This window comes from Acinetobacter gyllenbergii CIP 110306 = MTCC 11365 (genome assembly GCF_000413855.1).
In the GTDB taxonomy this organism is placed as follows: Bacteria; Pseudomonadota; Gammaproteobacteria; order Pseudomonadales; family Moraxellaceae; genus Acinetobacter; species Acinetobacter gyllenbergii.
Genome location: NZ_ATGG01000020.1, coordinates 1 through 57,671, shown reverse-complemented (window position 1 = coordinate 57,671; position 57,671 = coordinate 1). Strand labels below are relative to the sequence as shown.

The window sequence follows — 57,671 nt, the reverse complement described above, 5'->3', positions numbered from 1 at the left end:
ATTTGCAGCAACAACAGCAAAGTCTGAAGCAAAAGCAAAAAGAGTTACAACAACTGGATGTGCAAATTGCCAAACTACAAAGTACCGCACAGGCCTTTGTGTTGCAGCAACAACAATTGGCCGATCAGTTGAAACAGCTTGATCTACAGCTTGAAGAAGATGCCATGCAGCGTGATGATCTGGAGATTGATCTGCATGCGCTGGCATTGAAATTAGAATCGGTGTTACCAAATTATAAGACTTTGCAATTTCAGGTGGAAAACTTGAATGAGCAGTTGGATGAGCAGCAACAACAGTTGACTCAACAACAGCAGCAACGTGAAGCTTTGCGTCGCCAGACTTCGCAAGCCAATCAGCAAATTGAGTTGTTAGAGAAAGATATCTCGTTCCTAAAAACACAATACCGTCAAATCATTGAACAAATCGAACAGGCCAAGAAGTTTGTTGATCCGATTCAGCTTGAACTACCCAACTTGGAGTCACAATTCCAACAGCAATTCCAGCAAACCGAAAAGCTGCAAAAAACCTGGAATGAATGGCAGCTGGAACTGAATCAAGTACAAGAGAAGCAGCAGCAACTGACGGAACAACGCCATCAAGCACAGCAAAAAGATGAGCAGGTGCGTGAGCAGTTAGAGCAAAAGCGCTTGGCTTGGCAGGCGGCGAAATCAGATCGTGAACATTATTTAGAGCAACTGAAAGAACTGAATACAGACGCTTTATCTGATGTGTCGATTGAAATTAAAGATCATCAGCAGAAACTGGAAAAAGCCCAGCAGCAATTTGAGAAAATCGGTGCCGTGAATTTAGCGGCTTCACAAGAATACGAAGAAGTGTCACAGCGTTTTGATGAACTGAGTCACCAGATGCAGGATCTACAAAATACCGTTGATCAGCTCAAAGACGCGATGAAAAGTATTGATCAGGAAACGCGTAAGTTATTTATGACCACCTTTGATCAGGTCAATCAAGAACTGCAACTGTTGTTTCCAAAGGTATTTGGTGGTGGTGAAGCGACTTTAAGCCTTGAAGATGATTGGCAGTCTGGGGTGAAACTGATGGCGCGTCCACCTGGCAAGCGTAACAGCTCTTTGGCCTTGCTTTCAGGCGGTGAAAAGACCTTAACGGCTTTGGCTTTGGTGTTTGCCATCTTTAGATTGAACCCTGCACCGTTCTGCGTACTGGACGAAGTTGATGCGCCACTTGATGATGCCAATGTACAACGGTATTGTAATTTGGTAAAAGAGCTTTCTGAACAAGTGCAATTCATTTACATTACACATAATAAATTGGCGATGACAATGGCAACTGATTTACTTGGAGTCACCATGCCAGAGCCAGGTACATCAAAATTAGTGACTGTCGATTTAGAACAGGCAAAAGAATACGGGTTAGTTGCGGAGTCTTAGTATGGAAATGAATACAATAATAGGCATTGTTGCCGCCGTTGCGATTATGCTCGTTGGTTTAATCATGATTTTAAGAAAACCAAAACCAGTTGAGCCATCATTAGAAGCAGATTTACATATTAATCCTGAAAGTCAGCAACCTGTGATTCCACGTCATGTACGTGACCAGCTTTTACAAAAAGAAGTGGTGACCACAACTGAGCGTGTTGAACCAAGTTTAAATACTGAAGCAATTGTAGTGGAGCCTGTGGCAGAGCAAGCCATTGATGCGACTAGTGTTGAAACAAAAACGACGGAAATCGAACAAACTGCTAAAGCAGATGAGGCTGTTGAAACTGTAGTAGAACTGGAAGCGGCTCAAAAAGATCAGACAGCAACGACTGAGCCAGAAACAACAGTGGCCTCTGAAAATGTAGAAGCTACAGAGGAAAGCAAAGCGGAAACTGAGCTCAGCTTAAATCCAAATATTGAAACGGTTGCGATTGAAGAGTTTGATGGCGAAAGTAATATTCTGGATGTGCATTTACATGAACAGCAGCGCTATGATGATGAAAGTGCTTTAGCAACTGCAGAACAGATTATTGCCTTGAATGTTTATCCGAACCCACGCCGTGCCTTATCAGGTGATAAAGCACTTAAAGTATTATTGAAATACGGTCTACGTTTCGGTGAAATGTCATGTTTCCATCGTTATGAAAACACTGATGAGCCAAGTGCCTTGATGTTCTCTGTGCTGCGTATGACGGATAATGGTCCAGCAGGTTTTGATTTGGAAACCTTATCTGGCGAACAAGTACAAGGTCTAGCATTTTTCCTTGCATTGCCAAATAGTAAAGCAGTCACGGGTTATGACATGATGACCAGTATTGCGGGTTTAATTGCACGTGAAGTCGATGGTAAAGTCTATGATGAAAACAATTTAGAGTTTACGCCGCAGTTGAAAGAACATTGGCGTCATCATGTGATCGATTATCGTCCAAATCAGGCGACGGTTTAATTAGTTGCTTTTTCATAAACTGATTAACATGTTTTTAAATTTGAAAAATAAAGAACTTAACGGAGTCATGTTCGGTTCTCATCCTATTTTAGGTTAAACCTTCGGTTCGACTTACTTTTGTTTCGACAAAAGTAAGCAAAACCATTGTCATCTGCAAAACCTGTTCACTACTTTCATTAAAGTGATTTTATTGCAAAAACATTATCTTGTTTAAATCACGCAGGTTGCAGATGACATTTCTGAGTATCATATTTCATGTCTAACTCAGGTTCGATATACTAAATTTAGTAAAAATTATAGGGCGGTTTTTCCGCCCTTTTATATGGTGAAATTTAAATGGAACACAACTCAGTTATTGAGCAAATGCGTCAGTTGATTCAACTGATTGCAAAACACAATCATGCTTATTATGTGATGGATCAACCTTCCATTTCTGACAGTGAATATGACCATTTATTTCATCAGCTGAAAGCATTAGAACAACAATATCCAGACTGTATTCAGGCCGATACCCCGACCAATAAAGTGGGTGGTCAAGCGCTATCAAAATTTGAAAGTGTGACTCATGCAGTGCCAATGCTGTCATTGGGCAATGTCTTTAATCAGGAAGACCTGTTTGCTTTCGCCCGCCGTATTGATGAGCGGTTACCGAATCAAAAAGTCCAGTATGACGTTGAACTGAAACTCGATGGCTTAGCGATTTCACTGTGGTATGAACATGGTGTCTTGGTTCGCGGCGTGACACGTGGTGATGGCGAGACAGGTGAAGACATTACTCAGAATGTTAAAACCATTCGGAATCTGCCGAAAGTATTATCCAGTCAGTATCAAGCGATTCCAGAGTTTCTTGAAGTTCGTGGTGAAGTATTGATGCCAAAGCAAGGCTTTGAAAAGCTTAATGCGGATCAAGAAGCAAAAGGTGACAAGACCTTTGCTAATCCACGTAATGCAGCAGCAGGAAGCCTTCGTCAGTTGGACCCAAATATAGCCGCTTCACGTCCATTGGCGTTCTATGCCTATGGGATTGCCCAGTGTCAGCCCAATCATGGCCTTGAGACCATGCATGACAGTTTGCACTGGTTAACCAAATTTGGTTTTGAAATCGCAGAACGTCAATTCCTGTGTGCTTCGATTGAAGAAGTACAACAACGTTATGAACAGATCCAACAAGAACGTCCAGATCTTAAAGTTGAAATTGATGGCATGGTGATTAAGGTGGATAGCCTTAAACAGCAACAACAATTAGGTTTCTTGAGTCGTGAACCACGTTGGGCAACGGCTTATAAATTCCCTGCACAGGCAGCACTCACCAAAGTTGAGAATATTGACTGGCAAGTGGGGCGTACAGGAACACTGACACCTGTCGCACGTTTAGCCCCTGTCTTTGTTGGTGGGGTGACAGTATCCAATGTGACCTTACATAACATTGGTGAAATCCATCGTTTAGATGTGCGTGTTGGCGATACCGTTAGTGTTTACCGTACTGGTGATGTGATTCCAAAAGTTGAGAAGGTTTGGGCTGAGTTCAGACCTGCCGATGCAGAGATGGTGCATCTCCCGACCAATTGTCCAGTCTGTGAATCCCCTGTGGTGATGCCAGAAGGTGAGGCCTTGGCACGTTGTTCGGGTGGTTTGTATTGTGCTGCGCAACGGATTGAAGCCATTCGTCACTTTGTTTCACGTAAAGCTTTGGATATTGAAGGCTTAGGCGACCGTTGGGTGGAGTCACTTTTACATCTCGAGCTACTTAAAGATGTGGCTGATATTTATCATTTACATGAGCATCGTGACACTTTATTGACCATCGAAAAAATGGGTGAGAAATCGGTTCAGAACCTGATTGATGCGATTGAAGCGAGCAAGAAAACCACTTTGGCACGTTTTATTTATGCCTTGGGAATTCGTGGTGTCGGTGAGACTACCGCACGTATGCTCGCCAATACTTTCCAGACGCTTGATGCCTTAAAAGCTGCGGATATTGAAGCACTCAAGAAAACCCCTGATGTGGGTGATATTACTGCTGAATGGATTGCGGATTTCTTTCAAGCACCGCATAACATCGAAGTGTTAGATCGTTTAATGGCGGCAGGTATCCATTGGGATGCACCGACAGCTCCAACACGTCAACCATTGAATGGTGAGAGTTGGGTGGTGACAGGAACATTGGAAACCATGGGCCGTGATGAAGCAACCCAGAAGCTTCAAGCCTTAGGTGCGCGTGTCAGTGGCAGTGTGTCCAGTAAAACCAAATGTGTGGTTGCAGGTGAGAAAGCGGGTAGTAAGCTGGATAAAGCGCAGAAGCTAGACATTCGAGTCTTGAATGAGCAAGAGTTTTTAGCGTTTTTGAAGCAGTATGAAGCTTGATGATGTAGATAAAGAAAGTGCTAAGTTAATCATCATGTATTGCTTAGCACTCATTCTTCCTTTTTTTGTGATGCTTGCTTATTATCGTTATGATAATGCAGTTAAATGCAATCAAACGAAAGTGCTAGGTAGTGTACAAGAAGATGTCAATACCCAGCTTTTAAATGCTGTATTGGAAAAAATTGAATTAAGGCAACGCTTGTTTTTCGATTTATTAAAAGCGCAAGAAATACAAAAAAGGTCGGCTTGTCTACAGAAAAGTCATGAGGATGCAGAGAGATGCTGGAGAGAATTTCAGTTAGACGTCCAAAGCGAAATCAAGATGTTTGATCATGCTGTTGAGCAGTTCGCTCACGTGAAACCGCATCATCTGATTGCTTCTGATTCTATTTATGATCAAGGGTTGTTAAAGTCAAATGTGTATCAGCCAAATCATATGGTGGAGTTCGCTTATCAGCAAATAAAACGATATTTAGTCGATCAAATAGATCAAGAGGATGCTTCACTATCTCAACTTGATTTTGAGTTACGTTGGCAATTAAGACAGAAACTCTATCAATATGCTGATTTAAGGTTGGGTCAGGTGAAAAGTGTTGAGTCTGAAAATAATTCACAAAAAATCTGTCATGTGAACGTTGAATTTCAAAAAGGTAAGACTGCTAAACTTTTCTATCAACCTTATGAAAAGCTTGAATCCGCTGGTCGACATGGGGCAAGAAAAGAATATGTCGCGTTGCTCTATTTAGAAGACCACCATGGTCATCATTATAAGGATATTGGTGAATACATCTTAGAAGCATTTAAGATGAAATAACGGTGAGCGAGGCACCTCTCAATGATGAAATTGAGAGGTGCTTTTTGATTAAATATATTTTTTCACAATGCCATCATCCAGCAATTGCTGGAAATGTTCGCAGACACTTTCACGCACATCGCGATATTCAATCCCGAGTTCATTGACACTACGTTGTGCATTAAAATAAATTGGATATCCCATATTCAATTTTACAAATTCACGTGAATGGCCGAGGATTGGCGCGACAAATGAAAAGGCAGTTTTTGGCACAGTAAAATGCGGGAATGGAAACTTATAGCCAAATTTCTGAGTAAGTGCCTTACCCATATCCAATAAGCTGAGTGTGCCACCACAAATGATATAACGGCCTTGTGCTTTAGGATTTAGGGCTGCTGCGACATGCGCATCGGCAACATCACGGACATCGACAATCCCATTCCACATTGGCGGTACACCAAACAAGGTGGTGCCATTACCAAACTGTTGTAACACTTCAATACTACCTGACTGACTCGCATCGGTGAGGGAAGGCCCCATCACTAAGGCGGGATTAATACAGACTAAATCCCAACGATTTTGTTGTTCAGCCATGTCCCATGCTTTGCGTTCTGCCGCGACTTTTGAATAAGGATAAGGCTGATGTGTCTCGCTACTGGTATTGTTCCAGTGACTTTCATCAAATTCATTGTTGGCAGTATTTTGAATCTCGATCGCATCACCATAGGTCGAGGCAATACTTGAGGTCAGCACCACACGTTTGACCGACTCGGTGCGATTAACACTGTCTAATACATTTTCTGTGCCTTTCACCGCAGGCTCAATAATGTCTTTGACTGCATCTTTATAATTGGTCACCACAAAAGGAGATGCGGTATGAATGACAATTTCACAATCTTTCATTGCATCATCAAATGAACGTGGTTCAAGCAAATCTGCTTTAAAAAATTCAATCTTGCCAGAAGATTGCTCTGCCAAATCGTACAAATGCTGAATCTTATTTTTCTTGGATGGGTCACGCACCGTTGCATGAACCGTATAGCCTTGATTCAACAGACGTTCAATAATCCAGCCTGCAATATAACCCGTCGCGCCAGTGACCAAAATTGGTTTGCTTTTATCCATTGTGGTTTCCACATTATGTTTTTGTGATTGCTGTTATTTACCGAATTTTGCTCAAACAAACAACAGCTGAACAGTCATTTTTCATGATTTTTTGATCAAAACATCAGCGGAATAAGAAGCATTGCTAATGGTTACAAAAAATCAAACAAATGATTTTCAATAGGATTATCACTTTTTAAAGCCATAAATGATATGCAAAGGCTTATTTTATTTAGATAAATTCAGCCAATTCGAACTGTAAATGCGTATGTTTCTCATTTTAATTTTATAAAAATCATAAACTTACACACTTTTGTTTTTGCAATTCTAGTGTAACTTGGCCATAATATTGTCATTCGATAGGAGTAAGTATTATGCGTGGCAATCCAGAAGTCATCGACTATTTAAATATGCTCATTGGCGGTGAATTGGCTGCTCGTGATCAATATTTAATTCATTCAAGAATGTACGAAGATTGGGGCTTGAGCAAAATCTACGAGCGTATTGACCATGAAATGCAAGAAGAAGCATCTCATGCCGATTCAATCATTCGTCGTGTGCTGTTCTTAGGTGCTCAACCGAATATGCATCGTGAAGACATCAATGTGGGTCACGATGTTGTGAGCTGTTTAAAAGCAGATTTAGCCCTTGAATATCATGTCCGTGAAAAATTGGCAGTGGGTATTAAGCTGTGTGAAGAAAAAGGCGACTATATTAGCCGTGATATGTTGCGTCAGCAGCTTTCTGATACAGAAGAAGATCATACCTACTGGTTAGAAAAGCAATTACGTTTAATTGAATTGATTGGTTTGCAGAATTATATTCAATCACAAATTTAAGTGATCCATCCGACTGAATTCGTAATGAAAAAAGAGAACTTCAAATGAAGTTCTCTTTTTATTTGAGCGGAAGAAACTGTTTACTCAACCATCAGACTAAGACTTAGAATTTTTTACTGTAGTTGACAAATAAGCGGTCTTCACCAAAGTCATTGCCATGTTTCACATCATAGTCAATGCGGATGTATTGTAGGGCAAAGCCTTTGAGATAAGGCTGCTGAAAAGCATAGTTCAGAATAATATTGGACTCAGTTTCATGGTTCTTATCGCCATTGGCGGCCTTAAAATCATGACCATAGACATATTTCACCATCGCATTTAGCCCTGGTACATAGTCCTTAAAATCATAGCCATACATTAGGTGGTAAGACTTTTCATTCTTTTTGAAGAAGCCTGTAGCATTCCAGTTGATAAAATAAGTTTCAGGCAGGAAACCATCAGGCAATGGATAGGCCGACTCACCGATAATCTGTTGATAGCCCAAACCAAAAGACTGATTATTCACTTTCAGCATTTCCAGTATTCCAATATTTTGCGCATCAATATCAAAGTTGTTGCCATCGTTTTTGGCATTGAAATATTTAAACTTGGAATTCAATGAGAAGTTCGGTTGTTTCCATGTATGCTCTAGCCCAACATAGTGTTTGTTGTAGAGGTCTTCTAAATTGCCGAAGTAGTATTCGGCCTTCAATGAGGGCGTCAGTTGATAACGCAAATCCAGATAATTCAAACCATCTGAGTAAACGGTTTTGCCATTGGCAGTAAAAGAAAATTTCTTAAAATATTCTTCATTACGCGGTGACACTTTGGTCACTCGGCCTATTTCGGCATAGAGCTGATCAGAAAGTTGTGACTTTAAGTTGGTGCCCCAATACGATGCCAACAACTGGCGACTGGCATCTACCGCCGTCACAGGAAGATCCAGCCAGAGTTCACCGACACTGAGCAGTGTTTTGTCATAGCCCAGTTTTAAGGTCGCACCATATTTTAAATAGTCAGAGGCTTGCGATTGTGTTTGGGTGTCGAATGGCAACACAGTATCCGCCACATGCTTATCTTGACTCAAACGTACCGCATATTGCACTGAAGCATCCGCACCAATGGTGATCGGTTTATCTGCGATTTGTAGTGGGGTATCCCGCATATTTGATTTGTAAAATAAAGATGCCGCTTGAGACCAGCTGCCTGTATCTTTAAGGCTTGGGTTGTCATAGTCGCGGTTGATATAGGCATTTTTGAGGGTAAATTTCCATTCATCTTGAGCTGGCTGGGTTGTTTCAGCAGCGAAAACAACTGGGCTAGACAAGCCACCTATTGTCAAGAGGCTTGCAACTGTTAAACGCGTAGGGAAAAAGCGCTGTAATAATTTCATAATCCATATCCGAAGTCAGTGCGCCAATCCTCGGCGCACTTATTGTTATTGCTGAGTGAGCGAAGCTTGTGGGTTAAAGTTCGGAGCTGTTTGGGCTGCAACTGAAACTTTTAAATTGACCATAAAGATGGCAAGCGCCGCGATAATGCCAGGGATGGCAATTGCGAGAAAATTCATTTGGTGAGGCAGTTCAAAGGTGAGCAAAGCGCCTGTTAGGACAGGGCCGATGATGGCGCCAATTCGGCCAATACCCGAAGCCCATCCCATCCCAGTTGAACGTACTGCGGTTGGATAGAATTGCGCCACAAAGGTATAGAGCAGAATCTGTGAGCCAATGGTTGCTGCCCCTGCGATGGCAATCAGGCTATATAAAATGAATTGGGGGCTATTAAAACCCAGCAGAATCAGGGCGGCTGCACCAATCACAAACATGTTGGTAATCACAGGTTTTAAGTGGAATTTATCAGCCAGTGCACCACCGCCAATTGCGCCGACCATGCCTCCAATATTCAGTGCAAATAGGAACAACATACTGGCACCTAAAGAGTAACCTGCTTGTAGCATGAGTTTAGGTAACCAACTGCCTAGCGCATAGACCATCAATAAGCACATAAAGAAGGCAATCCAGAACATGAAGGTACTAAAACTACGACCTTGCTGAAACAGTGCACGCACAGGCGCTTCGGTGCTGGTACTTTCATTTAGAATCAGTTGAGTATTGCTGGTTAATTCAGTTTCAGGTGCGATTTTAGTGACAATCATCTGGGCTTGATCGTGATGATTCGATTTCACTAAAAATGCCAGAGATTCAGGTAGAAATTTCCAGATCAGTGGAAGAAGTAATAATGGAATGCCTGCAATTAAAAACATGATTTGCCAGCCCATGTCTTTGACCAACCATGCACCCAGTAAGGCAGAGCTCATTCCGCCTATGGCATAGCCACTAAACATCAATGCAACCAAAGTGCTGCGGATTTTCTTCGGGGCATATTCGGTCATGAGTGCAACCACATTTGGCATCACCCCACCAATGCCAAGTCCCGCGATAAAACGTAAAATTGCAAATTCAGTTGGACTTTTCGCAAATGCTCCTAAGAAGGTGAACCCACTGAATAAGGTGACACAGATCAGAATGGTTTTTTTACGACCCAGTTTGTCTGAAAGTGTGCCAAAAATCATGGCGCCAAACATCATCCCGAATAAGGCTGCGCTGGCAAGCAATCCAGCTTGCACGGCAGTCAGTGACCATTGCTGCATCAGTAAGGGCAGTGCCACACCATAAATTACTAGATCGTATCCATCAAAAATAATAATGATTAAACACCAAATTAAAACTTTCCAATGAAAAGCGGTAAAACGCGCTTTATCAATTATGTCATTAATATTGACCTTGTTTGTATCCATTGCTTCACCTCCAATTTGTGAAGTACCGAGTTATTTTTTATTAAGCTATTTTGTTATTGCATCAGAGTCAAAAACCTAATTGATATATCTTTATGTCTTTAAAGTATTGTGATTTTATTGAATTAAGGTATTGAAATTTATATTTTTATTTTACTTCTCTAATTTATTTTTTTAAATTCCATTAAATATTAAATGGTGAGAATTTTGCTGATTTTATGCTGCTTAAATGTGTTTTTTTTAAACGATAGAATCATTTCTAAATAGGAGAGTTGTTTTTAAGTTGGATGTATTTTTTTATTTTACCAATTGGTTTAATTGATGTTGGATTGATTTTAAGTATCTAACTGGACCTCATAATTTTATATTTTAAAGTGAGGTTTAAAAATTGCCTTGCTGAGTTTTTAAAAACACAACTTGATGTGACTAAAGTCGGCTTTGATATGACAGCAAGGCGGAGAGTCGGGGCGAGTTGTTCTCTTTTTCTTAAGCAGATTGTGTTGCCGCGCGTTGGGTGAGAATGAGATGGGCAATCACCCCAATACAGATTCCCCAAAATACCGAACTTAATCCAAGAAAATGCATCCCTGAAGCTGTCGCCAGAAAGGTAATCAGTGCAGCATCACGGTGTTGAGGACTCTGCATGGCAGCAGTGATATTGGTTGCAATTGCGCCGAGCAAGGCTAAACCTGCTAACGCGGCAACCAGCTCTTTCGGTAGTAAGCTAAACAGCATCACAATACTGCCAGCAAATAGTCCGCCAAGAATATAAAAAATCCCATTGGCAATCCCTGCGATATAGCGTTTTTCTTTCAGTTCATGTGCATCTTTGCCCATACATAGCGCCGCCGTAATAGATGCGAGCACGATGGTAATACCGCCGACACAGGCCACCGCTAAAGAGGCAATACTGGTTGCAGTAATAATCGGTTTGGCAGGGGTGTCATAACCACTCAACTTCATGATCGCCATCCCCGGTAAAAACTGACCCGACAGACTGACCAGAATCAAGGGCAGTGCCAGATTTAAGGTGGAGTACCAAGTCCATTCCGGGCTGATCCATTGTGGAATGGCAAGATGAAAACTGACTTCTACAGGATTCATTTTCCCCAAGAATAAACTGAGTGAAATGCCCGCTGCTAGTACCCAGATCATGGTGTAGCGCGGCATTAGTCGTTTGGCAATCAAAAACACAATCAGCATACTGAATACAATTAAAGGCATGCTGTCCGTGGCGGTAAACAGGTTGATTCCAAACTGGAATAGGATACCTGCCATCATGCCAGCAGCAACATCTTGAGGAATCCATTTGAGGAGTTTGTCAAAACAACCCGTAATTCCAATCAGAAAAATCACAATCGCAGAGGTGATATAGGCCGCGATGGCTTCATTCAGAGAAATGTCAGGAAATAGTGTCACCAATAAAGCGGTCCCTGGCGCAGACCATGCGGTAATAACAGGGGTTTTGTATTTGATCGAGAGATAAATCCCCGCAACAGCTGCACCGATGGAAATGCCCCAAATCCATGACACCATCATCTCTGTCGAGACATGGGCACGTTGTGCTGCCTGAAAGAAAATAATTAGTGGCCCTGAATAGGAAATCAGCACCGCCAGAAAACCAGCAACCGTGGCTGAAATAGACCAATCTTGTTTTAATGTTTTGAATAGTGTTGTCATTGGGTGATGGCCTCCATGCACATCCTATACTTTATCTGAAATGCAAAAGATCAGGGCTAACCCTGATCTCCACCTCCCACAGGAATGACACTACCCGTGATATAGGAGGCATCATCGGATGCAACAAAGACAATGGCTTTGACCTGTTCCTCAATACTGCCATAACGGCCCATAAATGTGCGGTCGATGGTTTGATCGACGACCTGCTGCATCCAGTCTTTTTCATTTTGACTGAGAGGATTGTGATTGCGTGGTACTTTGCGTGGTGGGGCTTCGGTTCCACCTGTGGCAATGGCATTGACGCGAATTCCATCTTTGGCATGTTCAAAGGCCAGTGATGCCGTCAGTGCATTGACGCCACCTTTGGCTGCAGAGTAGGGAATACGGTTAATGCCACGAGTGGCAATCGAAGAAACATTGACGATCACGCCTGCCTGTTGTTGAATCATTGTAGGCAAGACTGCTCGGCAACACCATAAAGTTGGAAAAAGTGAGCGATTCACTTCCTTGATAATTTCTGCTTCAGAAAACTCCTGAAAAGGTTTCATCCAGATCGCACCGCCGACATTATTGATTAGAATATCGACTCGACCGAACTGTTCAATGGCTTTGGCAACGACACGTTGTGCACCCGCAAAGCTTTCCAAATCGGCTTGGATGGTGATGGCATCAACACCCAAGGCTTTTACTTCAGCCAGCACATCCTGCACATAATCAGAACGATCTGCCAAGACCAGTTGTGCACCTTCGGTCGCCAGTTGTAGCGCCACGCCACGGCCAATGCCTTGAGCACTGCCAGTGACAATCACTACTTTATGCTTAAATCTTTGTGCTTGAGACATAGGTTAATTCTCCAGTAACCATCAATTCGCAGAGAACTTTTCGAATAGGAAGTGAGCAGGTTTGATCTGTTCTGCCTCTAACCAACCACGGACGGCTTCGACCATTGGTACAGGCCCACAGAGATAAATATCAACATCGCCACTGTTTAGCCAGTCAGATTCGATATGGCTTGTGACATAGCCTTTACGCGCATGTTGACTGTCAGGATGGGCAACCACAGTCCGATATTCAAACCAAGGGAATTTCGCTTGTAATTCTGCCAACTTTTCCAAAGCCACCAGATCAAAATCGTTGGTCACGCCAAACACTAAGCGCACAGGTTGGTTAGAACCTTTTTCTTCCAGTACTTGTAGCATCGACATGAAAGGGGCAATGCCTGTACCACCTGCCAGCATCAGCACAGGACGAGTGACATTACGTAGATAGAAGCTGCCGAATGGTCCTGTGAAGCTCATTTTATCGCCTGCCTGCGCAGCCTTGCTTAAGAAATCGCTCATTTTGCCATTTGGGACATTACGCACCACAAAACCTGTTAAGCGATTGCCCGGCTTTGAGCTAAATGAATATGAACGGGTTTCACCTGTTTCAGGAATAGCGACATTGACATACTGTCCTGCAAGGAAATGAATATCGGGTTGACCTTCATCCAGTTGAATATCAAAAGTGATGGTTGAGTCAGAAAGATTTTCGACCCGAGCCAATGTGCCTTGGAAAGAATGAATTTCGGTTTTACAGACATCAGATGACGCCTGAATTTGGAATACAGCATCTGAGCTTGGACGACATTGGCACGCCAAAATATAACCTTGCTCTGCTTCTTCTGGGGTAAGGGCATCTTCGATATAGCTTTCTTCTGGCATGTCATAACTGCCAGATTCGCAGAATGCACGGCAAGTACCACAGGCACCATCACGACAGTCCAACGGGATATTAATTTTTTGGCGATAGGCTGCATCAGACAGGGTTTCACCTTGATTGACACTGATAAAACGTGTCACACCATCTTCAAATTGAAGTGCTACATTGTGGTTTGACATGGGCGATCCTACAAAATAATTTAAATTTGGGACCCCAACCAACAGTCCATTTGGCTGAGGAGACCTATTTTTTACAGGTGGTAGATATCAATCACTTGATTGATATAGTCATTTTTAAGCACCACATATTTGCTCAGGATTTTCGGTTCATCACCCGAACAATCAATCACATAACGTGACATGCCAAAGTAGCTATAGGTGGTTTTATAGCGGAAGCTCAAGGTATTCCAATTGAAGCGAACCGTGAGTTTATCTCCGTCGCGTTCAACCACTTCAACATTGGCAATATTGTGACAAGTGCGGGTATCGGGCATGGTGGCAGAAGAACGTTCGGTCTTGATACGGAACACACGGTCTTCTAAACCTTGGCGATCTGGATAATAAATCAAGGAGATTTCAGCTTGTGGATCTTCAGTGAGTTGATCATTGTCATCCCACGCAGGCATCCAAAAACTGGCTTCAGGGGCATAGCAATTGAGCCAATCGTCCCATTGTTCATCATCTAAAAAGCGCGCTTCACGGTAGAGAAACTGAGCAATATTTTCCAAGCTGCTTTGATCTTGAATACTCATGCGTTTTCTCCTTGAGCCGCGATTTGCTTCTCTGCGACAATGGCGTGTTTCATGGTCTGCAGCCAGTATTGATGTTGTGCTAGATAGAGACCTTCATCTTCGGTTTTAATTCCGCTTAACATCGGTTTAAGGCCAATTTCATTGGCAGCATCATCAGGGCCATAAATCCAGTGTTTTGAACCGCGGCACATATCATTCCATTCCAGTGCAATGCCTGCATAACCGGCCTGACAGGCACGAAATTCTTCCAGATCATCGGGTGTGGCCATTCCAGAAGCGTTAAAGAAATCTTCGTATTGGCGAATACGACGTGCACGTGCTTCTGGGGCTTCACCTTTCGGTGCGATACAGTAAATCGTGACTTCAGTGCGATCGACCGAAATCGGACGTAACACCCGAATTTGCGAACCGAACTGATCCATCAAATACACGTTGGGATAGAGGCATAAGTTGCGTGAACGTTCGATCATCCATTTCGACATGGCAGCGCCGTATTTCTCGGTATATTCTTCTGCCTTCGGAAAGTTCGGACGATCTTCAGGATTGGCCCATTGTGTCCAAAGCAGCATATGACCATTTTCAAAACCATAAGAACCGCCGCCTTGCTTACCCCAAGACCCAGCACTCATAGCACGAATATTATCGGCAGCTTGAGTCTCTTTGCGGTGTTGTGTGGTGGCAGCATAGTTCCAGTGAACCGCTGAAACGTGATAACCATCGGCACCATTTTCAGCAGTGAGTTTCCAATTTCCTTCATAGGTATAGGATGATGTGCCGCGTAGAACTTCTAAACCATGTTCGGATTGATCGACAATCATGTCGATGATTTTGCTGGTTTCACCCAAGAATTCTTCAAGTGATGGTACATCTGGATTGAGACTGCCAAACAAGAAACCTTTGTAATTCTCAAAACGTGCGACTTTTTTCAGGTCATGTGAACCGTCTTGGTTAAAGCAATCTGAATAACCTGCTTCACTTGGGTCTTTAACTTTGAGGAGTTTGCCTGAGTTGTTAAAGGTCCAACCGTGGAAAGGGCAAGTATAGGTGGCTTTGTTACCGCGTTTATGGCGGCAGAGTTGGGCACCGCGATGGGAACAAGCATTGATCATGGCATTCAATTCGCCATTACGATTGCGGGCGATGATGATGGGTTGACGCCCAATATGGGTGGTATAGAAATCATTATTATTGGGAATTTGACTTTCGTGGGCCAAATAAACCCAATTGCCTTCGAAAATATATTTCATTTCGAGGTCGAATAAAGCTTGATCGGTAAACACTGAGCGATGAAGTTTAAATTCACCCGTGTCGATATTATCGACCAGTAATTCATCAATGCGGTCAAGATGGCTGGTATTGATTACAGGAATACGTGGCATGTCCGTTCTCCGACTTTCCAAATCTGTGGAAGTCATCGAGTTACGCTTAAAGCGTCTCGATATCCTAATATGTTGTGTGATGGCTTGAACCGATAAGGATGAATATGGGCAGCTGGAATCTAGCGGAAGCGATTCATAACTTCATCGGTTTATCTCTTGTCTATACCTTAAAAGAATGAGTAAACTGTGTCTAAGACTGAATTTATATTTTTATATATCTTAAAGGTATGGAAACCTCATGGAATTACGTCATTTACGGTATTTTGTTGCGGTTGTTGAAGAACAGAGCTTTACCAAGGCCGCAGAAAAACTATTTATTGCTCAACCCCCTTTGAGTCGGCAGATTCAAAATTTGGAAGGTGAGCTAGGAATTCAATTGTTTGAGCGAGGAAGTCGACCGTTACAAACCACACCCGCAGGGCATTTCTTTTATCAGCACGCGATTAAACTTTTGTCTAATGCAGAAGAAATTAAGAGTATGGCGAAACGGATTGGACTGATCGAACGCAGTGTCACCATTGGCTTTGTCGGGTCGCTGTTATATGGTTTATTACCTCGGATCATCTATTTATTCAGGCAGCAGCAGCCGCATCTCAATATTCAGTTGGTTGAAATGAGCACCACAGAGCAGTTGCAAGCGTTAAAAGAAGGGCGCATTGATGTGGGCTTTGGACGCTTGCGGATTAGTGATCCTGCGGTCAGACGGATTTTATTGCGCAAGGAGCGATTGGTTGTGGCGGCGCATACCAGCCATCCGATTGCACAGCGGACGGAAGGGGTCTATCTGGCTGATCTGATTGATGAAAAGATGTTTATGTATCCCACTTCGCCGAAACCGAATTTTTCGACTCAACTGCTGAATATTTTTGCCGAGCATAGTTTAGTGCCGAAAAATATGCATGAAGTGCGGGAAATTCAATTGGCCTTGGGTCTGGTGGCCGCAGGTGAAGGTTTATGTGTGATTCCTGCCAGTGCCGATACTATTCGTTTTCCACATCTCAATTACATTCCGATTCTGGACAATGGCGCGGTTAGCCCAATTTTTCTGACTGCACGGGCAATGGATCGCAGTGAAGACCTACAGCTGTTATTTGATTGTGTTTATCAGGTCTATGATCTGGAAGGCATTCCGTATCAGCGGACTGTGTTTACACTGGATCAGAACCCGATTGATGATTCACTTGGCATTGATTTTTAAACGCGTATAAAAACGCCTAGACTTAAAAATCTAGGCAGATGATCAATCGATGAGTTGACTCAGAATCTCCAAAGCGATTATTTGCTTTGTAAGGTTTTTAGGTCTTTCAAGACTTGATCGGCATGAGTTTGAGTATTTACGCTGGTGTAGTGATACATCACCGCGCCTTGAGGATTAATCAAAAAGCTTTCTCGTTTGGCGATCTTGGCAATCCCTAAATTTCGAACGATGCCGAATTTACTGGCCAGTTCACCTTGATCATCAGCAAGAATCGGGAAGGGTAGGCCAAGTTTTTCTGAGAATTTTTGATGTGATGCGACATCATCTAGACTGACACCCAGCACCACCGCATTGGATTTAGTAAATTGAGGATACAGCGATTTAAATTGATTAGCTTCTTGAGTACAGCCCGCCGTGTTGTCTTTAGGGTAGAAATATAGCACCACCCATTTGCCTTTATATTGATTTAAAGTATGCCATTTTCCACTTTGATCTTGCAGTTTAAAATCTGGCGCAGACTGTCCAACCCATTCTTTTTGTGCAGTATCTTGCTTGGAAAATAAGGTACTTTGTGCGCTACTGAGTGTTGGTGTACTGAGTAAAAAAAGTGAACTACATAAAACGAGAACTTTGGACTTTATCGTATTCATCATGTTGATCTCAAAGTGTAATAGCAGCTACTTTAGCAAATTTAGACATTGGATGTGTTAGAAAATTCTTTACAGGGTTTTGCTCTGCTTTATATATTTCAATTGAATAGCGATTTAGAAAAAGAAAAGGAAAATGAATGGATGTTGGTGCAGTTCTCATTAAATTAAGAACAAATAGGCAGGCTGAGGTCGAGGCTTGGCAGCAAGAAATTCAACAGCGTAAAGTAGAAGCCATTCAAACACTGCAAGCTGAAGGGGTAACCGTTGAATCTTGGTTTCAACTTGAATTGAATGGAGAGCACTATTTACTTGCTTATATGCGTGCTAAAGATCTTGCTTATGCGCAGCAGGTGGCAAGAAATAGTTGCTTTGATATTGATCAGGTGCATCAACAGTTCAAGCAACATTGGGAGCAAGTGATCCCAGCACAGCTTTTGGTAGATTTGGAAAATAATGAGCAGTGTTAATCAGGGTATACTGCGTTGAAGTTTTTAGAATTGAGCAAGCGCATGACCTATAAGATTCTACTCATCACAGGATGGGGCGGTGGTGCCGAACTATTAAAACCTTTACATGAGGCTTTAGAACAAAAGGGACATATCGTTGAACGGCTTAATATCTTTAATGCGCTAAATGATGACATCTTGCAACAGCAAGTTGAACTCGCAGTGAAATTTGATGTGATTGTGGGATGGTCGCTTGGTGGACAACTGGCAACCTTACTGGTCGATCAAATTCAGCAACAATATACTGAACAGAAAGTTTTAATCACGTTAGCGTCGAATCCATGTTTTGTGGCACAAGCAGATTGGACCACAGCCATGCCTGTTGAAACCTTTATCCAGTTTAAACAATCATTTGAACAGGATGCGATTACGACTTTAAAGCGTTTTGGTTTATTGGTCTGTCAGGGTGCAAGTTCGGCAAAGAACGATTTCGTAGTTATGCAAAAATTGATTCGTCCACAACCGATTGCATTGCTTAGACAAGGGTTAAAATTGCTGGAGCAATTAAACTTGGTTGAGTTGTATGAAAAATATCAGGGTAGGCAGTTGCATGTCTTTGCAGAGCATGATGCTTTAGTTCCTTACCAAGTTGTGCAAAAAACAAAGGATTTAGCTGCAAAAAATCTATCTGTTGTATCGATCGATGGAGCTTCACATGGTTTTCCTTGTTTTATGGTTGAGCAGACCGCGCAGATAATTGAAGATTTTATTCAATAGACGGTTTAATCTTGCTTGAATTGAAAGTTCTCGCAATATATTTTAGGTTTTGACAAGTTTAAGATAAAAAGCTATTGAGATTTATTGAACGTTCTTATCATTATTGAAATTTACTTTTAATATTCGCTATCGTGGAGGCGACATGGATGTCGCCGTTAGGCTGTGGCATCAAGGATGTGCCATCAGCCTAACAAAAGATTTTTGCTTACTTTTCATCTTTGAAAAGTAAGTCCAGCTGAAGGCTTATCCTGAAATTGGCTGAGTACTCGGAATGACACTGTACAGCACATCGTTTAATATTGAATTTACAGAGGTAAAGGATGACAGACCCATTTGATTTAGAACATATATGGCATCCCTATACTTCGATGTTAAATCCACTACCAACCTTTAAAGTCAAACGTGCCTATGGCGCAACCATTGAACTGGAAGATGGTCGAACTTTGGTCGATGGCATGTCGTCATGGTGGTGTGCGATTCATGGCTATAACCATCCTGAACTGAACCAAGCAGTTACAGATCAATTGCAAAACATGGCGCATATCATGTTTGGTGGTCTGACCCATGAACCTGCAATTGAATTAGGCAAATTATTATTAAAAATCACGCCGCCGAGTTTAGATAAGATTTTCTATGCCGATTCAGGTTCTGTTGCTGTAGAAGTGGCCTTGAAAATGGCAGTGCAGTATTGGGCTGCGTTGAATCAACCCGCGAAAACCAATTTTATTACCACCCGTTCTGGCTATCATGGCGATACATGGAATGCGATGTCGGTGTGTGACCCAGTCACAGGCATGCATCAGATTTTTGGTACAAGTTTACCCAATCGAATTTTTGTTCCCGCGCCACAAAGTCGTTTTGATGGTCAATGGAATCCGCAAGATATTCAAGAACTCACGCAGCAGATTGAACAGCATCATCACAGTATTGCTGCTCTGATTATTGAGCCAATTGTGCAGGGCGCAGGCGGCATGCGTTTTTATCATCCTGAATATTTGCGCCAAGCCAAGGCCTTATGTGAGCAGTATAATTTGCTGTTGATCTTTGATGAGATTGCTACAGGTTTTGGACGTACAGGTAAAATGTTTGCTTGGGAACACGCGCAGGTCGAACCTGACATTATGTGTATTGGTAAGGGCTTAACAGGCGGTTATATGACGCTGTCTGCGACCTTAACCACCAAGCAGGTGGCTGAAACCATTAGTCGTGGTGAAGCGGGTGTGTTTATGCATGGCCCGACTTTTATGGCGAATCCACTGGCTTGTGCGGTTGCTTTAAGAAGTACCCAACTATTGGTTGAACAAGATTGGCAAACCAATATTCAACGAATTGAAAAGATACTTACTCAACAATTAATAGATTTAGCCCAGCTTGACCATGTTGCGGATGTACGGATTTTAGGTGCGATCGGGGTGGTTGAATTAACCAGCAATGTCGATATGAAGACCTTGCAGCAACAGTTCGTTGAACGCGGTATTTGGGTGCGGCCATTTGGTAAATTGGTCTACGTAATGCCGCCGTATGTGATCACAGATGACGAACTCCATTATTTATTGGCACAGATGAGTGAGGTGGTGAAAAATATGCAGGGAGTAAATGCCAATGTCCTTGCTTGATCATTATGTCGAGCAGCTTGAGCAACTCAGACAACAGGGTAATTTTCGCCAATTCACGTCAAATGAGCAATCTGGACGATGGATTACCATTCAAGATCGAAGCATGTTGAATCTGGCATCCAATGATTATTTAGGCTTGGCCGCTGATTTAAGTTTAAGAGAAGAATTTCTGGATACGCTGAAAATTGAACGAGCGCTCTTTAGTTCATCTTCGTCACGCTTGCTCACTGGTAATTTTGCAGAATATGAACAATTTGAAAATAGCCTAAGCAAAGCCTTTGGTCGTGCTGCTTTACTTTTTAATAGTGGCTACCACATGAATATCGGTATTTTACCAGCCTTATGTGATAGCAAAACTGTGATTCTGGCCGATAAACTGGTACATGCCAGTATGATTGATGGTATTCGACTTTCGACTGCTCAATATGTGCGTTATCGTCATAATGATTTGCAACATCTGGAACAATTATTGCAAAAGTATCACCAAGATGAGCAAGTTGAACGCATTATTGTGGTGACTGAAAGTATTTTTAGTATGGATGGCGATGAGACGGATTTAGCAGCATTGGCACAGTTAAAACAGCGCTTTGCCAAAACCATGTTGTATGTCGATGAAGCTCATGCGATTGGGGTCAGGGGGGAGCAAGGCCTGGGCTGTGCTGAACAATATGGCGTATTGGCTCAGATTGACTTCTTGGTGGGTACCTTTGGTAAAGCAATTGCTTCGGTGGGCGGCTATATCATTTGTGATTCAATCATCCGTGATTATCTGATCAATAAAATGCGCCCTTTGATTTTTAGTACCGCTTTGCCTCCAATCTCGATGGCATGGTCAGATTTTATTTTTAATAAAGTGCTGAGCATGCAGCAACAGCGTCAGCACTTGGCAGAGATCAGTCAGTATTTACAACAGGCGGTGATTGCAAAAGGTTTCTCCAGTCCATCCAGCAGTCATATCATTCCAGTTATCGTAGGTGAAAGCCAAGCGGTCATTGAAAAAGCACGCTATGTACAACAACAAGGCTTTTATGCCATGCCAGTACGCCCACCAACAGTGCCACAGAATAGTTCACGCCTGCGTATTTCCTTAACCGCTTTGGTGCAAAAAGCTGAATTGAAACAATTGGTGGAGTGTTTGTGAGCATCAATAAAGCATTGGTTGCACGACGTTTTGCCAAAGCAGGGCAAAGCTATGTTGAGCATGCTGTGGTACAAAAGCAAATTAGTGCGCAGTTATTTGAATACCTTAAAGTGTATTGTCCGCAGAACTTAGCCTCTGTACTTGAGATTGGTTGTGGATCTGGCAATCTCACCCACTTACTTCAATCTCATTTTCAAGTTGAGCAACTGTTTTTAAATGATTTATATGCAGATGTGGATCAGCATTTTCTCAATTTTAAACATGTAAATTGGTTGATCGGAGACATTGAACAACTGAATTTACCGCAGTCCTTAGATGCAGTGCTTTCCAGTTCAGCATTACAGTGGATGCTTGATCTGCCTGCATTATTACGGCGGATTCACAAAGCCTTAAAACCCAATGCATATTTCGGTTTTTCTACTTTTGGGCCAGATAATCTAACTGAAATTAAGCAGTTGACAGGACAAGGCTTAAATTATATTGGCCTAGAATCTTTAAAACGACAGCTTGAACAGCAAGGCTTTGAAATACTACTCATCGAGCAAGCACTGAAGCAGGTATATTTTGATCATCCCAAATCGGTATTACAGCATTTAAAGGCGACAGGCGTGACTGCAACAGCAAAATCACATCGCTGGACCAAGCAATCCTTGCAGCAGTTTTATTCGGATTATCAACAGTTTTATGATGAACAGGGTTTTAGCCTAACTTATCATCCGATTTATGTGATTGCACGGAGAGCAAAATCCTTATCTTTAGGTGATGAATAGAGTCATGTCTGACCGGTTAACACCCAGAAATAATGTAGTGCATGGTTATTTTTCACTAAGTATAAGTTTAATTTTTCTGATGTTTTCTGCTTTTCCGTGGGCATTAATTTGCTTGATTTTGGGTGTTTTACTAATTGGCTTGGGATATGTACGGGTTTGGAAAAAAGACCAAATCCCCAATCCTGTTGTAGAAGGAGCGGTTTTGCTGATGATTCTGTTCTCTTTTTGGTCAACGAGTTGGATAACAGATTATATTAACCAAAATGCACCAAGAAAGACGATCTGTGGTTGGGCTAAAAACATTGAAAAACCAGGCAGAAGTAGTGGTCAGTTTTTATTGGTGAATGACGAAACGAGTCAATCTTTTTCCTATACTCACCAGATGCAAATACAAGCAATCAGTGAAATCTGTATCGAATACTCTTTAGATCAGCGTTTGAATGATTATCCTTATATTCATGAAATTTACCCTAAAATTTCAACAATTCAGAACAAGGAATTTAAGTAGATGAGTCGTATTTATTTTGTCAGTGGTATTGATACTGAAATTGGTAAAACGTATGCCACAGGCTATCTCGCCAAACTTTGGACCGAACAGGGACAGCGTGTTATTACCCAGAAGTTGGTACAAACGGGGAATGTCGATATCTCTGAAGATATCGAAAAGCATCGTGAAATTATGGGCAGTGGCTGGTTTCAGGAAGATCATGAGAAGCTGACCATGCCTGAAATTTTTACTTATCCTGCCTCACCGCATTTAGCCACACGTTTGGATGGACGTGATCTGGATTTTGCCAAGATCGAAGCAGCGACCAAGGAATTGGCTCAGCGATTTGAGGTGGTATTGTTAGAAGGGGCCGGTGGTTTGATGGTGCCTTTAACCACAGCGTTGTTGACCATTGATTATATTGCTCAGCATCAATTTCCTGTGATTTTGGTGACTTCAGGACGTTTGGGCAGTATTAATCATACTTTATTGAGTTTAGAGGCATTAAAGCAGCGTGGTTTGAGTTTGCATGCTTTGGTGTATAACTTAAAGGATGAGTCGAAAGATCCACTTATTTCGAAAGATACCGCAGATTATTTAAAAGCTTATTTGGCAGAGCATTTTCCTGATGCTCAATGGATTGAATTGGAAAAGTTTAACTAACTTTAGGTATTTATTGTCTAGTAAATATCTACGATCGTGGAGGGCGGCAAGGATGCCGCCAAGTTAGACTGCCTTGCGCTGCTTTCAAAGCCTTGCTTTGAAATTGCTCAGGACGTACCGTCAGTCTAACAAAAGATTTTTGTTACTTTTCATCTTTGAAAAGTAAGATGATATTCCTGTGATTAGATGAGAGATCGAGAAGACTCCGCTAAGATTACTTTCAGGTTTAATCTCTAAAGGAAAATCATAATGAATAAAAAGAAATTTATTTTTATAACACTCTGTCTATCAAGTCTAATCTCGGCAACTCATGCTGCCGTGCCAACAGATAAAACCATCATCAGTTGGATTACTAATTTACAAGATTCAAATGCCAGTCCACCTCAAGCCATTCAGATTGATTCAACCGAAGCCGTAAAACTGATCTCGGGTGAAGAAGCCTATTTATCTGGTGTGAGTTTTGAAAATGCAGGACGCAATTTTTGGGCTGGCTATGTATTAACCCGTCCAAAATTAAAACAGGCTCGAATCTTAAAAGAGTTTGGTGGCCAATCGAATAGCTTTAAAGTGCATTCAACCGTTTATAAAGGCAAACCGATTCAACTGATCGAAATTGAAAGTGCAGGTTCAGGACAGGGCACAATCGAATCGAGTAAAAGTCTGGTTTATTTCACTCAATGGACAAGTAAGTTGATTGCAGAGGTAGAGGAGTCTTCTTATGACGGTCGCTATGATGAAAAACTGGGTGCAGAAGATTGCCGTACAGGACGGGAAAATTCAGGCTATTTAAATGTGATGCCTTATTCACCTTATATCATTCGAACCACAGTGACAGGGGATGCCTGTAATAATAAACCACAAGGCTATAAAGTGAGCAGTAAGCTTATTCCAGTTGTCATCAATGAAATGAAATAAAAAAAGCTAACAAGCGAACTTGTTAGCACAGGAGTAAAATTATAGTTATCTGATTAATTTCTTGTTTTTATTGTTTAGTTATTACTGACGATACCGATTTTGGTGATATTGCTTTGTTGAGCGAGCGCCATCACCATCGCGATATTCTTATATTCGGCCTGTGCATCAGGCTTAAATTTAATCTGATCCTGATCCGCTTTTTGAGCAACCGAATCAAACAAGGCTTTTAAGGCTGAACGATCAGCAACTGCTTGATCATTCCAGAAAATATGCCCTTGTGCATCAACCCGTAAATTAATGGTTTCTGGTGGCTTCTGATCTGTTGGCGGTGGTGGTGTGCCATTTGGCAAATTAATGTTAATGGCGTTGTTTGGAATTGGAATGGTGATAATGAACATAATCAGCAGCACCAACATGACATCAATTAGCGGTGTCATGTTGACGTCGAGCATCACATCTTCTTCATCATTTTTTGAACCCACATTCATACCCATGTGTGATTCTCCTATTATGGTGTAGAAGCAGGGGGAGTGGTAACAAAAGCGATTTTGCCAATCCCTGCTTGCTGTGTTGTGCTGATCACCTGATCTATCGCTTCATAATGAGTCTGTTGATCGCCACGAATATGAACCTCAGGCTGTGGATGTTTTTGCGCTTCAGCTTGTAAACGGGCAAGTAAAGTTTCTTTATTTGCAACGTATTGTTCATTCCAGAAAATATCCCCGGTTTTATTCACTGAAAGCTGGATATTTTGTGGGGTGGTGGCATAAGGTGTATTTTTTTCTTCGGGTAGTTTTACCGGAACAGTGTGTGTGACCACTGGCACTGTAATTAAAAAGATAATCAGCAGCACCAGCATGATGTCGACTAACGGGGTCGTGTTAATCGTCCCGATGACATCATCGTCACTTTGATCTGAATTAATCATCATGCCCATAATGGTGTTCCTTATTTAGAATCACGGTTTGGGTGATTACTGTTTAAGTCACCGCTGAGGAGTACGGCATGTAGGTCTGAACCAAATGAGCGAACATTGTCCATAACCGCTTTATTACGACGGGTTAACCAGTTATAACCCAGTACAGCAGGAACCGCGACTGCAAGACCAATTGCGGTCATAATCAGTGCTTCACCGACAGGTCCAGCCACTTTATCAATCGATGCTTGGCCTGAAATACCGATCGCAGTAAGCGCGTGATAAATCCCCCAAACTGTTCCAAATAAGCCGACAAATGGCGCAGTTGAACCCACAGTGGCAAGGAAGGCTAGGCCATTACTGAGATGACTTTGCACTTTTTCGATTGCACGTTGGATTGAAATCGTCACCCATGTGTTGAAATCAATACGCTCTAATAATGTGCCGTCATGATGTTTGGTGGAACGAATGCCTTTTTCAGCAATATAACGGTAGCTACTATTGCTATTTAAACTTTCTGCAGCACTATTTAAAGATTCTGCTTCCCAGAAATGACGTTCAGCTTCTGTGCCATGGCGTTTGATTTTACTTTGTTGAAAAACTTTAGACAGAATGATGTACCACGTTCCAATCGACATCAGTACCAAAATAAATAACGTCGATTTTGCGACTAAGTCACCTTCGCGCCAGAGGGCTTCTAAACCATAAGGGTTATGTACTTTTTCAACAGTTGCAGGTAAGGGTGGTGGAGTTGGTGCTGCTTGCGCTACGGCATCAGTTGCTACAGTGGTTGCTGCTGTGGTTTGCGTGGTTTCATCAGCCCATACGGTTGCAACAGGCAGCAATGTACTGCCTGCGATGAGGCCAATTGCTGCAATTCGAGAAATACGTTTTGCTGTGTTTGTCATCTTTAAATTCTCCAAAAAATTTGTTTGTTCAATGCATTTAATTAGGAAATCGTGAATGGATATTCGATTTCGTACCATTCTTGTTGTGGTACACCGTCTTTCATTGCTGGTTTAAACGTACACAGGCTATAGGCTTTGACAGCTGCTTTATCTAAGCTTTTACTACCACTCGATTTTTTGACTTTCGAATCAATCACTTTGCCTGAACCATCAACCAACACACGAATACGCACTGTTCCTTCTTCTTCATTCATCAAGGCTTCACGAGGGTATTCAGGTTTTTGACATCCCGCTTCGCCTTCAGAAACACCGCGCGAAATTCCTGCGGGTTTTGCTGGAACCGCAGGTGCGGCAGGCGCTGTTGGAGCAGCAACAGGGCTCGGACTTGCTGCAGCAGACGTAGGTGTTGGTGTTGCAACAGCCGTTTTGGTAGGTTGAGCAGGTGCTGGTTTTTGTACAGGTGTGACTTTCTCCACCTGTTTAGGTGGGTCAGGCATCTTGGCCACTTTTTCGACCATTTTTGGTGGCTCGGGTGGCTTTTCTTTAGGTTTTGGTTCCTCTGGCTTTGGAGGCGGTGGTGGCTTGATGTCCTGAATAATCTGTAGTTCTACAGGCTTATCGACAGGCTTGCTAAAGTCGGTCGCTAAACTTGTCATCAGAATATAGGCGATAATGAGATGTAGAAATAACACCAGACCAATACCAACAAGGCGTTTGGCAGGTTGATTTTCATTCTCAGAAAAGGGGATGCCCATAATTACTCCTGAAATTGTAATCATGGATTCATCGTCGTTTGGAGGGGGTGATCAATTTAAAAATTGATACTGACCGCTTTAATTTTTGATGAATCAGAGGATTACGGTGAACCACTACGACACAATAAACATCATGTCGTAGTGGCGAAACGCCTTAAAATTTATAAGTACCGCGAACAAAATAGGTACGACCAGTAATATCTGTGAAACGAGGATCGTAACCATATTGAAAGTTATCGCCCACATTTGAAGCTGCAGGCTCTGCATCAAAAATATTCTTAATCCCGGCTGTTAAATCCAGATTCTTAAATCCTTTATAGGTACCTGAAATGTTGTAGAGGATATAGTCGCTGACACGATGGTGATCATATTGATCATCACCTGTAGTATTTTGATCTTTATAGCCACGAGTAAACTGCTGTTGGAAATTCATTGCCCAGTTTTCATAGCTCCAGTTCAGGTTGGCAACATGTTTCCAGCGGATGGTCGGACCCGCATCACGATATTGTCCTAAGCTACTGAACCATTCACCGTCTTTCTCGTTCTGGTAGTCATATTTGGTGACATAGGTTCCGTCAATTCCAAAACCAAAACGCCCGGTAGAAGTCATTGGCGACAAGTAGTTCAAGCTGACATCAAAACCTTGGGTTTTTAAATCGCCCATGTTTTGCATGGTGGTAATAATGTAATCAATTGAACCGTTTGCTTTACGGACAAACTTATCTTTATATTTTTCTGGGGAATTAAAGATGGTATTTGCATCTAATGCCGAAATCTGGTTCTTGACTTCAATATTGTAATAATCAAGCGAGAAGACCAGATTCTTAACTGGCTCTAACACAAAACCTGCCGTGATCGATGTCGACTTTTCCGGTTCTAGATTTTTATTACCGCCTTGCATACGATCAAACTGCTGTCCACAGTCTTCCGTTGCTGTACCACCAGGAGCAACCTGGCCACCTGGACATAAGAGCGGGTCATCATATTTTCCGCCTGTCAGTGTTCGGCTATTGTTCTTGTTAATTTCATAGAGGTTCGGCGCCCGGAAACCTGTACTATAAGAAGTACGGAACATTAACTGTTTAATTGGTTCCCAACGGAAAGCAACTTTAGGATTGAAGGTGTCGCCAAAATCACTGTAATTGTCGTAGCGAGCTGCGATCTGGGCTTCTAATGTTTTGTGTAGCGGAATCTGTAGTTCAGTAAACGCAGAGGTAATATCGCGTTTACCTTCCTGATGCGGATTCGTCGGGTCTGTTCCAATACTTGGCAACAGGGCAGCTAGACTGGCATTCACATCTGAAGTCCAGTCATCATGACGGAAGCTGGCACCTACAGCAAAACCGACATCGCCTGCAGGAAGGGTATAAATCGGACGGCTTGCGGTAAAATCAACAGTCGTCGATTCGATTTTTGCCTTATTTGTTTCACCAGAAAGTGCAAATGTATTCCAGATATTTGGATTATCACCAGCAGCTTGGGGGCCAAATGGATTGAGTACTCCGGCATCGAGTGCATCTTGAACGGCACCTTTATTGAGATAGCCGCTTAATACTTCATCTTTTGAGGTACTACGCGCATAGGTTAGACCTGTATTGATATCCCAGCCATAGGCATCACCCTCAAGACCAGCAAATACACGATGAGATTCATTTTCAGATTGATTCACACGGTTACCTGCTTGTGAGCGTAAAGAAAGTGATAAGGGATCTCCCGTTACGCCATCAACAGCGGGAACGATGCCGTTGCCTGGATAGTATTTACTATTTTTTCCGATCTGTACCTTGTTATTGCCGTTATAAACATCCGGAGCAATTGAAACCTTGACCTTACTATTGGCATAGACATATTCACCAATTGCATTGAAGTGGTCATTGAGCTTAAACGTTGCCCGACCTAACACAGAAAGATCTTCTGTCTGTGGAACCACACCAATTAATGCTTGTGTATTCATTAAACACAAGTCATCTACAGCTTCGGTATATGGCATGTTGTTACAGTTATTTGAAGCGTATGGGTTTTTACCGTTAAAATTTGCAGGGAAAGTTGCTGAGCTACGCCCATCCACCCCTAACTCAGGAAGGTAAGCACCTCTTTTGCTGGTTTTACGATCTTTTGCCATGATATCGTTGGCATGTCGAAAATCGACAACACCGAAGACATTGAAGCCCTGTTCATCAAGATCACCATAACCGCCAAAAATAGAAATGTCTTGCTTATCGCCACCTTGATGTTCCGGCTGAACTAAGCCACCACTAATATTGAGTCCTGTGAATTGTTTTTTAGTAATAAAATTGATAACACCACCGATGGCATCAGTACCGTAAATTGCTGATGCACCATCGCGGACAATCTCAATACGTTCTAACATGGCGAGTGGAATGATATTCAGGTTGGTTACCCCACTATCGAACGCATTGGCGGCCAAACGGCGTCCATTGAGTAAAATTAGGGTTTTATTATCACCGATACCTCGTAGATCAGCAGTTGAACCAGAAGTATTGCTTGCCCCAACATTGAGGGCGGTAACAAAGCCAGACTGGTTTGCTGTAATTTTTGAAAGCGCTTCTTCAGTTGTGGTTACCCCTTGTTTTAGAATCTCATCAACCTTAACGACCGTGATCGGTGAAGCACTCTGTGCTGCAACGCCTTTAATGGAAGAACCTGTAACTGCAACTTTTACGACTTTGGCTGCTTTTTCCTCGGATGGTGATTCTGCCTCAGCAGCGTGAGCCATGGTTAAACACAACATACTTAAACTGAGCGTACTGAGTTTAAGCATCGTTTTGCTCGCTTTTGGCAGAGCACTTGGTTGAGCGAAGTTGGCTTTTTTCATTGATTATTTAACCCCTAATGGATTGCCACTCTAAAAATTCAATAAATCCGTTTTAGCAAGAGCTGTGCCAAACCCTATTTTTAGATTTCGCTTAATGTAGAATAAAATGTGTAAAAGTGTTTTAGTTTTTATATATAAGCTTTTCATATTTTTACTAAATATTAAAAATATTGAAATAATTTTAAATGTGGATTGGTTAACATAAAGTTCCAAATAAGGTATGGTTTTGTAATGCATTAAAATGAATCATAAAGTTTTATTTTTGCTTTTTTGTGGTGCAAATCATGTTTTATTGTTATAAAACATATGGTTTATTATTTTTATTTCATTGAAATAGAAAATAATATATAAAAATATGATTTGGCATAAAGTTACTTTTATTTAAGATGCGTGAAAAATAAGTCTGCTTGGAAAGTTTTTTGATTAAAAAATAGGCTTAATTTTTTTATTTGAAAAGTGGCATGAAATTAGCTAGGTAATTTTCGATCTTTAAGGGGTTTTTCTTTTGACTTAATTTTTCCATCTGATAAAAAATCGTTAAATAAATGATTTTTTAATAAAAAGTTGGAATCAGACATGCTGAAAGGGAAACGGTTGTAGTGTTGAATGCTATGCAAAAGTCTAGTATTTATTAAAAAACGATAATGTGAGCACTGATTTGAAGTCAACTTTTTTTACGGTCACTGTATTATCAACCGTTATTGCATTTATGCCGATGGGGTATGCAAAAACACCTGCTCAAGCAGATAAAGTACTCCGTGTTGCATTTGAAGCGCCAGATGATGGTTTTGATATGGTTAAAACTTTTAATTTTTACAGCGGGAATGTAGCCGATGTGATTTTTGAAAGATTGCTTCAATACGATTATCTGGCTAACCCTGTAAAATTGGTTCCGTCGACAGCAGAAAGCCTACCTGTGATTCAAAAAAATGGTCAGGTGTATATATTTAAAATAAAACCAGGGATTTATTTTACCGATGATCCTGCATTTAAAGGCAAGCGCAGAGAGCTAGTTGCAGAGGATTATGTCTACTCCATTAAACGGATATTAGATCCTAAAAATCACGCTTCATCATTTTCTTTTATTGATAATAAAATTGTGGGCGCCAATGCTTTGGTTGATCAAGCCAAAAAAACCGGCACATTTAACTATGATGCCAAGATTGAAGGCGTCAAAGCATTGGATAAATATACGATTCAATTTACCTTGACGCAACCTGATTATAATTTTCCTTATATTTTGGCCTATAGCACCTTTGGTGCGACTGCACGTGAAGTCGTTGATTACTATAAAGATCGTTTGGCTATGCATCCTGTGGGAACAGGGCCTTATATGCTGAGTAAATATGTCCCCCGCAGCAAGATTGAATTGGTTGCCAATCCAGATTATCGTGGTTTTGTCTGGAATTTTAAATCGACAGGCACGGCGTGGGATAACCAACTGGTTAAAGACATGAGTGGTAAGCAAATGCCACAAATTGGTAAGGTCAATATCAGCATCATCGAAGAAGAACAATCACGTTGGTTGGCTTTTCAATCAAAACAGCTTGATTTTGATAAGGTGACTTCAAGTGCAATTCCCAAAGTGCTCGATCAAAACAACCAGTTAAAAGCTGAAATGCAAAAACAGGGGATACGCCTGTATGCAAATAAAGAGGCGGAAATTACCTATTCCATGCTGAATATGCGTGATCCTGTGGTCGGTGGAAATAGTTTAGATAAAATTGCATTAAGACGTGCCATCGCCATGTCTTTTAATGTCAATGAATATATCCGCATCTTAAGAAAAGGTCAGGCAGTTAAGGCTGAAATGTTAGTACCTGCTGGCATTAATGGTCATAATCCGAACTATCGCAGTAGTGTTGGTTATAACCCTTTGTTAGCCAATAAACTATTGGATCATTTTGGCTATAAAAAAGGTCCAGATGGTTACCGTAACCTGCCAAACGGTAAGCCTTTGACACTCAAAATAAATACCGAGAGCGGTACAGCTTCCGTAATGTATTCTGAACTGTGGAAGAAAAATTTAGATGCAATCGGGATTCGGGCAGACTTCAAAGTGAGTAATTTTGCCGATAACTTGAAAGCCGCGACTCAGTGCCAATACATGATGTGGAGTGGAGCGTGGCATGCGGATTACCCAGAGGGTGAAAACTTTACCCAATTGCTTTATGGCCCGAACGTTGGACGTGGTAATCAATCCTGTTATCAGTCAGCTGCTTATGACAATTTATATAAACAGGCGATGCAGCAAGCCCCTGAAAAACGTATGCCATTCTATGAAAAAATGAGTCGCCAAATTGAAGCAGATGGAACGTGGATTTTACAAGATACACGGATTCGGAACTGGTTGATTCAACCTGAGGTGCAGGGCTTTAAAGCTCATCCAATTATGAATACCAACTGGCAATACTTAGATATTGTTTCACCAAATCAAAAATAAGTGATGTGTTTATGATGAAGCAAAATTTTAAACTTTCGATGCAACGGACTAGTCTGGCGCTGTTATTGGGGACAACATTAAGTCTAGGGGTAACGATTACAGAAGCGAAAAGCCCTGCCGATCCAAAAAAAGTTTTACGTTATGCCTTTCCTGTGGCAGAAACAGGATTTGATCCCGTAGCGACACAAGACTTGTATTCGGCCCATGTCCTATATTCGATCTTTGAAACGCTCTATACCTATGATTATTTAGCTTCGCCTGCCAAGTTGGTACCGAAAACGGCAGTCGCACTACCTGTAGTGAGTGCAGATGGGTTGACCTATACCATTCGGATTCAGAAAGGGATTTATTTCACACCTGATCCTGCATTTAAAGGCAAGCCACGTGAACTCACCGCTGCGGATTATGCGTATTCATTCAAACGCTTACTTGATCCAAATCTGCATTCTCCAAACAGTTGGTTATTTGAAGATAAAATTGTGGGTATTGAACCACTTATTCAACAAGCCAGTAAAACAGGAAAGTTTAATTATGATCAGCCAATCGCGGGACTACAAACGCCTGATCGTTATACTTTGGTGATTCGTTTAAAAGAAGCGAATCATAATTTTCCGATGCTGTTGGCGCATCAACCCACGGGTGCAGTGGCACGTGAAGTGATTGAAAAATATCGTGATAAGGCTGGCTATGTGATGGGACGTCCTGTGGGAACAGGTCCTTATATGCTGTCACATTGGACACCAGGTTCACGGATTATATTGAAGGCAAATCCAGATTATCGTGGTTTTACATGGGACTTTAAGGCCAGCACTCCTGAAGATCAAAAAATCGTACAACAGATGCAAGGCAAAAAAATGCCACAAATCGGTGTGGTCGATATTCAAGTCATTGAAGAATCACAATCGGGTTGGCTGTCATTCCAAAAAGATGGTTTGGATTTATTTACACTTGATGGTGAATTACCTGCACAGGCTTTGCAATCCGATGGTTCACTAAAACCTGAACTTGCTAAGAAGGGCATCCAACTGTCTCGTATTTCAGATCCTTCGATTGATTATTTGTATTGGAATATCCAAAACCCTGTGGTCGGTGGTTTTAGTAAAGATAAGATTGCCTTGCGTCGCGCGATGTCCATGGCAGTTTCTAAAGAAAAATTTATCACGGTCTTGGCCAAAGGCAATGCCCAAAAATTAGAATCACCGATTCCATATGGTGTCGCAGGGCATGATCCAAATTATAAAAGCAGTATTCCTTATTCTGTAAAGGCAGCCAATTTGCTATTGGATCGCTACAACTACAAAGTAGGTAAAGATGGTTGGCGAACTTTACCTGACGGAAAGCCTTTAGTGATTGAATTTATGCCATCGACCAGCAGTGCACGAAGTATGCAAATGGCCGAGTTACTCAAGAAAGATTTAACCAATATTAAAATTAATATGGTATCGAAGCCAGTTCCTTTCGCAGAAGGTTTAAAAGCGGAGAAACAATGTAAAACCATGTTTAAGGCTTCGGCTTGGATTGCAGATTATCCTGACGCAGATAATTTTGTGCAGTTGTTCTATGGCAAAAATATTCATGCAACCAATCATACCTGCTTCAAATTACCCGAATATGACCGTCTCTATGAGCAATCATTGAGACTTGAGGATGGCCCTGAGCGCGATATGCTGTACCGCAAAATGTCACGGTTATTAGAGTTTTATTCACCCGTACAATTTATGTCGACGCGTTACCGGACCGTGGTCGCGCAGCCGCGTGTGATGGGTTATAAAAAACACCCTGTTCTACCAGCAGAATGGATGTATATCGATATTCAAGACAAGAAATAACCAACAAATTAAATTGGAGAAAGCGCATGGCGAAAAGAATATTAAAGTTATCGACACTGGGACTGTTAGCGATGGCGGTCACGGGGATGAGTCAAGGCATTTGGGCTGAAAATACAAGAACCACATTACCGATTTTAAAAACCAGTGAAAGCGCACAATGGTGTGATGCCAACTTGCAGACATTTAAACAGCGGATTGCTCAACTGGAAAAACAAACAGTAAAACCCCAATCTGATGTTGCACCTGTATTGGCAGAGTGGGATCAGTTGATGGCAAGTTTTGAAGATTTTGCAGGGCCGATTAGTTTATATAGCAATGTTGATCCCGATGCCAAATTACGTCAAGCTGCTGAAGATTGTGAAGTTAAGCTGAATCAATTACAAACTGAAATTTATCAGAATCCAAAACTGTATCAACGTTTTAAAAACACCAAAGCCAACGATGCAATCGATACTAAGTACCGCCAAGATATTCTGGATGCCTTTGAAGATACAGGGGTACAACTTCCTCCCGCAAAAAGAGCACGGGTCAAAACGATTTTTGATGAGTTGACCAAACTTTCACAAGAATTCTCCCGCAATATTCGGGATAACCCAGAAAAATTAGAATTTACGCCTGCCGAGCTGAAAGGCTTACCAGACAGTTATATTTCAGGCCTAAAGAAAAATGATAAAGGCAATTATTTATTAGGCTTTGAATATCCAGAATACCAACCTTTTATGGAGTTGGCCGACAGTGATGATGCACGCAAACGTTATCAAACTGCATTTACACGTCGCGGTACAGAAAAGAACTTAGTCTTGCTTAAACAGATTATCGACTTACGTTATGAACTGGCACAGCTGTTTGGCCAGCCAAGCTATGCCGATTGGGCTTTGAAGAAACGTATGGCGAAAACCCCAAAAACGGTTAACACCTTCTTGGCCGATGTACACAAAGTGGTTGCACCACTTGAGCAAAAAGAAGTGGAGGAGTTACGTGCATTCAAAGCCAAGACCTTGAACACAACTGTAGAAAAAGCTGAAATTAACCGTTGGAATGTCAATTATTGGAGTGAAAAACTCCGTAAAGAAAAATACCAAATTGACCAAGAAAAACTGCGTGATTATTTCCCAACCTTAGCCGCACAAAAGTGGCTATTTTCGATTTCTTCTGATCTTTATGGCATTGAATTTAAGCCAGCCAAAGTCGATGCATGGCAAAATGAAGTGGAATATTACGACGTCACTGACAAAAAAACAGGTGAAGTCCTTGGTGGCCTATACATGGATAAATTCCCACGTGAAGGCAAGTACGGGCATGCTGCGGTCTGGGGTGTATATGGCGGCAGTACGCTGAGCAAACGTAAACCCATTTCAGTGTTGGTCACCAACTTTAACCGCAAAGGTTTAAATAGTGACGAACTAGAAACCTTTGTGCATGAGTTTGGTCATGCCCTGCATGGCATTTTATCGAAAACCCGCTATTCAGCTCAGTCAGGCACCTCGGTAGAGCGCGACTTTGTCGAAGCACCATCACAAATGTATGAAGAGTGGGCACGTCGTAAAGAAACCTTATCTAAAGTAGCCGATTATTGTGACCCCGCTTGTCCACGTGTTGATGATGCATTAATTGAGCGTCTTAAATCAGTACATAACTATGGACGTGGTCTACGTTATGCGCGTCAAACCCTATATGCACAATATGACATGGCTTTGCATGGCGCAGATGCACTCAAAGTACAGCCGATGGATGTCTGGAAAAAAATGGAATCGGCAACCGCATTGGGCTATGTACCGAACACTGAGTTCCCTGGTCAGTTTGGCCATTTGATGGGTTATCAAGCGGGCTATTATGGCTATATGTGGTCTGAAGTATTGGCCTTGGATATGTTGTCGGCTTTTGGCGATAACTTAAATAATCCAGAAGTAGGACAGCGCTACCGTCAGGCGATTTTGTCACAAGGCAGTCAAAAGAATGCGGCACAACTGGTCAAAGACTTCTTAGGCAGAGAGCCAGATAACAAAGCCTTTTTTAATGAAATTACAGGTCAACGGGTCAAATAAGGATTTGCCATTATGCTTGCTTATGTCGTGCGTAGACTATGGCAAATGATCCCGACCATGTTGGGTGTCATTTTGCTGATTTTCTTCTTGTTTAACTGGGTGGGGGGCGATCCTGCATATATCTTGGCAGGAAAAATGTCCAACCCCGAGCAAATCGAAAACATCCGTAAACAGTTGGGGGTTGATCAACCTTATTATGTGCAACTGTGGATTTTTATTAAACAGATTCTGACTTTCGATTATGGCGCCAGTTGGAGTACAGGTGAATCTGTTTCTCAGATTATCCTGACCCGTTTAGGGCCATCACTGACCTTATTGATTCCACTGACCATTTTGCAAACCGTGATTTCAATCATCTTGGCATTGGCGGTTGCATCAGTGCGTGGTTCCTTGACCGATCGTATGGTGATGATGCTGTGTACCATTTGTATGTCGATCAGTATCTTGGTGTATATCATCGTGTTCCAATATGTGCTGGCTTATCAGTTAAGCTGGTTCCCTGTACAGGGCTGGAGCGATAGTTTTAGTCAAAACTTATTCCATTATGCCTTGTTGCCGATCTTAATCATGTTGGTGGTGAGTATTGCCCCAACACTACGTTTATATCGCAGCTTTGTCTTGGATGAAATTAACCAAGATTATGTGCGAACTGCGCGTGCTAAAGGTGTAGGCGAGTCTCGTGTCCTCGGTGTGCATGTATTGCGTAATGCATCGATTCCTATTGTCACTGAAGTGATGGCCAGTCTGCCTGCCTTATTGATTGGTGCTTTTTTGATTGAGCGATTCTTTGGTATTCCAGGCATAGGTCGGGAAATTATTATTGCGGTTGAACGCAGTGATTTTCCTGTGATTAAAGCCATCACCGTATATATCGCTGCGGTCACCATGATTTTTAATTTGATCGCCGATCTGATTTATAAGCTCCTCGATCCTCGTGTACAGTTGAAATAGGAGGATGACGATGCTCAGTACAATTTTTAAAGGCAAAGCCTCCTCAAATGAATCTTCTGCATCAACAGGACTCTGGCATTTGGCCTTGAATCGATTGAAGTCAGATCGAATTGCCGTGGTGTCTTTTTTGGTGGTGTTATTTTATTTCATCTTGCTCGCTTTATCGATGACAGGGGTAATTGCCTCAAACTGGAATAAAGAAGTTGCAGTCAGTTATGCACCACCGACATTTTTAGGCGCAGATACAGAGTCAGATCAAATTAAATCCAATAGTGAAACTACAGCCGCTTTGCCTGAAAATCCAGTCGATCCCTTGAAAGATGTGATTCAGCAGCTTAATGCCGAGATTCAGGCTGAACAGCAAGGTGGTTCAGTCATTGATAATTATGGCGTGGTTGATCCTCTGGCTGAGGATATGCAACAGATTGATCAGCAACTCGGTGGGCATTTACTCGATCAAAAACAAGAACTCAAAACCACTTTGCCTTTTGGGGCGGATAAGTGGGGGCAAGATATCTTGTTAAAAACCATCAAAGGCGCTGAAACCTCAATTCTAGTCGGTTTGTTATCCGCTTTATTGGCAGTGGTGATTGGTACTTTTCTTGGCGCAATTGCGGGATATTTTGGCGGTTGGGTCGATGATGTTCTGAACTGGTTCTATAACATTTTTACTTCGATTCCTTATCTGTTATTGGTATTGGCCATTGCGGCAGTCCTACAACAAAAAGGCATTCTGTCGATTGTGTTGATCTTGGGTTTAACGGGGTGGACGGGAGTATTTCGTCTGATTCGTGCCGAATATATGAAACATAAATCGCGTGAATATGTGTTGGCAGCCAAAGCCATCGGTGTCAGTCATCTGCGCCGTATGTTCGTGCATATTTTTCCGAATGTGAGTCATATTGCTTTGGTGCAGATTTCGATTTTGGTGGTGTCATTCATTAAATCAGAAGTGATTCTGAGCTTCCTTGGTTTTGGTGTGCCTGTTGGCGTGGTGTCTTGGGGCAGTATGTTGAATGAAGCACAAAGTGAACTGATCTTGGGTAAATGGTGGCAATTGACTGCTGCATCCATCGCAATGGCTGTGTTAGTCACTGCATTTTCGATGTTTACCGATGCCTTACGTGATGCTTTAGATCCTAAGTTGAAATAGCGGAGAGACAAATATGCAATATCAAAATGAAACGCCGCTATTACAAGTTGAAGATCTTCGGGTCAGCTTTAAAGGTGAAAATAAGCAGTGGATTGAAACAGTCAAAGGCATTTCATTTTCAATTCCTAAAAATAAAACCGTAGCGCTGGTTGGGGAGTCGGGCAGTGGTAAATCGGTCACTTCCTTAGCCGTGATGGGGCTGTTGCCAAAAGGGCAAAGCCAAATTGCTGAACACAGTCAAATTTGTTTTGAAGGTAAAGACTTACTTAACTTATCGGCCAAAGAGATTCGCAAAATTTGTGGTAAGGATATTGCCATGATTTTTCAGGAACCGATGTCCTCATTGAATCCTGTTTTTACCGTGGGAGATCAAATTGCTGAAGTGTTGTGTATCCACTTAGGCATGGGACGTAAGCAGGCCAGAGTACGGGTACTTGAATTGCTGAAAGAAGTGGGTATTCCTGCACCGGAAACCAAGATTGATGCTTATCCAAGTCAGCTTTCAGGTGGGCAGCAACAACGGGTGATGATTGCGATGGCGATTGCCTGTGAACCGAAGTTATTGATTGCCGATGAGCCGACCACAGCCTTAGATGTCACCATCCAAAAGCAGATCATTGATTTATTGGAATCTTTACGACAACGTCATGAAATGTCGATGCTGTTTATTACCCATGATTTAGCCTTGGTGGGTGAAATCGCAGATGAAGTGATTGTGATGCGTCATGGTGAAATTCGTGAAAGTGGCCCTGTTGAACAGGTGCTGGAACAACCACAAGATGTGTATACCCGTGCTTTGCTGCATTGTCGCCCACAGTTGGCGACTCGTCCATACCGTTTGCCTGTGACCAGTGATTTTATGCAGCAGGACGAAAATGGACAGTTGATCGAAACCACCAATCTGTCTGATTTAAACCTGAAACAACGTGCTCGTGGTCTGACTGGCGATGAACCCATTGTTTTAGAAGTAAAAGAGCTGAAAAAGTCATTTTATAGCCGCAAGGGCTTGTGGGGACATGAAGAATTTCAAGCCGTTAAAGGTGTCTCTTTTCAATTGGCGAAAGGTAAAACCTTGGGACTAGTTGGTGAGTCGGGTTCAGGTAAAACCACGATTGGTTTATTATTGATGCGCTTACATGAAGCAACAGGCGGACAAGCCTTGATTGGTGGCAAAGATATTCTGGCGATGAGTGAGAAAGAGTTTTGTCAGTATCAACGTAAAATTCAAATCATTTTCCAGAACCCATATGCCTCACTCAATCCACGCTTTACCATCGGACAAATTTTATTGGAACCGATGCGGATTCATGGTATTGGTCAAAATGATACTGAGCGCAAAAAGATGGCATTGGAGCTGTTAGAGCGCGTCAGTTTACCAGTACAAGCCTATGACCGTTATCCACACGAGTTTTCAGGTGGGCAACGGCAACGGATTGCAATTGCACGTTGCTTGACCTTAAAGCCTGAAATCTTGATTTGTGATGAATCGGTTTCTGCGCTGGATGTATCGGTACAGGCGCAGGTGCTGAACTTATTGCAGGACTTACAGGATGAGTTTGGTCTGAGCTACATCTTTATTTCGCATGATTTATCAGTGGTGAAATATATTTCCGATCAGGTGATGGTGATGAATCATGGCGAGTTGGTTGAAATTGCCAATTCAGATGAACTGTATTTACATCCACAACATGAATATACCAAAAAGCTGCTGAATGCGATCCCGCAAGGTATTGTTCAGCATAGTTAAAGCCAAAAAAACGCTCTTATTAGAGCGTTTTTTTATTTTTAGGATCAAGAATTAAAACTTCTTGAAGCCTTTATTGAAACCAATGGTTTTACGACCATTGTTATTATTTGTATTGCCATTTGGACGTTGTTGCTGTGACTGATCTTGTTGCTCATCATCACGACGTTGCTGACGTAAGTAACCGCCACGACGTGCCGCCATTGGCTTTTCAGACATACGTTCGGTACGGCGTTTTGCCATACCGAATAGACCTGTACCTTGACGTGGTTTTAATTCCACAGATTTCGCCAAGTTGTCGATATCTGTTTTATCTAATTCCATCCAACGACCTGTACGTAATTCACGTGGCAAAATCACTGTGCCGTAACGGGTACGCAATAAGCGGCTGACTTTTAAGCTTTGTGATTCAAAGATACGACGAACTTCGCGGTTACGGCCTTCTTTAACCACCACTTGATACCAACGGTTGATACCATCACCACCGATTTCAGAGAATGATTCAAACTTGGCTGGGCCATCTTCAAGCTCAACACCTTTTAGCATGTTATTGCGAATTTGTGGTGTTACTTCGCCCATGACACGAACCGCGTATTCACGCTCAACTTCGTTTGAAGGGTGCATTAAACGGTTAGCAAGTTCACCATCATTGGTGAATAACAATAAACCAGTACTGTTAATATCTAGACGACCCACCATGACCCAACGATCATTGGCGATTTGAGGTAAATGATCAAATACGGTTGGACGCTTTTCAGGGTCATTGCGTGAACAAATTTCACCTTCTGGCTTATAGTAAATTAATACACGACGACGAATTTCGTCTTCAATTTGGAATTGTACTTTACGACCATCGATACGGAGTTCATCACCTGGTTCGATACGTTCACCGACTTGGGCAATACGGCCATTAATGCTGACACGACCAGCAGCAATGACTTCCTCCATATAGCGACGCGAGCCTAACCCGACTCTCGCTAAAACCTTTTGTAATTTTTCACTCATGACAGCACAACCTTAGACATAATGATCAACAGTTCACCTTTCTCAAGACTTCGGCGCATGTGCGTCGAGTGTCATGAATGCTTCCTTGGCGTTCTGCAGGGGAGGCAATTGACCTAGCGAAGCTAGACCAAAAGCATTTAAAAATTGGGGCGTTGTAATCAACAACGCAGGTCTTCCAGGTAAATCTCTGAAACCAGCTTCTTTAATCCAGTTCCAGTCAAAAAGCGTTCTTAAATTTTGGCTATTATTGGATACACCACGAATCTGCTCAATATCGGCACGTGTGACGGGTTGATGGTAAGCAATCACTGCGACAGTTTCGAGTAATGAAGGTGACAACTTGGTTGGGCGCTCTGGCCAAACCTGCGCAATAACATTTCGATATTTAGCACGTACTTGAAAGCGAAAACCTTGTGCCGTTTCAATCAACTCGATCGAACGACCATGTTGTAACATTGCCAGTTGCTGTAAAAACGTGCGTAATTGCTGCTTATTATATTGGTTTTGAAATGCTTCTTTTAGACGTGCAAGCGAAACTGGTGAGTCACTGGCAAATAAAATCGCTTCAATCTGCAATAAAACTTCATGATGAATGTCTTCAAACGACATGCCTTCATTTTGCTCAAACTGATCTAAACTCATGCACTCACTCCTTGAATGGTTAAAGGAGCTTCAATGCCTGTATGGATAATCTGAATTCTTTGCTGACGTGTCAGCTCAAGTACTGCCATAAATGTAACGACCATACCCATCCGACCTTGCATGGGGTTTAATAATTCAATAAAACTCAATGCCTCACCTGATGCGAGTTGGCTTTCAATAAAGGCAATACGTTCTTCTAATAGCACGGGCTCTTGCGCTACCACATGGGTGATCGGTTCAGGCCGGTTGAAGACACAAAATAAAGCATCGTGTAAGGCGGCAACATCATAGCCTTCATAAATCGGAGCGATGTGTCCAATACTGACATTGGTACTAAAAGTATCGCGCTCGAAGATCGGCATTTGCCCCAATCGTTCAGCAGCTTGTTTAATACGTAAATAAGTTTCCAAACGATCAATCAATTCTTGTTTTGGATCTTTTTCGAATTGATCGACAGCAGCTGGTTTAGGTAGCAGTAAGCGTGATTTTAAATCTGCAAGCAATGCAGCCATCACCATATAGTCAGCCGTAAGCTCGATATTCAGCGATTTCATACTATCCATATAAGATAGATATTGAGTAGCAATCGGAGAAATATCGACTTGTAATAAATCAAAGCCATTTTTTTGAATCAGATAAATCAGAAAGTCCAATGGACCTTCAAACTGTTCCAGCAAAATTTCAAACGCGGCAGGCGGGATATACAAATCTTCAGGTATGACTTCTTGCCACTCGTCAAGCACGCGAATGGAAGGAGTGGACTCCAAAGTTTGGGGGAGAATTTGGTTCATTACCGTTATAAGCCACGCGAATTTTCAAAAGCATGAAAGATATAATTTTTTGTGCAAAGAGAGGCACATACTACCAAGAGCAGGCCTATTGTAATCGAAATTGCCAATTTAATAAATTGCTGACTTACAAAAACCTTAAATTTCTCAGGGTATTTTATTTATTTATGTGCAGTCGGCTAGGTCATATAAAAAACTTATGCTTAAATTAACAACGAAAACCATTCTTTCTTTCAATTATAAATCATCATGAAACATTATTTAAAAACACAACAGAATCAGTTTGGGCAAACGGTTGGCTTTGCTCTAGAGCATCAATTTTGTCAGCCAATTCAACATCATTTAGATGGGCAATACGTCAAATTGATTTACATCGTAGATGAAATCTCTGATCAGGCTGTAAGTCAAATTTGGGATGCAGTTGCAACCGAAGAGAATGCTGCTTGTTGGACGTATTTGCCTTATGCAGCACCGCAAAGCCAAGTCTCACTAAAACAAGATTTACAAAATCTATTTGGTTTTAAAGCTTCCTCGCATTTTTTAATTGAAATTGATGGTGCGATTCAAGGTTGGATTGCGTTGTTAAACCCAAGGTTAGAGCAGGGTGCCATTGAAATCGGTAATGTCTATTTTTCTCATCGAATGAAGAAATCCAAAGCCTCAACGGAAGTGATATTCCTATTATTACAACAATGCTTTGCTCATGGTTTTAGGCGTGTAGAGTGGAAGTGTGATGACTGTAATGCACCGTCTAAAGCCGCAGCCTTACGTTTTGGTTTTCAGTATGAAGGCTTATTCCGTCAAGATCGAATCACTAAAGGGCATAATCGCAATACGGCATGGTTTTCAATTGTTGATGAAGAATGGCCTGATTTAGAAAAAGTCTATCAACAATGGCTGAGTCCAGATAATTTTGATGCGCAAGGTTTTCAGAAGCAGCGATTGTCTGACTTTTTGATGGATTAAAGATCAGTGCTCACTCAAAAGCACTGACATCACCGACACCACGACGTACAATTTCAGGATTTTCTCCAGATAAGTCCACGATACTGGTGGTGGATAAGGTACCGAAGCCGCTGTCGATAAATACATCTATGCGTTTGCCTAACTGGTTTTCAATATCATAAGGATCATCCAGCGGATCTTTTTGGTCAGGTAAAATCAGGGTACTGGTTAACAGCGGCTCACCGAGTTCTTGTAATAAAGATTGCGCAACAGGATTGCTTGGAATACGTAACCCAATGGTTTTTTTCTTTGGATGCATTAAACGCTTTGGCACTTCGCTAGTCGCGGGCAAAATAAAAGTCGTAACCGCTGGTGTATTATTTTTCAATAAGCGATACATGGCATTATCAACTTTGGCATAGGTTGCAATGTCAGATAAGTCACAACACATAATGGCATATTGATGCTTAGGGCCTAGGCCACGAATTTGTGCAATCCGTTCCATCGCACTTTTATTCCCGATTTGGCAACCAATGGCATAGGCTGCATCGGTGGGATAAACCACAACATCACCCGCACGAATACGCTCAACGGCTTGGGTGATTAAGCGAGCCTGTGGATTCTCAGGATGGATATGTAAATGCAACATCTTTGAACTCCCTGATCTATATGGCTAAATTTAGTATGAAACGTGTTGAGGTCAAGTTGCAAGCATTAGATGTGACAATTTTGTCTTTTAATCAAGGTCTTCGCGTTTAAATTCATTCAGTTGTAATGGTGTGCTATTTCGGGTGCAATGACAGATGTAATCAATGAAATGCGCTGCGTCTCGAGGCAATTTAGCTTCACCAGAAAAATAAGCTTGTACTTGCGCAAAGACATGATCTTTAAATTGCTGACCGTTGCCGCCATCGCCGGTTAAATTATCCAAAGAGACACGAAATTTCCGACCAAATGCAGTCGCAAATAACCATTCAATCGCTTGCGGCTTGATTTCCACTTGCTCAAATAAGGCTTGCTGTTCGGCGGTTCGCCCATCTGGAGCATACCAATAGCCTAGATCTGGCAATAGGCGGCGTTGTGCGCCAGAGATGCTCCAATGGCTGATTTCATGCAGGGCACTATTAAAAAAACCATGAGCAAATTGGATTCTTGCAGCGTGCTCATTGGTCGCTGGGAAATATTCTGGTTCAAAATCACCTTTAACTAGTGTGACATTATGGTGGGAAAACCAGTGATTAAAGTGTAAAATAAGCCAATCGACCTGTTCTGGTTCTGATGTTAACTTTTGCCAAGATGAGCGTTGCACTTGATCTGGCGTTAATGCAGGAGCAGAGGTTGAATGGGTGCTTACAAGTAATGAAGTTGTTACTTCAAGTTGCGGCTGCAACAGGTGCATTGCTTAATTTACCCCGAGTTCTGTCTAAAGAAGTGCAAAATTGTATCTTAATCTTTGACAGAGTACCGATGAATTTGTAGAATTGCCGCCTTAATTATGTCAGCAAATACCTTTCCGGCACAGATTGAGCCGTTTAAATGGGCTGAACAGGGCTTTACATGGTCAGGCACACTGCCATTGTCTCGCTTTGCTCGTATCGCTCGTGAAGCTGTTGGATCAATTAATGATCGATTGATCAACGTAGACTGTAAGCTATCAATGGATGCATATCATCGCATTGTATGGCTAGATGGACATATTGAAGCGAAAGTTCCAATGGAATGCCAACGTTGTTTGGATACTGTTGAAACTGAACTTACTTCAAGTTTTCATTTGGCTTTGATCGATGATGAGTCACTGATAGAGCGCTTGGATGAGGATGCTGATTTCATCGTTTTAGGTGAAAGCGAGTCTTCGAAAAAAGGTGATTTTGATACACCTGCTTCGATTGATTTGCTCGCACTACTAGAAGATGAACTGTTATTGTTGATGCCTTTATCTCCCAAGCATGATGTTTGTGAGCATAAGCATCGACCTACCATTCAGGACGTTGTCGAAGAAAAGCGGGATAACCCGTTTGATGTTTTGGCAAGTTTGAAGGGTAAACTTAACTCATAATTTGTGATATAATGTTGAGTTAAGACAACTGAATTTGTTTCTGATCCATTTTTTCGATCTTTGTAAGGAGCCATCATGGCCGTTCAGCAAAACCGTAAAAGTCGCTCTCGCCGTGACATGCGCCGTTCACATGACGCTTTAACCGAGAATGCATTATCTGTAGACCAAACTACTGGTGAAACTCATCGTCGTCACCACGTGACTAAAGACGGTATTTACCGTGGTCGTCAATTATTCGCTAAAGCAGCTGATGCTGAATAATTGAACCATATGCATTAAGCGTTAGCTTAAAGTATAGAAAAAATGGGAGCGAAAGCTCCCTTTTTTGTTGTTTTTCGCAATTAAAAAACGATTTAATCAATGGTAAATTGCCGCATCGGGAAAGAGTCTATTGTCATTCTCATGTAAAATCATGCGTGTTGATGAAATTGGCGATAGACCATTTTAAGGATTTTTATATGTCGACTAAACGACTTGAGCAGGCTGCTCAAGCAACAAAAACAGCATTTGTTTTTCCAGGTCAGGGCTCACAAAAAGCGGGCATGCTGGCTGAACTTGCAGAGCAGTTTAGTGTCGTTAAAGATACATTTGCAGAAGCATCAGAAGCGCTAGGTTTTGATCTTTGGCAGATTGCCCAAAGCGGTGAGGGTTTAGACCAAACTGAAAATACCCAACCTGTGTTACTGACTGCAAGTATTGCCTTATGGCGTGTTTGGTTGGAACTGGGTGGTATTGCACCGAAATACTTGGCTGGCCACTCTTTAGGAGAGTACAGCGCATTGGTTGCAGCAGAGGCAATGACTTTGGCTGATGCAGTGAAATTGGTGCATTTACGTGGCAAATTGATGCAAAGTGCCGTTCCACAAGGGACAGGCGCAATGGCTGCAATTCTTGGCTTAACAGATGAAAAAGTGATTGAGCTTTGTCAAAAAGCCAACGCTTCTGCTGCAGGGCAAGGTTCGGTTGAAGCGGCAAATTATAATGCACAAGGTCAAGTTGTGATTGCGGGTAGCACTGCTTTAGTTCAGCAAGTGATGGCAGATGCAAAAGAACAATCAGGAAAGGCCATTGCGTTGCCTGTTTCTGTGCCGTCACATTGTACGTTAATGAAACCTGCTGCAGAAAAGTTTGCTGAAGCTTTGGAACAAACTGCCATTGAGCTACCACGCCTTCCTGTAATACAAAATGTCAACGCGGAAATCGCGACAGATGTTGCTCAATTAGGTCAGGCATTAACGGCTCAATTGTACCAATCGGTACAATGGACACGGACCATGCAATATCTGCAAGATCAGGGTATTCAGTACGTGGTCGAATGTGGGCCAGGTACGGTATTGAGTAATCTTGCTAAGCGATTACCGAACATAGAAAAAGCATTTGCCATTGATAGCAAAGCACGTATGGAAGATGCCCTAAACGCAGTGTTAGTGGCAGAAGGAAAAATTGCATGACACAACAACGAAAAGTTGCGTTAGTGACAGGAGCAAGCCGTGGTATTGGCGCAGCGATTGCACAGCAACTCATTCAAGACGGTTTTTTTGTAGTAGGTACCGCGACTTCTGAAGCAGGCGCGCAAAAACTCACAGAAAGCTTTGCTGAGCATGGAGCAGGCGCTGTACTCGATGTTCGTGAAGGTGAAGCCATTGATGCACTGGTATCAGACATTGAGCAAAAATACGGTTCAGTGCTGGTATTGGTCAACAATGCAGGCATTACCAAAGATAACTTGTTGCTTCGGATGTCTGAAGATGATTGGGACGATATTCTCAATATCCATCTGAAAGCTGTTTACCGCTTATCTAAGCGCGTATTGAAAGGCATGACCAAAGCACGTTTTGGTCGCATTATTAATATCAGTTCAGTGGTTGCACACTTTGCCAACCCTGGACAAGCGAACTACTCCGCAGCAAAAGCAGGGATTGAAGCGTTCAGTCGTAGCTTAGCCAAAGAGATGGGGAGCCGTCAGATTACAGTGAACAGTGTTGCACCTGGTTTCATTGCCACTGAAATGACTGATCAGTTAAGCGAAGATATTCGTAAAAAAATGACTGATCAAGTAGCTTTAAATCGTCTAGGTGAACCTCAAGATATTGCTGATGCAGTGAGTTTCCTTGCCAGCGATAAGGCTAGTTACATTACTGGTACAGTTTTACACGTAAATGGTGGTCTATACATGGCCTAACTGGCGATGTATAAACTTTTAAAAAATCTTATATTCAATTAAACTAGTGGCAAATTAAAACGCCACAAGCAATGAGGAGAATTCCTGTGAGCGATATCGAACAACGCATCAAACAAGCGGTAGCTGAACAATTAGGTATGCGTGCTGAAGAGATTAAAAACGAAGCATCTTTCATGGATGACTTAGGTGCTGACTCTTTAGATTTGGTTGAACTTGTAATGTCTTTCGAAAACGATTTTGACATCACGATTCCAGATGAAGATTCAAATGAAATCACAACTGTTCAATCTGCAATCGATTACGTAACTAAGAAACTTGGTTAATCATCTTGCATGATCAAAAGCCACCGTCAGGTGGCTTTTTTGTGTCTATAAATTTTACAACAGTGTGTTTTTCATTAAGTTCTAATGCATATACATATATTTACAAGACCGCGTTAAATTGAAACTCGAGTGTTTTATTTTTTCTGTATAACTAGATATAAGTCTATTTTGACGATGAATGCGGTTAATAATTACAGAGGAAATAACAATGGGTCTTTTTGATTTTGTTAAAGGTATTGGTAAGAAAAATACAGCGCCTGCAGAGCCTCAAGCTGCGCCAGCAACACCAGCTGAACCCTCAGCTCAAGAGATTGCAAATAAATTATTAGGTTTGATCAAAAGTTTAGGTCTTGGGGTAGATGGCTTATCGGTGACGTATAACGGTAATACCGATACGGCAACCATTAAGGGGCAAGTGAAGAGTCAGGCCGATAAAGAGAAGATTGTACTTGCTGTCGGAAATATTGATCATGTTGCACAAGTGGATGATCAAATGACAGTCGAAACACCTGAGCCAGAAAGTAAATTCTATACGGTGAAATCAGGAGACAATCTGTCGAAGATTTCGAAAGAATATTATGGTGATCCAAACCAATACAATAAAATTTTTGAAGCCAATCGACCATTACTTAAAAATGCAGATGACATTTTCCCTGGTCAAGTACTGCGTATTCCACAATAATCTGTGGAGACTAAAAAAGGCGCGAGATGCGCCTTTTTTATTGAACTTAGATTCGAAAGTTTATTGTTCATGACACAGGTTAAAAGCGTTTTGGTATCTTTTGCCCATTCGGTACTGGGGTTTCTGCATGTTTTAACACACCAAATAACCAGGTTTCAGCATGTTGAACTGCAATTTTTAGCGAATCACCCAGCGCCAAACGTCCTGCAATAAAACTTGCCAGTGAACAACCAGAACCGTGATATTGACCTTCTAAGCGTGGACAGCTGCTTTCTGCAAGCATTTTACCATCGGCATAAAGCACATTACGGATATGATCAGGGGTATCTTCATGGCCACCTTTGACCAATACCGCTTTTGCACCCATTTCAAACAGTTTTTGGGTCGCTTGTTCAATATCATCCAGACCAGTTAAGGCTCTTAGTTCAACCGTATTTGGCGTGATGACTGTTGCCAGAGGTATCAACTCTACAAAAGCCAGAACTAAGGTTGCTTGGTCACCGAGCGAACCTCCACTATTTGCGACCAATACTGGATCAAGCACATAGAGATAATCGGGATGTTCACGCAAAAACTCAGCCAGTGCCGCAATATTATCTGTTGTGCCGAGCATACCTGACTTCACGCATTTAATTGGTAGGTCACCGACTACAGCATTGGCTTGCGCCAAGAGTAATTCTTTTGAAGTGGCTTCAAAACCAAACACTTGTTGCGAGTTTTGAATGGTTAAAGCGGTACAGGCAATGGCTGCATGTGCACCACTTTGTCCAATTGCTTCAATATCGGCCTGTAGGCCAGCTCCACCCGATGGATCTAAACCTGAAAAACAAAGTACGGTTGGACGCACTGCAATTTCCTTTTATTCTTCAATCTACGGTAGTATAGGGAAGTTTCGAGAAACTCTCGACTCTGTTGTGTAAGACTGCAAGAGATTGAACGAATGACGATCAAAAATATTCTCATCGATTTGGATGGAACCTTAACCGATCCTAAAACAGGGATTCATGGTTCAATTCGTTTTGCGCTAGAAAAATTAGGCCAACCTGTCGCTGATGATGTAGATCTGGATTGGACCATTGGGCCACCCCTCAAAGCATCTTTGGCAAAATTACTCAATACTCAGGATGATGACTTTGCTGAGCAAGCGTTACTTGCCTATCGAGAACGTTTTTCGGTGACAGGTTTATTTGAAAATGAAGTATATCCAACCGTGGTGGATACTTTGCAACAGTTGCAGGCGCAGGGCTATGCTTTGTTCTTGGCAACGGCTAAACCAATTATCTACGCCAAGAAAATTTTAGCTCATTTCCAGTTGGATCAATATTTTACCGAGATGTATGGCAGTGAGTTGACTGGTGAGAGAACTAACAAGGCGGATTTAATCGCTTATATTCTTGAACAACAGCAATTGGATGCTCAGCACTGTATCATGGTGGGGGACCGCCAATATGACATTATTGGTGCGCGTGCCAATGGCATTGAAACCATTGCGGTCAATTATGGCTATGGTCGAGCAGAAGAGTTGGCACAGGCGCAGCCAGTGACGCAAATTTCACAGTTTAGTCAGCTCATTGAAACAGTGGCTGAACTGAACGCAGAACGAAAAGTTTCATAAAACGAATTGTAAAAAGCCTCGATAATTCGAGGCTTTTTTGTATCTAATCAGACATTGTGTTTTAAGCGGTATTGCACCAATTCTTCGATGCTAATCACAGTTAAGTTATGTGTTTGTGCATAAGCAAGCACTTGAATCCCTGAAGCCATTGAGCCATCAGGATTGGTCAATTCACACAGTACCCCAGATGGTTTTAAACCTGCCAGACGTGCTAAATCAACAGTCCCTTCAGTATGACCGCGGCGACTTAGCACACCGCCTTCACGTGCGCGTAAAGGGAATACATGACCTGGACGACTGAGATCACTCGCCACAGCACCTTCTTTGGTGGCTGCCAAAACAGTGGTGACACGGTCTTTAGCAGACACGCCTGTGGTCACGCCTCGTGCCGCTTCAATGGTCACGGTAAATGCGGTTTTAAACTGACTAGAATTATCGATCACCATGGGTGGAAGTTCTAAATGGTCAGCCAAGGCTTCGGTTAGGCATAAACAGACAATACCCGAGCCATCTCGAATCATTTGTGCCATCGTTTCAACAGTCAGTGTTTCGGCAGCAATAATCAAATCTGCTTCATTCTCACGATCGAAGTCATCCATTACCAATACGGGCTTGCCTTGGCGGATATCTTCTAAAGCTTGTTGAATACGTTGCTCAGCGGGAGAAAGGGCTGAGAAGAACAGTTCGGGTTGAATTAAACTAGACATAATGAAACGCTCTCGTAAATAGGATACGGTTGAACATTTCAGGACTGATGTAAAAAATAAGCGTACACCAAAACAACGCAAAAAGCGTGTTTCGGTGGTTTCGTCTTCTTTCATCCGGACTATACCGTCGGCTTTGGTTTCTCACCAAATCTGCGAGTATATATAAATATATATACAGGCTCGTGGGCTGATTAGGTCATTGCAATGTGATGCCTAACTTACCACCGGTGGGGAATTACACCCCGCCCTGAAGCGATGTGTCTTGATTATAGCCAGATTTTTATGAGAAAAGGCAAGTTTTTTATAGAATGAATCGTTCTATAAAAATGAAAAAATAAGCTGAGAACTTGTTCATGTTTTTCTATTTATTGGTGAAACTGGTAATCGATTTAAATTGAGCATACACTCGAAAGATAAAACAACAATAATGCGGAGGGTTTAAGGATGGAGAAATCCGAGTTGGAACAATTAGCACAACAATTACATCGGCCTGTGATGAGTCTTAAAGCATTTTCTCAGCTCACCCAACAGGATTTGGCATGGCTTAATCAACAATTACAACATACCTTAGCGAATGAAGATCAGAAAATGGATCAGAGCTTGTATCAAACGCCTTTTTTTCTACGCTGGCTGTTTCGAGATAAAGCATAGGGAGTGCAGCCATGACTCGACTTGCGGTACAGGCAGAGATTATTAAATTGGCGCGTATTTTGAAGGTTACCGAAGCTGAATTGGCTTTTATGCAGCCCTTGGCACCAGAAAGTTTAAGACAATTCCGTTTTGCCATATTAGAGCGATTACAAAATCAGCAAAAAAAGCGTTTCCGTTATTTGGCTGCATGGGTGAATTGGTTACCGCGCTGGATTAGTGTGTTTATGGTGAAGCATTTTTTAGAACCCTTTATCGTGGCTCAAATTGCGGTGTATTTATCGACAGAAAGTTCTTATCGCATCGTAAAGCATCTGCCTGCTAAAACGGTTGCAGCAATTTCAGTGTATTTAGACCCACGCTTGGCAAGAGAGTTATTGGGCTATCTCACCACCCATCAGATTACAGACATCACCAAAGTTCTACTGGAACAACGTGATTTTGTCACGATAGGTCGCTTTGTCAGTATGTTGTCTGATGTAGTTCTACAAGATGTGGCGCAAGTCGTTGAGAGTGAAAGTGATCTGTTAGAGATTGCTTTTTTTATCGAGTCACGTGAGCAAATCGACCATTTGGTACATGTATTGCCCAAACAGCGGATTGAGAAAGCCTTATTGATTATTGGTGATCCAGCACAGCGCTTAGTTTGGCCCAAAGTTTTGGCCTTGATGAGTTATATCAGTTATGGGCTGAAGCAGGAGTTGGGCGATTTAGCAGTTTTGCAAGGCGAGCCTGTGGTCAATGCCATTATTCAAGCCACACAGGAAGATCAGTTGTGGGAAGATATGTTACCTGTGGTTGCTTGCCTGTCGGCACAAGCACAGCGTTTCGTAGCCAATTTGCCTGCATTGAGACAGGTAGAGATTATTCAGAGTATCGTCGAGGCAGCTGATCGTTGCGATTTATGGACCGATATGTTGGTGATTGTGAATTATATGCAAGATGAGGCTAGAGATGTCGTTGCAACCGCGATTGCACAAATTGATGAGCAAGTCCTGCATCATATTGCTTATGCTTCATTATTGCGCTCACAATGGGAGGTGACTTTTGACATCATGCGTCGCATGCCTGTTGCAAAGCAGCAACAATGCCACCGAATTCTAGATGGTTATATGCAGCAATTAGATCCGGAAACCTATCACTATTTAGATATTTTACTAGATCGTTATCAGATTCGGTCTGTACAGTTGTCATAGTTCAATCTAGTGGCTTTATGCATTAGGCAATGTTTCGCGAATGGGTAACAACATCTCAATGGCGTGGTTATAGCCAAGCTCAACCAATTCATCCAGTTTATGCCAATCAAACATCCCGATGCCTTCGATCGGCATGCGAACATGTAAATTTGCCCGCTCAATTGCAGCTGTTTGGATCATGGTATCACTGGCAAGAGTCGCGGTACGCATCAAGATTTCTGCCAGTCGTGGTGCGTGCAACAGTTTATCTTTAATAATTTTATTCCAGTTAAGCAGGGCGCTCTGATCTGGTTCTTCCAAGCCAATTCCAGGAACTCGAATGTCATCGTGCAGGCTGACATTACTGGCAATTATGGTCCCTCTTTCTAGGTTTTGCATGACATCTGTGGGGAGGTTGTTAATCACGCCGCCATCGCAGAGCAGATTTTCATGCCAAGCGACGGGTGGTGCAACACCCGGCACACTCATACTGGTACCGACCCAAGTCGCCAGTTCACCTTGATCATGAATCACGGCTTGACCTGTAGTAAGGTTGGTTGAAATACAGTAATAGGTCTGTCTGAGCTCTTCAATTCTGCGACTTCCAAAGATGGCATGCAGACGACTGTGGAAACGTTGTCCCCGAATGAGGGAAACCCGTGGCATGGTGTAATCATTGAGATAATTACGCGCCACAAAAGTCTCATAGGCAATATGCGTCATTTCGACACTGTCAAAACCACAGGCCACTAGCGCCGCGACAAAAGCTCCCATACTGGTACCACCGACAATATCAATCGGGATATGCAGTTGTTCCAAGGCACGGATCAAGCCGATATGGGCGAAGCCGCGTGCACCGCCGCCGCCAAGAACCAAACCCACCCCTTGACTGGAAATCTGTCGTGCTACCGCACAGATATCATTCTGTGCCCAAGGATGGACAAAGTAATGGGCACGAGCATGATAGAGCTGTTTCCAGATCAGGGTGTGCGGTGAAGGATCACCTTCGGAACGCAGTAAGACCAATTCAATTGGGCTTTGCCAGTCATGTTGGCTGAGGACGTGCGAGAGTGGGGTTTGGGTCGGGGTTTGATTGGCTTCTGCCAGAATCAGAATCCGATCTGCCTGATGTAAACAGCGTTTTGACCATTCATCTTCACTGTTATCGGCAGCATAAAGGACATAGCAATGTTTTTCTTCTAAGCTGGCAAGCCATTGTCTCAGTTGTAAATCCTCAGGGCTATAATCCAATGGGGTTTGGCTGAAATCTGTCCCAAACAGGGCATCAATATGTGCTGCAGTCACCAAACGCACATGCGGCCAGCGCTGTAAATGTTCAGTCAGTTTTTCTGCCAAATGGGCGGCGGGAATATGAGCGGAGACAGGAATGACTGAAAGTGTGCGACTGCTTCCCATCACATGGCAATGCTGTTGATCAGGCTGGGAGCGGTTGATAATCAGCCGAGATAAAGCGAATAGGACTTTGGGGTGTAGGTGAATAAAATCCAAAAATTGCTGCTGTGGAATTCCAATAAGCGCTGTATCCCGAACAGCATTGACTGTGCAATGATGAGGCTGATTGGAAATCACGCCAGTTTCACCGACAAGTTCATGACGACCATAATAGGTCAGTAATCCTGTTGTGCTGGTGAGTTTGACACGCCCATAGGCAACAATATAGACATGATCGGCAATGTCATGGGCGCAATAGAGTTGTTGTCCCGTTTGCAGATGACGTATATGGCAAAACGGAAGTAATGTTTCAAGTATCGCATGATCTAGATCAGCAAAGAGGCTAACTTTACTTAAAATATTAATAATATCCATATTGTTCAAATTATCTTTATTGTCTTTTTATTGAACAAATTTTAGTGCAATTTTACAAGTTTGCTTGCGTAAAACTTGGCCTTATTTTTCAGTGTTTTTGTATTTTTGTTCAAGTGCATGAGTGGGTTGTATTCATGCAATAAAAAAGCCATGAGCTGTGGCTCATGGCTTTTTAGGAATCTTTTATGGCTTATGCAATTTGTACAGGAATACAGTTTGCAGTGTGGTTCACTGTATTGTCTGGGTTTGCATAAACTAAACGTGGTTTGTGAAGATTGGCTTCGACTTCGGTAAAATCGCCGAAAGTTGCAATAATCACTAAATCACCAACATCAGCTTGGTGTGCTGCGCCACCATTCACTGAAATAATACCTGAGTCATCTTCACCACGGATTGCATACGTGGTGAAACGTTTGCCGTTAGTGACGTTCCATACGTGGATTTCTTCGTATTCACGAATCCCTGCTAAGTCCATTAATACGCCATCAATTGCACAAGAACCTTCATAATGAAGCTCTGCATGAGTCACAACTGCACGGTGAATTTTACATTTTAATAAACGAGATAGCATGGCTAGCGTCTCCTGAGTAAGACCTAAGATGATTATCTTATGGTTGACTTGTCACGTTTTCCGCGGGCTATAGGCGGTTTGATGCGCATTTTGCGCTTAAAAATGCAATATGGCAAGCGGGATTGATCAACAATTCAGTTTAAGCGGGTTTGTAAGCGTTAATTTGATTCATTGCCTGAGACACTTGTCCACCAACAAGCATTTTCACTTGAGATAGGGCATGGTCAATGGCTGCATCCATTAAGCCTTGTTCACTGCTAGGTGCTTTACCAAGCACATGACCAGAAACGCGTTCTTTGGCACCCGGATGTCCAATTCCAATACGTAGACGATGGAAATTAGCACCGATATGCGGGACGATATCGCGGAGACCATTGTGTCCACCGTGTCCGCCACCTGTTTTCAAACGAATAATGCCAGGATTCATATCCAGTTCATCATGCGCGATCAGGATTGCTTCAGGTGCAACTTGATAAAATTTTGCGAAAGGGACAACACTTTGACCAGAACGGTTCATAAAAGTGGTAGGGAGTAATAAACGGACATCATGACCTTCGATTTGGCCACGACCGCTGTATCCATGAAACTTAGGATCAGCTTTTAAAGAGATGCCATAACGATCTGCAAGCTGTTCAACGAACCAGAAGCCTGCATTATGGCGGGTTTGGGCATATTCCTTTCCAGGATTGCCCAAACCAACAATTAGCGAAATATTTGACACTAATTTATGCCTTTAACACTTATGCGCGTTTGAAGTCAGCGTGCATAGGCGTGTTTTTAGCTGGGTGACGTTGTAACGCTTGGATTTTAACGTTTTCAACTTTGTCACCGATTTTGATTTCGATTACTTCTTCGAAGAAAGCGTTGTTTTCTAAAGCTTTAACGATTTCACGAAGCTCTAAAGTAATGGTTACAGGCTCAGCGCTACCACCGTAGATGATTGCTGGAATTTGTGCTGCATGACGAAGGCGGCGGCTCGAACCTTTCCCTTGTTGTGCTACTTCACGTGCTTGAGCGTTTAATACGAAGTTTGCCATGGGCATATCCTCATTGAGTTTAATGAACTAAACTTGCGACCAGTTTAGTGATAGAAAAACCCTAGCGAGCTAGGGTTTAAGAAAAAAAGCTGGGCTATTATAGATAACTATCGAACATTGCGCTAATAGATTCTTCGTTATTGATACGACGAATTGTTTCAGCAACCATGCTAGCAACAGAAACTTGGCGAATTTTGCCTAAGCTCAATGCTTCATCTGAGAGTGGAATGGTGTCTGTAACAACCAATTCATCAATCACAGAATTACGAAGGTTATCAATCGCTTTGCCTGATAGAACAGGGTGAGTTGCATATGCAACAACACGGCGAGCACCAAATTGTTTCAGTGCATCCGCAGCTTTGCATAGCGTACCTGCTGTATCCACCATGTCATCTACGATGACACAGTCACGATCTTTTACATCACCAATCAAATGCATCACTTGTGATTCATTTGCTTTTTGGCGACGTTTATCGATAATCGCTAAGTCGATATCACCCATTTGTTTTGCAACAGCACGGGCACGAACAACACCGCCAACGTCAGGTGAAACCACCACGAGGTTATGATGTTGTTGTTGACGTAAGTCAGCCAATAACGCTGGCGTACCGTAAATGTTGTCAACAGGGATATCGAAGAAACCTTGAATTTGGTCTGCATGTAGGTCAATCATTACCACACGGTCAATTCCAACGGTTGTGAGCATATCTGCAACAACTTTCGCTGTAATTGGTACACGAGCAGAACGCGGACGGCGATCTTGACGTGCATAACCGAAATAAGGAATGACAGCAGTGATACGACCAGCACTTGCACGACGCAAAGCATCTGCCATGACCAAGATTTCCATGAGGTTATCATTGGTAGGCGCACAGGTAGACTGAACGATAAAAACGTCTTTACCACGAACATTTTCAGTAATTTCTACTGAAATTTCACCATCAGAGAACTTGCTTACAGAAGCAGCACCTAAAGGAATGTGTAAATGGCTTACGACTTTTTGAGCGAAATGTGGATGAGCACTTCCACTAAAAACGACAAGATTGGGCATGAAGCACCCTTGGCGGTTGGCTTATAATGAATTTGGATGGCAGGGGCGGCTGGATTCGAACCAACGGATGCCGAGATCAAAACCCGGTGCCTTACCACTTGGCGACGCCCCTAATGCGGCAGAACTTTAATAGTTTTACAGGATAATGTCAATATATTTGATCAAATATCAATATAAAACAAGTCTGTCTTAGATATGGCAGGGGCGGCTGGATTCGAACCAACGGATGCCGAGATCAAAACCCGGTGCCTTACCACTTGGCGACGCCCCTAAATTCGATGATATGTAATGGCAGGGGCGGCTGGATTCGAACCAACGGATGCCGAGATCAAAACCCGGTGCCTTACCACTTGGCGACGCCCCTATATATTACATATATCTATC

Annotated in this window: 56 protein-coding genes, 3 tRNA genes and 1 riboswitch (1 of these 60 running past the window's edge); of the genes, 30 read left to right on the top strand and 29 right to left on the bottom strand. The window is 42.3% G+C overall.

Annotated elements, in window-relative coordinates; translation table 11 throughout:
• The 4 genes from smc to F957_RS07675 form a co-directional block, all read left to right on the top strand.
• On the top strand, nt 1-1,409 hold the end of the coding sequence (smc, locus tag F957_RS07660) for a chromosome segregation protein SMC (protein ID WP_016541692.1). 2,041 nt of this gene lie to the left of the window's left edge; 1,409 of the gene's 3,450 nt are visible here — the last part of the coding sequence; the start codon falls outside the window, past its left edge; its stop codon occupies nt 1,407-1,409.
• Nucleotide 1,410: 1 nt separating this feature from the next.
• Nucleotides 1,411-2,406 carry a cell division protein ZipA C-terminal FtsZ-binding domain-containing protein gene (locus tag F957_RS07665; protein WP_016541693.1) on the top strand — a complete coding sequence of 332 codons (996 nt, stop codon included), beginning with the start codon at nt 1,411-1,413 and terminating at the stop codon, nt 2,404-2,406.
• 336 nt (nt 2,407-2,742) lie between these two features.
• Nucleotides 2,743-4,770, top strand: a complete 2,028-nt coding sequence (gene ligA / locus F957_RS07670) for an NAD-dependent DNA ligase LigA (RefSeq protein WP_016541694.1) — start codon at nt 2,743-2,745, stop codon at nt 4,768-4,770.
• Nucleotides 4,760-5,584: a hypothetical protein gene (locus F957_RS07675; RefSeq protein ID WP_016541695.1), complete on the top strand. Its 825-nt coding sequence runs from the start codon at nt 4,760-4,762 to the stop codon at nt 5,582-5,584. The genes ligA and F957_RS07675 overlap by 11 nt, the downstream gene beginning before the upstream one ends.
• 48 nt (nt 5,585-5,632) lie before the next feature.
• Here the strand turns inward: F957_RS07675 and F957_RS07680 are convergent, their stop codons facing one another.
• Nucleotides 5,633-6,688, bottom strand: coding sequence for an SDR family oxidoreductase (locus F957_RS07680; protein WP_016541696.1), 1,056 nt, complete (start codon nt 6,686-6,688; stop codon nt 5,633-5,635).
• Nucleotides 6,689-7,041: 353 nt separating this feature from the next.
• On the opposite strand from F957_RS07680, the gene ftn reads away from it, so the two are divergent.
• A complete protein-coding gene (gene ftn / locus F957_RS07685) occupies nt 7,042-7,506 on the top strand; it encodes a heteropolymeric bacterioferritin subunit Ftn (protein ID WP_016541697.1) in 465 nt (154 codons plus the stop codon).
• A 103-nt stretch (nt 7,507-7,609) separates the two neighbouring features.
• Here ftn and F957_RS07690 read toward each other — a convergent pair whose 3' ends face one another.
• The 7 genes from F957_RS07690 to benA all read right to left on the bottom strand — a co-directional run bounded on the left by F957_RS07690 (nt 7,610) and on the right by benA (nt 15,790).
• Complete coding sequence (locus F957_RS07690; RefSeq protein ID WP_016541698.1) at nt 7,610-8,878, bottom strand: OprD family outer membrane porin; 1,269 nt, start codon at nt 8,876-8,878, stop codon at nt 7,610-7,612.
• Nucleotides 8,879-8,923: 45 nt separating this feature from the next.
• Nucleotides 8,924-10,282 (bottom strand): aromatic acid/H+ symport family MFS transporter, encoded by a 1,359-nt coding sequence (locus F957_RS07695; RefSeq protein WP_016541699.1) that lies wholly within the window; start codon nt 10,280-10,282, stop codon nt 8,924-8,926.
• Between the two features lie 483 nt (nt 10,283-10,765).
• Nucleotides 10,766-11,959 (bottom strand): benzoate/H(+) symporter BenE, encoded by a 1,194-nt coding sequence (benE, locus tag F957_RS07700; RefSeq protein ID WP_016541700.1) that lies wholly within the window; start codon nt 11,957-11,959, stop codon nt 10,766-10,768.
• Nucleotides 11,960-12,015: 56 nt separating this feature from the next.
• A complete protein-coding gene (benD, locus tag F957_RS07705; RefSeq protein ID WP_016541701.1) occupies nt 12,016-12,801 on the bottom strand; it encodes a benzoate diol dehydrogenase BenD in 786 nt (261 codons plus the stop codon).
• A 21-nt stretch (nt 12,802-12,822) separates the two neighbouring features.
• Nucleotides 12,823-13,839: a benzoate 1,2-dioxygenase electron transfer component BenC gene (gene benC, locus F957_RS07710; protein ID WP_016541702.1), complete on the bottom strand. Its 1,017-nt coding sequence runs from the start codon at nt 13,837-13,839 to the stop codon at nt 12,823-12,825.
• A gap of 71 nt (nt 13,840-13,910) precedes the next feature.
• Nucleotides 13,911-14,411 carry a benzoate 1,2-dioxygenase small subunit gene (gene benB / locus F957_RS07715; protein WP_016541703.1) on the bottom strand — a complete coding sequence of 167 codons (501 nt, stop codon included), beginning with the start codon at nt 14,409-14,411 and terminating at the stop codon, nt 13,911-13,913.
• Entirely contained in the window at nt 14,408-15,790 is a 1,383-nt protein-coding gene (gene benA, locus F957_RS07720; protein ID WP_016541704.1) for a benzoate 1,2-dioxygenase large subunit, read from the bottom strand. The genes benB and benA overlap by 4 nt, the downstream gene beginning before the upstream one ends.
• Nucleotides 15,791-16,028: 238 nt before the next feature.
• Here benA and F957_RS07725 point away from each other — a divergent pair, with 238 nt between their 5' ends.
• Nucleotides 16,029-16,988: a LysR family transcriptional regulator gene (locus tag F957_RS07725; RefSeq protein WP_005273213.1), complete on the top strand. Its 960-nt coding sequence runs from the start codon at nt 16,029-16,031 to the stop codon at nt 16,986-16,988.
• Between the two features lie 77 nt (nt 16,989-17,065).
• Here F957_RS07725 and F957_RS07730 read toward each other — a convergent pair whose 3' ends face one another.
• On the bottom strand, nt 17,066-17,641 hold the full coding sequence (locus F957_RS07730; RefSeq protein ID WP_016541705.1) for a peroxiredoxin: 576 nt from the start codon (nt 17,639-17,641) through the stop codon (nt 17,066-17,068).
• A 134-nt stretch (nt 17,642-17,775) separates the two neighbouring features.
• Between F957_RS07730 and F957_RS07735 the strand changes: the two genes are divergently transcribed.
• The 8 genes from F957_RS07735 to F957_RS07770 all read left to right on the top strand — a co-directional run bounded on the left by F957_RS07735 (nt 17,776) and on the right by F957_RS07770 (nt 24,453).
• Nucleotides 17,776-18,105 carry a DUF6176 family protein gene (locus F957_RS07735; protein WP_016541707.1) on the top strand — a complete coding sequence of 110 codons (330 nt, stop codon included), beginning with the start codon at nt 17,776-17,778 and terminating at the stop codon, nt 18,103-18,105.
• Between the two features lie 42 nt (nt 18,106-18,147).
• Entirely contained in the window at nt 18,148-18,861 is a 714-nt protein-coding gene (locus F957_RS07740; protein WP_016541708.1) for an alpha/beta hydrolase family protein, read from the top strand.
• Between the two features lie 320 nt (nt 18,862-19,181).
• The gene (gene bioA, locus F957_RS07745) at nt 19,182-20,477 is read left to right on the top strand and encodes an adenosylmethionine--8-amino-7-oxononanoate transaminase (protein WP_016541709.1); all 1,296 of its coding nucleotides are present in this window, start codon (nt 19,182-19,184) and stop codon (nt 20,475-20,477) included.
• On the top strand, nt 20,464-21,618 hold the full coding sequence (locus F957_RS07750) for an 8-amino-7-oxononanoate synthase (RefSeq protein WP_016541710.1): 1,155 nt from the start codon (nt 20,464-20,466) through the stop codon (nt 21,616-21,618). The genes bioA and F957_RS07750 overlap by 14 nt, the downstream gene beginning before the upstream one ends.
• Nucleotides 21,615-22,388, top strand: a complete 774-nt coding sequence (gene bioC / locus F957_RS07755) for a malonyl-ACP O-methyltransferase BioC (protein WP_016541711.1) — start codon at nt 21,615-21,617, stop codon at nt 22,386-22,388. The genes F957_RS07750 and bioC overlap by 4 nt, the downstream gene beginning before the upstream one ends.
• 4 nt (nt 22,389-22,392) lie before the next feature.
• A complete protein-coding gene (locus F957_RS07760) occupies nt 22,393-22,896 on the top strand; it encodes a hypothetical protein (protein WP_016660427.1) in 504 nt (167 codons plus the stop codon).
• On the top strand, nt 22,897-23,538 hold the full coding sequence (gene bioD, locus F957_RS07765) for a dethiobiotin synthase (RefSeq protein ID WP_016541713.1): 642 nt from the start codon (nt 22,897-22,899) through the stop codon (nt 23,536-23,538).
• 249 nt (nt 23,539-23,787) lie between these two features.
• The gene (locus tag F957_RS07770; protein ID WP_016541714.1) at nt 23,788-24,453 is read left to right on the top strand and encodes a hypothetical protein; all 666 of its coding nucleotides are present in this window, start codon (nt 23,788-23,790) and stop codon (nt 24,451-24,453) included.
• A 74-nt stretch (nt 24,454-24,527) separates the two neighbouring features.
• Here F957_RS07770 and F957_RS07775 read toward each other — a convergent pair whose 3' ends face one another.
• The 5 genes from F957_RS07775 to F957_RS07795 all read right to left on the bottom strand — a co-directional run bounded on the left by F957_RS07775 (nt 24,528) and on the right by F957_RS07795 (nt 29,868).
• Entirely contained in the window at nt 24,528-24,947 is a 420-nt protein-coding gene (locus F957_RS07775; protein WP_004655303.1) for an ExbD/TolR family protein, read from the bottom strand.
• A 14-nt stretch (nt 24,948-24,961) separates the two neighbouring features.
• A complete protein-coding gene (locus F957_RS07780; RefSeq protein ID WP_016541715.1) occupies nt 24,962-25,390 on the bottom strand; it encodes an ExbD/TolR family protein in 429 nt (142 codons plus the stop codon).
• A gap of 11 nt (nt 25,391-25,401) precedes the next feature.
• Nucleotides 25,402-26,277 (bottom strand): MotA/TolQ/ExbB proton channel family protein, encoded by an 876-nt coding sequence (locus F957_RS07785; RefSeq protein ID WP_004655301.1) that lies wholly within the window; start codon nt 26,275-26,277, stop codon nt 25,402-25,404.
• A 41-nt stretch (nt 26,278-26,318) separates the two neighbouring features.
• Entirely contained in the window at nt 26,319-27,032 is a 714-nt protein-coding gene (locus tag F957_RS07790) for a TonB family protein (RefSeq protein ID WP_004655299.1), read from the bottom strand.
• Between the two features lie 154 nt (nt 27,033-27,186).
• Nucleotides 27,187-29,868 carry a TonB-dependent receptor gene (locus F957_RS07795; protein ID WP_016541716.1) on the bottom strand — a complete coding sequence of 894 codons (2,682 nt, stop codon included), beginning with the start codon at nt 29,866-29,868 and terminating at the stop codon, nt 27,187-27,189.
• A 658-nt stretch (nt 29,869-30,526) separates the two neighbouring features.
• Here F957_RS07795 and F957_RS07800 point away from each other — a divergent pair.
• From F957_RS07800 to F957_RS07825, 6 genes are read left to right on the top strand one after another with little or no spacing between them, the layout of a single operon-like run.
• Nucleotides 30,527-32,311: an ABC transporter substrate-binding protein gene (locus F957_RS07800; protein ID WP_016541717.1), complete on the top strand. Its 1,785-nt coding sequence runs from the start codon at nt 30,527-30,529 to the stop codon at nt 32,309-32,311.
• 11 nt (nt 32,312-32,322) lie between these two features.
• Nucleotides 32,323-34,140 carry an ABC transporter substrate-binding protein gene (locus tag F957_RS07805; protein ID WP_016660425.1) on the top strand — a complete coding sequence of 606 codons (1,818 nt, stop codon included), beginning with the start codon at nt 32,323-32,325 and terminating at the stop codon, nt 34,138-34,140.
• Between the two features lie 26 nt (nt 34,141-34,166).
• Complete coding sequence (locus tag F957_RS07810) at nt 34,167-36,185, top strand: M3 family metallopeptidase (RefSeq protein WP_016541719.1); 2,019 nt, start codon at nt 34,167-34,169, stop codon at nt 36,183-36,185.
• Between the two features lie 12 nt (nt 36,186-36,197).
• Nucleotides 36,198-37,136: an ABC transporter permease gene (locus tag F957_RS07815; RefSeq protein WP_016541720.1), complete on the top strand. Its 939-nt coding sequence runs from the start codon at nt 36,198-36,200 to the stop codon at nt 37,134-37,136.
• Between the two features lie 10 nt (nt 37,137-37,146).
• Nucleotides 37,147-38,289, top strand: a complete 1,143-nt coding sequence (locus F957_RS07820) for an ABC transporter permease (RefSeq protein ID WP_016541721.1) — start codon at nt 37,147-37,149, stop codon at nt 38,287-38,289.
• A gap of 13 nt (nt 38,290-38,302) precedes the next feature.
• Entirely contained in the window at nt 38,303-40,036 is a 1,734-nt protein-coding gene (locus F957_RS07825; RefSeq protein ID WP_016541722.1) for an ABC transporter ATP-binding protein, read from the top strand.
• A gap of 51 nt (nt 40,037-40,087) precedes the next feature.
• Here the strand turns inward: F957_RS07825 and rluB are convergent, their stop codons facing one another.
• The 3 genes from rluB to F957_RS07840 are packed head-to-tail and all read right to left on the bottom strand — an operon-like array spanning nt 40,088 to nt 42,471.
• Nucleotides 40,088-41,038 (bottom strand): 23S rRNA pseudouridine(2605) synthase RluB, encoded by a 951-nt coding sequence (gene rluB, locus F957_RS07830; RefSeq protein ID WP_004655287.1) that lies wholly within the window; start codon nt 41,036-41,038, stop codon nt 40,088-40,090.
• Nucleotides 41,039-41,080: 42 nt separating this feature from the next.
• Nucleotides 41,081-41,680, bottom strand: coding sequence for an SMC-Scp complex subunit ScpB (scpB, locus tag F957_RS07835; protein WP_004655286.1), 600 nt, complete (start codon nt 41,678-41,680; stop codon nt 41,081-41,083).
• Nucleotides 41,677-42,471 (bottom strand): segregation and condensation protein A, encoded by a 795-nt coding sequence (locus tag F957_RS07840; RefSeq protein WP_016541723.1) that lies wholly within the window; start codon nt 42,469-42,471, stop codon nt 41,677-41,679. The genes scpB and F957_RS07840 overlap by 4 nt, the downstream gene beginning before the upstream one ends.
• A gap of 246 nt (nt 42,472-42,717) precedes the next feature.
• Here F957_RS07840 and F957_RS07845 point away from each other — a divergent pair, with 246 nt between their 5' ends.
• Nucleotides 42,718-43,434: a GNAT family N-acetyltransferase gene (locus F957_RS07845; protein ID WP_016541724.1), complete on the top strand. Its 717-nt coding sequence runs from the start codon at nt 42,718-42,720 to the stop codon at nt 43,432-43,434.
• 10 nt (nt 43,435-43,444) lie between these two features.
• Here the strand turns inward: F957_RS07845 and F957_RS07850 are convergent, their stop codons facing one another.
• On the bottom strand, nt 43,445-44,062 hold the full coding sequence (locus tag F957_RS07850; RefSeq protein ID WP_016541725.1) for an L-threonylcarbamoyladenylate synthase: 618 nt from the start codon (nt 44,060-44,062) through the stop codon (nt 43,445-43,447).
• An 87-nt stretch (nt 44,063-44,149) separates the two neighbouring features.
• Nucleotides 44,150-44,812 carry an elongation factor P hydroxylase gene (locus tag F957_RS07855; RefSeq protein ID WP_016541726.1) on the bottom strand — a complete coding sequence of 221 codons (663 nt, stop codon included), beginning with the start codon at nt 44,810-44,812 and terminating at the stop codon, nt 44,150-44,152.
• 96 nt (nt 44,813-44,908) lie between these two features.
• On the opposite strand from F957_RS07855, the gene F957_RS07860 reads away from it, so the two are divergent.
• The 6 genes from F957_RS07860 to lysM all read left to right on the top strand — a co-directional run bounded on the left by F957_RS07860 (nt 44,909) and on the right by lysM (nt 48,656).
• A complete protein-coding gene (locus tag F957_RS07860; RefSeq protein WP_016541727.1) occupies nt 44,909-45,469 on the top strand; it encodes a YceD family protein in 561 nt (186 codons plus the stop codon).
• 75 nt (nt 45,470-45,544) lie between these two features.
• Nucleotides 45,545-45,730, top strand: a complete 186-nt coding sequence (gene rpmF, locus F957_RS07865; protein WP_004638135.1) for a 50S ribosomal protein L32 — start codon at nt 45,545-45,547, stop codon at nt 45,728-45,730.
• Nucleotides 45,731-45,927: 197 nt separating this feature from the next.
• Nucleotides 45,928-46,920, top strand: coding sequence for an ACP S-malonyltransferase (gene fabD, locus F957_RS07870; protein WP_016541728.1), 993 nt, complete (start codon nt 45,928-45,930; stop codon nt 46,918-46,920).
• Nucleotides 46,917-47,651: a 3-oxoacyl-ACP reductase FabG gene (gene fabG / locus F957_RS07875; RefSeq protein ID WP_016541729.1), complete on the top strand. Its 735-nt coding sequence runs from the start codon at nt 46,917-46,919 to the stop codon at nt 47,649-47,651. Before fabD ends, fabG begins: the two co-directional genes overlap by 4 nt.
• 86 nt (nt 47,652-47,737) lie before the next feature.
• Entirely contained in the window at nt 47,738-47,974 is a 237-nt protein-coding gene (acpP, locus tag F957_RS07880) for an acyl carrier protein (protein ID WP_004655272.1), read from the top strand.
• Nucleotides 47,975-48,182: 208 nt separating this feature from the next.
• Entirely contained in the window at nt 48,183-48,656 is a 474-nt protein-coding gene (gene lysM, locus F957_RS07885) for a peptidoglycan-binding protein LysM (protein ID WP_016541730.1), read from the top strand.
• 79 nt (nt 48,657-48,735) lie between these two features.
• On the opposite strand, the gene F957_RS07890 is transcribed toward lysM, so the two are convergent.
• Nucleotides 48,736-49,503, bottom strand: coding sequence for a hydroxymethylpyrimidine/phosphomethylpyrimidine kinase (locus F957_RS07890; RefSeq protein WP_016541731.1), 768 nt, complete (start codon nt 49,501-49,503; stop codon nt 48,736-48,738).
• 93 nt (nt 49,504-49,596) lie between these two features.
• Here F957_RS07890 and F957_RS07895 point away from each other — a divergent pair, with 93 nt between their 5' ends.
• A complete protein-coding gene (locus F957_RS07895) occupies nt 49,597-50,271 on the top strand; it encodes an HAD-IA family hydrolase (RefSeq protein ID WP_016541732.1) in 675 nt (224 codons plus the stop codon).
• 47 nt (nt 50,272-50,318) lie between these two features.
• Here F957_RS07895 and ribB read toward each other — a convergent pair whose 3' ends face one another.
• Nucleotides 50,319-50,978, bottom strand: a complete 660-nt coding sequence (gene ribB / locus F957_RS07900) for a 3,4-dihydroxy-2-butanone-4-phosphate synthase (protein ID WP_016541733.1) — start codon at nt 50,976-50,978, stop codon at nt 50,319-50,321.
• Between the two features lie 98 nt (nt 50,979-51,076).
• Nucleotides 51,077-51,236: riboswitch (FMN riboswitch) on the bottom strand.
• A 186-nt stretch (nt 51,237-51,422) separates the two neighbouring features.
• Here ribB and F957_RS07905 point away from each other — a divergent pair.
• Together F957_RS07905 and F957_RS07910 are read left to right on the top strand one after the other, a co-directional pair.
• On the top strand, nt 51,423-51,629 hold the full coding sequence (locus F957_RS07905; RefSeq protein WP_016541734.1) for a hypothetical protein: 207 nt from the start codon (nt 51,423-51,425) through the stop codon (nt 51,627-51,629).
• 11 nt (nt 51,630-51,640) lie between these two features.
• Nucleotides 51,641-52,822, top strand: a complete 1,182-nt coding sequence (locus F957_RS07910) for a hypothetical protein (RefSeq protein ID WP_016541735.1) — start codon at nt 51,641-51,643, stop codon at nt 52,820-52,822.
• Between the two features lie 15 nt (nt 52,823-52,837).
• On the opposite strand, the gene F957_RS07915 is transcribed toward F957_RS07910, so the two are convergent.
• The 8 genes from F957_RS07915 to F957_RS07950 form a co-directional block, all read right to left on the bottom strand.
• Complete coding sequence (locus tag F957_RS07915) at nt 52,838-54,628, bottom strand: patatin-like phospholipase family protein (RefSeq protein WP_016541736.1); 1,791 nt, start codon at nt 54,626-54,628, stop codon at nt 52,838-52,840.
• Nucleotides 54,629-54,818: 190 nt separating this feature from the next.
• Nucleotides 54,819-55,199, bottom strand: a complete 381-nt coding sequence (panD, locus tag F957_RS07920) for an aspartate 1-decarboxylase (RefSeq protein ID WP_004655255.1) — start codon at nt 55,197-55,199, stop codon at nt 54,819-54,821.
• 139 nt (nt 55,200-55,338) lie between these two features.
• Nucleotides 55,339-55,920, bottom strand: a complete 582-nt coding sequence (gene pth, locus F957_RS07925) for an aminoacyl-tRNA hydrolase (protein WP_016541737.1) — start codon at nt 55,918-55,920, stop codon at nt 55,339-55,341.
• Nucleotides 55,921-55,939: 19 nt separating this feature from the next.
• Nucleotides 55,940-56,236 (bottom strand): 50S ribosomal protein L25, encoded by a 297-nt coding sequence (gene rplY / locus F957_RS07930; protein ID WP_004655250.1) that lies wholly within the window; start codon nt 56,234-56,236, stop codon nt 55,940-55,942.
• A 97-nt stretch (nt 56,237-56,333) separates the two neighbouring features.
• Nucleotides 56,334-57,287 carry a ribose-phosphate pyrophosphokinase gene (locus tag F957_RS07935; RefSeq protein WP_005273299.1) on the bottom strand — a complete coding sequence of 318 codons (954 nt, stop codon included), beginning with the start codon at nt 57,285-57,287 and terminating at the stop codon, nt 56,334-56,336.
• Nucleotides 57,288-57,324: 37 nt separating this feature from the next.
• A tRNA-Gln gene (locus F957_RS07940) sits at nt 57,325-57,399 on the bottom strand.
• An 84-nt stretch (nt 57,400-57,483) separates the two neighbouring features.
• Nucleotides 57,484-57,558: transfer RNA gene (locus tag F957_RS07945), tRNA-Gln, on the bottom strand.
• 18 nt (nt 57,559-57,576) lie between these two features.
• Nucleotides 57,577-57,651 (bottom strand) — tRNA-Gln (locus F957_RS07950).
• Between the last annotated feature and the right edge of the window lie 20 nt (nt 57,652-57,671).

Coding starts and splice junctions, on each gene's coding strand:
- F957_RS07665 (WP_016541693.1), top strand. CDS start 1,411: ATGGAAATGAATACAATAATAGGCATTGTTGCCGCCGTTGCGATTATG.
- ligA (WP_016541694.1), top strand. CDS start 2,743: ATGGAACACAACTCAGTTATTGAGCAAATGCGTCAGTTGATTCAACTG.
- F957_RS07675 (WP_016541695.1), top strand. CDS start 4,760: ATGAAGCTTGATGATGTAGATAAAGAAAGTGCTAAGTTAATCATCATG.
- F957_RS07680 (WP_016541696.1), bottom strand. CDS start 6,688: ATGGATAAAAGCAAACCAATTTTGGTCACTGGCGCGACGGGTTATATT.
- ftn (WP_016541697.1), top strand. CDS start 7,042: ATGCGTGGCAATCCAGAAGTCATCGACTATTTAAATATGCTCATTGGC.
- F957_RS07690 (WP_016541698.1), bottom strand. CDS start 8,878: ATGAAATTATTACAGCGCTTTTTCCCTACGCGTTTAACAGTTGCAAGC.
- F957_RS07695 (WP_016541699.1), bottom strand. CDS start 10,282: ATGGATACAAACAAGGTCAATATTAATGACATAATTGATAAAGCGCGT.
- benE (WP_016541700.1), bottom strand. CDS start 11,959: ATGACAACACTATTCAAAACATTAAAACAAGATTGGTCTATTTCAGCC.
- benD (WP_016541701.1), bottom strand. CDS start 12,801: ATGTCTCAAGCACAAAGATTTAAGCATAAAGTAGTGATTGTCACTGGC.
- benC (WP_016541702.1), bottom strand. CDS start 13,839: ATGTCAAACCACAATGTAGCACTTCAATTTGAAGATGGTGTGACACGT.
- benB (WP_016541703.1), bottom strand. CDS start 14,411: ATGAGTATTCAAGATCAAAGCAGCTTGGAAAATATTGCTCAGTTTCTC.
- benA (WP_016541704.1), bottom strand. CDS start 15,790: ATGCCACGTATTCCTGTAATCAATACCAGCCATCTTGACCGCATTGAT.
- F957_RS07725 (WP_005273213.1), top strand. CDS start 16,029: ATGGAATTACGTCATTTACGGTATTTTGTTGCGGTTGTTGAAGAACAG.
- F957_RS07730 (WP_016541705.1), bottom strand. CDS start 17,641: ATGATGAATACGATAAAGTCCAAAGTTCTCGTTTTATGTAGTTCACTT.
- F957_RS07735 (WP_016541707.1), top strand. CDS start 17,776: ATGGATGTTGGTGCAGTTCTCATTAAATTAAGAACAAATAGGCAGGCT.
- F957_RS07740 (WP_016541708.1), top strand. CDS start 18,148: ATGACCTATAAGATTCTACTCATCACAGGATGGGGCGGTGGTGCCGAA.
- bioA (WP_016541709.1), top strand. CDS start 19,182: ATGACAGACCCATTTGATTTAGAACATATATGGCATCCCTATACTTCG.
- F957_RS07750 (WP_016541710.1), top strand. CDS start 20,464: ATGTCCTTGCTTGATCATTATGTCGAGCAGCTTGAGCAACTCAGACAA.
- F957_RS07760 (WP_016660427.1), top strand. CDS start 22,393: ATGTCTGACCGGTTAACACCCAGAAATAATGTAGTGCATGGTTATTTT.
- bioD (WP_016541713.1), top strand. CDS start 22,897: ATGAGTCGTATTTATTTTGTCAGTGGTATTGATACTGAAATTGGTAAA.
- F957_RS07770 (WP_016541714.1), top strand. CDS start 23,788: ATGAATAAAAAGAAATTTATTTTTATAACACTCTGTCTATCAAGTCTA.
- F957_RS07775 (WP_004655303.1), bottom strand. CDS start 24,947: ATGGGTATGAATGTGGGTTCAAAAAATGATGAAGAAGATGTGATGCTC.
- F957_RS07780 (WP_016541715.1), bottom strand. CDS start 25,390: ATGGGCATGATGATTAATTCAGATCAAAGTGACGATGATGTCATCGGG.
- F957_RS07785 (WP_004655301.1), bottom strand. CDS start 26,277: ATGACAAACACAGCAAAACGTATTTCTCGAATTGCAGCAATTGGCCTC.
- F957_RS07790 (WP_004655299.1), bottom strand. CDS start 27,032: ATGGGCATCCCCTTTTCTGAGAATGAAAATCAACCTGCCAAACGCCTT.
- F957_RS07795 (WP_016541716.1), bottom strand. CDS start 29,868: ATGAAAAAAGCCAACTTCGCTCAACCAAGTGCTCTGCCAAAAGCGAGC.
- F957_RS07805 (WP_016660425.1), top strand. CDS start 32,323: ATGATGAAGCAAAATTTTAAACTTTCGATGCAACGGACTAGTCTGGCG.
- F957_RS07810 (WP_016541719.1), top strand. CDS start 34,167: ATGGCGAAAAGAATATTAAAGTTATCGACACTGGGACTGTTAGCGATG.
- F957_RS07815 (WP_016541720.1), top strand. CDS start 36,198: ATGCTTGCTTATGTCGTGCGTAGACTATGGCAAATGATCCCGACCATG.
- F957_RS07820 (WP_016541721.1), top strand. CDS start 37,147: ATGCTCAGTACAATTTTTAAAGGCAAAGCCTCCTCAAATGAATCTTCT.
- F957_RS07825 (WP_016541722.1), top strand. CDS start 38,303: ATGCAATATCAAAATGAAACGCCGCTATTACAAGTTGAAGATCTTCGG.
- rluB (WP_004655287.1), bottom strand. CDS start 41,038: ATGAGTGAAAAATTACAAAAGGTTTTAGCGAGAGTCGGGTTAGGCTCG.
- scpB (WP_004655286.1), bottom strand. CDS start 41,680: ATGAGTTTAGATCAGTTTGAGCAAAATGAAGGCATGTCGTTTGAAGAC.
- F957_RS07840 (WP_016541723.1), bottom strand. CDS start 42,471: ATGAACCAAATTCTCCCCCAAACTTTGGAGTCCACTCCTTCCATTCGC.
- F957_RS07845 (WP_016541724.1), top strand. CDS start 42,718: ATGAAACATTATTTAAAAACACAACAGAATCAGTTTGGGCAAACGGTT.
- F957_RS07850 (WP_016541725.1), bottom strand. CDS start 44,062: ATGTTGCATTTACATATCCATCCTGAGAATCCACAGGCTCGCTTAATC.
- F957_RS07855 (WP_016541726.1), bottom strand. CDS start 44,812: ATGCACCTGTTGCAGCCGCAACTTGAAGTAACAACTTCATTACTTGTA.
- F957_RS07860 (WP_016541727.1), top strand. CDS start 44,909: ATGTCAGCAAATACCTTTCCGGCACAGATTGAGCCGTTTAAATGGGCT.
- rpmF (WP_004638135.1), top strand. CDS start 45,545: ATGGCCGTTCAGCAAAACCGTAAAAGTCGCTCTCGCCGTGACATGCGC.
- fabD (WP_016541728.1), top strand. CDS start 45,928: ATGTCGACTAAACGACTTGAGCAGGCTGCTCAAGCAACAAAAACAGCA.
- fabG (WP_016541729.1), top strand. CDS start 46,917: ATGACACAACAACGAAAAGTTGCGTTAGTGACAGGAGCAAGCCGTGGT.
- lysM (WP_016541730.1), top strand. CDS start 48,183: ATGGGTCTTTTTGATTTTGTTAAAGGTATTGGTAAGAAAAATACAGCG.
- F957_RS07895 (WP_016541732.1), top strand. CDS start 49,597: ATGACGATCAAAAATATTCTCATCGATTTGGATGGAACCTTAACCGAT.
- ribB (WP_016541733.1), bottom strand. CDS start 50,978: ATGTCTAGTTTAATTCAACCCGAACTGTTCTTCTCAGCCCTTTCTCCC.
- F957_RS07905 (WP_016541734.1), top strand. CDS start 51,423: ATGGAGAAATCCGAGTTGGAACAATTAGCACAACAATTACATCGGCCT.
- F957_RS07910 (WP_016541735.1), top strand. CDS start 51,641: ATGACTCGACTTGCGGTACAGGCAGAGATTATTAAATTGGCGCGTATT.
- F957_RS07915 (WP_016541736.1), bottom strand. CDS start 54,628: ATGGATATTATTAATATTTTAAGTAAAGTTAGCCTCTTTGCTGATCTA.
- panD (WP_004655255.1), bottom strand. CDS start 55,199: ATGCTATCTCGTTTATTAAAATGTAAAATTCACCGTGCAGTTGTGACT.
- rplY (WP_004655250.1), bottom strand. CDS start 56,236: ATGGCAAACTTCGTATTAAACGCTCAAGCACGTGAAGTAGCACAACAA.
- F957_RS07935 (WP_005273299.1), bottom strand. CDS start 57,287: ATGCCCAATCTTGTCGTTTTTAGTGGAAGTGCTCATCCACATTTCGCT.